Origin of the sequence: Cypionkella sp., assembly GCF_028290025.1 — a bacterium.
Classification (GTDB): domain Bacteria; phylum Pseudomonadota; class Alphaproteobacteria; order Rhodobacterales; family Rhodobacteraceae; genus Cypionkella.
Genome location: NZ_JAQGKQ010000081.1, coordinates 1 through 57,330, shown reverse-complemented (window position 1 = coordinate 57,330; position 57,330 = coordinate 1). Strand labels below are relative to the sequence as shown.

The 57,330-nt window shown below is 58.6% G+C and carries 52 protein-coding genes (1 of these 52 only partly in view); 34 read left to right on the top strand and 18 right to left on the bottom strand.

The window, feature by feature from the left end; translation table 11 throughout:
- The 4 genes from proS to JWS10_RS13275 all read right to left on the bottom strand — a co-directional run.
- Positions 1–1,334: the 5' portion of a proline--tRNA ligase gene (proS, locus tag JWS10_RS13290; protein ID WP_299508147.1), read on the bottom strand. 4 nt of this gene lie to the left of the window's left edge; the window shows 1,334 of its 1,338 coding nt (coding positions 1–1,334); its start codon is at positions 1,332–1,334; the stop codon falls past the left edge of the window.
- A 212-nt stretch (positions 1,335–1,546) separates the two neighbouring features.
- Positions 1,547–2,071, bottom strand: a complete 525-nt coding sequence (locus tag JWS10_RS13285) for a LuxR C-terminal-related transcriptional regulator (RefSeq protein ID WP_299508145.1) — start codon at positions 2,069–2,071, stop codon at positions 1,547–1,549.
- Positions 2,072–2,078: 7 nt separating this feature from the next.
- Positions 2,079–2,744: a cytochrome b/b6 domain-containing protein gene (locus JWS10_RS13280; protein ID WP_299508143.1), complete on the bottom strand. Its 666-nt coding sequence runs from the start codon at positions 2,742–2,744 to the stop codon at positions 2,079–2,081.
- Positions 2,744–3,010, bottom strand: a complete 267-nt coding sequence (locus tag JWS10_RS13275) for a PepSY domain-containing protein (protein WP_299508141.1) — start codon at positions 3,008–3,010, stop codon at positions 2,744–2,746. Before JWS10_RS13275 ends, JWS10_RS13280 begins: the two co-directional genes overlap by 1 nt.
- 312 nt (positions 3,011–3,322) lie before the next feature.
- Between JWS10_RS13275 and JWS10_RS13270 the strand changes: the two genes are divergently transcribed.
- The 12 genes from JWS10_RS13270 (at position 3,323) to JWS10_RS13215 (ending at position 14,721) form a co-directional block, all read left to right on the top strand.
- Positions 3,323–4,417, top strand: a complete 1,095-nt coding sequence (locus JWS10_RS13270) for an AI-2E family transporter (RefSeq protein ID WP_299475033.1) — start codon at positions 3,323–3,325, stop codon at positions 4,415–4,417.
- Positions 4,414–5,085: a chromosomal replication initiator DnaA gene (locus JWS10_RS13265; protein ID WP_299475030.1), complete on the top strand. Its 672-nt coding sequence runs from the start codon at positions 4,414–4,416 to the stop codon at positions 5,083–5,085. The genes JWS10_RS13270 and JWS10_RS13265 overlap by 4 nt, the downstream gene beginning before the upstream one ends.
- A gap of 44 nt (positions 5,086–5,129) precedes the next feature.
- Positions 5,130–7,292 carry an RNA degradosome polyphosphate kinase gene (locus JWS10_RS13260; protein ID WP_299475027.1) on the top strand — a complete coding sequence of 721 codons (2,163 nt, stop codon included), beginning with the start codon at positions 5,130–5,132 and terminating at the stop codon, positions 7,290–7,292.
- Between the two features lie 36 nt (positions 7,293–7,328).
- On the top strand, positions 7,329–8,864 hold the full coding sequence (locus JWS10_RS13255) for a Ppx/GppA family phosphatase (RefSeq protein WP_299475024.1): 1,536 nt from the start codon (positions 7,329–7,331) through the stop codon (positions 8,862–8,864).
- Entirely contained in the window at positions 8,861–9,478 is a 618-nt protein-coding gene (locus tag JWS10_RS13250; RefSeq protein WP_366943542.1) for a VOC family protein, read from the top strand. The genes JWS10_RS13255 and JWS10_RS13250 overlap by 4 nt, the downstream gene beginning before the upstream one ends.
- Positions 9,475–9,948, top strand: a complete 474-nt coding sequence (locus JWS10_RS13245) for a GNAT family N-acetyltransferase (protein WP_299508139.1) — start codon at positions 9,475–9,477, stop codon at positions 9,946–9,948. Before JWS10_RS13250 ends, JWS10_RS13245 begins: the two co-directional genes overlap by 4 nt.
- 31 nt (positions 9,949–9,979) lie before the next feature.
- Entirely contained in the window at positions 9,980–10,693 is a 714-nt protein-coding gene (locus tag JWS10_RS13240) for a molecular chaperone DjiA (RefSeq protein WP_299508137.1), read from the top strand.
- A gap of 20 nt (positions 10,694–10,713) precedes the next feature.
- Entirely contained in the window at positions 10,714–11,787 is a 1,074-nt protein-coding gene (locus JWS10_RS13235; protein WP_299508210.1) for an endonuclease/exonuclease/phosphatase family protein, read from the top strand.
- Between the two features lie 6 nt (positions 11,788–11,793).
- Positions 11,794–12,159, top strand: coding sequence for an AAA+ family ATPase (locus tag JWS10_RS13230; protein ID WP_299508135.1), 366 nt, complete (start codon positions 11,794–11,796; stop codon positions 12,157–12,159).
- 122 nt (positions 12,160–12,281) lie between these two features.
- Positions 12,282–13,568: a lipoprotein-releasing ABC transporter permease subunit gene (locus tag JWS10_RS13225; protein ID WP_299508209.1), complete on the top strand. Its 1,287-nt coding sequence runs from the start codon at positions 12,282–12,284 to the stop codon at positions 13,566–13,568.
- Complete coding sequence (locus tag JWS10_RS13220; protein ID WP_299508133.1) at positions 13,561–14,244, top strand: ABC transporter ATP-binding protein; 684 nt, start codon at positions 13,561–13,563, stop codon at positions 14,242–14,244. The genes JWS10_RS13225 and JWS10_RS13220 overlap by 8 nt, the downstream gene beginning before the upstream one ends.
- Before the next feature lie 60 nt (positions 14,245–14,304).
- The gene (locus tag JWS10_RS13215; protein WP_299508131.1) at positions 14,305–14,721 is read left to right on the top strand and encodes a c-type cytochrome; all 417 of its coding nucleotides are present in this window, start codon (positions 14,305–14,307) and stop codon (positions 14,719–14,721) included.
- Between the two features lie 149 nt (positions 14,722–14,870).
- On the opposite strand, the gene JWS10_RS13210 is transcribed toward JWS10_RS13215, so the two are convergent.
- Positions 14,871–16,112 (bottom strand): aminopeptidase, encoded by a 1,242-nt coding sequence (locus tag JWS10_RS13210; protein ID WP_299508207.1) that lies wholly within the window; start codon positions 16,110–16,112, stop codon positions 14,871–14,873.
- Between the two features lie 63 nt (positions 16,113–16,175).
- Positions 16,176–17,432, bottom strand: a complete 1,257-nt coding sequence (locus JWS10_RS13205; protein ID WP_299508129.1) for a D-amino acid dehydrogenase — start codon at positions 17,430–17,432, stop codon at positions 16,176–16,178.
- 480 nt (positions 17,433–17,912) lie between these two features.
- On the opposite strand from JWS10_RS13205, the gene JWS10_RS13200 reads away from it, so the two are divergent.
- The 4 genes from JWS10_RS13200 (at position 17,913) to JWS10_RS13185 (ending at position 22,042) form a co-directional block, all read left to right on the top strand.
- A complete protein-coding gene (locus tag JWS10_RS13200) occupies positions 17,913–19,037 on the top strand; it encodes an extracellular solute-binding protein (protein WP_299508127.1) in 1,125 nt (374 codons plus the stop codon).
- 112 nt (positions 19,038–19,149) lie between these two features.
- Entirely contained in the window at positions 19,150–20,232 is a 1,083-nt protein-coding gene (locus JWS10_RS13195; RefSeq protein ID WP_299475004.1) for an ABC transporter ATP-binding protein, read from the top strand.
- A gap of 1 nt (position 20,233) precedes the next feature.
- Positions 20,234–21,157 carry an ABC transporter permease gene (locus tag JWS10_RS13190; RefSeq protein WP_299475002.1) on the top strand — a complete coding sequence of 308 codons (924 nt, stop codon included), beginning with the start codon at positions 20,234–20,236 and terminating at the stop codon, positions 21,155–21,157.
- A 12-nt stretch (positions 21,158–21,169) separates the two neighbouring features.
- Complete coding sequence (locus JWS10_RS13185) at positions 21,170–22,042, top strand: ABC transporter permease (RefSeq protein WP_299508125.1); 873 nt, start codon at positions 21,170–21,172, stop codon at positions 22,040–22,042.
- Positions 22,043–22,256: 214 nt separating this feature from the next.
- Here the strand turns inward: JWS10_RS13185 and JWS10_RS13180 are convergent, their stop codons facing one another.
- Positions 22,257–23,492 (bottom strand): acyl-CoA dehydrogenase, encoded by a 1,236-nt coding sequence (locus tag JWS10_RS13180; RefSeq protein WP_299508123.1) that lies wholly within the window; start codon positions 23,490–23,492, stop codon positions 22,257–22,259.
- Positions 23,493–23,583: 91 nt separating this feature from the next.
- Between JWS10_RS13180 and JWS10_RS13175 the strand changes: the two genes are divergently transcribed.
- Together JWS10_RS13175 and JWS10_RS13170 are read left to right on the top strand one after the other, a co-directional pair.
- Entirely contained in the window at positions 23,584–24,468 is an 885-nt protein-coding gene (locus JWS10_RS13175) for a LysR family transcriptional regulator (protein ID WP_299508121.1), read from the top strand.
- 128 nt (positions 24,469–24,596) lie between these two features.
- A complete protein-coding gene (locus JWS10_RS13170; protein ID WP_299508120.1) occupies positions 24,597–25,982 on the top strand; it encodes an FAD-dependent oxidoreductase in 1,386 nt (461 codons plus the stop codon).
- Positions 25,983–25,995: 13 nt separating this feature from the next.
- Here JWS10_RS13170 and yghX read toward each other — a convergent pair whose 3' ends face one another.
- A complete protein-coding gene (gene yghX / locus JWS10_RS13165) occupies positions 25,996–26,883 on the bottom strand; it encodes a YghX family hydrolase (protein WP_299508093.1) in 888 nt (295 codons plus the stop codon).
- Positions 26,884–27,171: 288 nt separating this feature from the next.
- Here yghX and nrdR point away from each other — a divergent pair, with 288 nt between their 5' ends.
- The gene (gene nrdR / locus JWS10_RS13160; RefSeq protein WP_299474984.1) at positions 27,172–27,639 is read left to right on the top strand and encodes a transcriptional regulator NrdR; all 468 of its coding nucleotides are present in this window, start codon (positions 27,172–27,174) and stop codon (positions 27,637–27,639) included.
- 14 nt (positions 27,640–27,653) lie between these two features.
- A complete protein-coding gene (gene ribD / locus JWS10_RS13155) occupies positions 27,654–28,721 on the top strand; it encodes a bifunctional diaminohydroxyphosphoribosylaminopyrimidine deaminase/5-amino-6-(5-phosphoribosylamino)uracil reductase RibD (protein WP_299508205.1) in 1,068 nt (355 codons plus the stop codon).
- A 78-nt stretch (positions 28,722–28,799) separates the two neighbouring features.
- Here ribD and JWS10_RS13150 read toward each other — a convergent pair whose 3' ends face one another.
- The 3 genes from JWS10_RS13150 to JWS10_RS13140 are packed head-to-tail and all read right to left on the bottom strand — an operon-like array spanning position 28,800 to position 31,676.
- Entirely contained in the window at positions 28,800–29,228 is a 429-nt protein-coding gene (locus tag JWS10_RS13150) for a VOC family protein (RefSeq protein WP_299474981.1), read from the bottom strand.
- Positions 29,229–29,285: 57 nt separating this feature from the next.
- The gene (locus tag JWS10_RS13145; protein ID WP_299508091.1) at positions 29,286–30,653 is read right to left on the bottom strand and encodes a hypothetical protein; all 1,368 of its coding nucleotides are present in this window, start codon (positions 30,651–30,653) and stop codon (positions 29,286–29,288) included.
- Positions 30,654–30,659: 6 nt separating this feature from the next.
- Positions 30,660–31,676, bottom strand: a complete 1,017-nt coding sequence (locus JWS10_RS13140; RefSeq protein ID WP_299508090.1) for a hypothetical protein — start codon at positions 31,674–31,676, stop codon at positions 30,660–30,662.
- Between the two features lie 285 nt (positions 31,677–31,961).
- Here JWS10_RS13140 and JWS10_RS13135 point away from each other — a divergent pair, with 285 nt between their 5' ends.
- The 4 genes from JWS10_RS13135 (at position 31,962) to JWS10_RS13120 (ending at position 34,163) form a co-directional block, all read left to right on the top strand.
- Positions 31,962–32,795: a thymidylate synthase gene (locus JWS10_RS13135; RefSeq protein ID WP_299474972.1), complete on the top strand. Its 834-nt coding sequence runs from the start codon at positions 31,962–31,964 to the stop codon at positions 32,793–32,795.
- Between the two features lie 13 nt (positions 32,796–32,808).
- Entirely contained in the window at positions 32,809–33,285 is a 477-nt protein-coding gene (locus tag JWS10_RS13130; protein ID WP_299474969.1) for a dihydrofolate reductase, read from the top strand.
- 153 nt (positions 33,286–33,438) lie between these two features.
- A complete protein-coding gene (locus JWS10_RS13125) occupies positions 33,439–33,843 on the top strand; it encodes a DUF2177 family protein (RefSeq protein ID WP_299508088.1) in 405 nt (134 codons plus the stop codon).
- Complete coding sequence (locus tag JWS10_RS13120; RefSeq protein ID WP_299474963.1) at positions 33,840–34,163, top strand: ArsC/Spx/MgsR family protein; 324 nt, start codon at positions 33,840–33,842, stop codon at positions 34,161–34,163. Before JWS10_RS13125 ends, JWS10_RS13120 begins: the two co-directional genes overlap by 4 nt.
- Before the next feature lie 49 nt (positions 34,164–34,212).
- Here JWS10_RS13120 and JWS10_RS13115 read toward each other — a convergent pair whose 3' ends face one another.
- On the bottom strand, positions 34,213–34,419 hold the full coding sequence (locus JWS10_RS13115; protein ID WP_299474960.1) for a cold-shock protein: 207 nt from the start codon (positions 34,417–34,419) through the stop codon (positions 34,213–34,215).
- A 149-nt stretch (positions 34,420–34,568) separates the two neighbouring features.
- On the opposite strand from JWS10_RS13115, the gene JWS10_RS13110 reads away from it, so the two are divergent.
- The gene (locus JWS10_RS13110; protein ID WP_299508086.1) at positions 34,569–34,925 is read left to right on the top strand and encodes a hypothetical protein; all 357 of its coding nucleotides are present in this window, start codon (positions 34,569–34,571) and stop codon (positions 34,923–34,925) included.
- 152 nt (positions 34,926–35,077) lie between these two features.
- Here JWS10_RS13110 and thrS read toward each other — a convergent pair whose 3' ends face one another.
- Positions 35,078–37,024, bottom strand: a complete 1,947-nt coding sequence (gene thrS, locus JWS10_RS13105; RefSeq protein ID WP_299508085.1) for a threonine--tRNA ligase — start codon at positions 37,022–37,024, stop codon at positions 35,078–35,080.
- A 125-nt stretch (positions 37,025–37,149) separates the two neighbouring features.
- Here thrS and JWS10_RS13100 point away from each other — a divergent pair, with 125 nt between their 5' ends.
- Entirely contained in the window at positions 37,150–37,905 is a 756-nt protein-coding gene (locus tag JWS10_RS13100) for an alpha/beta hydrolase (protein ID WP_299508083.1), read from the top strand.
- Complete coding sequence (locus tag JWS10_RS13095; RefSeq protein ID WP_299508081.1) at positions 37,905–38,621, top strand: alpha/beta hydrolase; 717 nt, start codon at positions 37,905–37,907, stop codon at positions 38,619–38,621. The genes JWS10_RS13100 and JWS10_RS13095 overlap by 1 nt, the downstream gene beginning before the upstream one ends.
- Positions 38,622–38,696: 75 nt before the next feature.
- On the opposite strand, the gene phaZ is transcribed toward JWS10_RS13095, so the two are convergent.
- Positions 38,697–39,980, bottom strand: a complete 1,284-nt coding sequence (phaZ, locus tag JWS10_RS13090; RefSeq protein ID WP_299508079.1) for a polyhydroxyalkanoate depolymerase — start codon at positions 39,978–39,980, stop codon at positions 38,697–38,699.
- Positions 39,981–40,085: 105 nt separating this feature from the next.
- Between phaZ and phaC the strand changes: the two genes are divergently transcribed.
- The 5 genes from phaC to JWS10_RS13065 all read left to right on the top strand — a co-directional run bounded on the left by phaC (position 40,086) and on the right by JWS10_RS13065 (position 44,800).
- On the top strand, positions 40,086–41,891 hold the full coding sequence (gene phaC, locus JWS10_RS13085) for a class I poly(R)-hydroxyalkanoic acid synthase (protein WP_299508077.1): 1,806 nt from the start codon (positions 40,086–40,088) through the stop codon (positions 41,889–41,891).
- 155 nt (positions 41,892–42,046) lie between these two features.
- Positions 42,047–42,493 carry a Phasin gene (locus JWS10_RS13080; protein ID WP_299478521.1) on the top strand — a complete coding sequence of 149 codons (447 nt, stop codon included), beginning with the start codon at positions 42,047–42,049 and terminating at the stop codon, positions 42,491–42,493.
- 219 nt (positions 42,494–42,712) lie between these two features.
- Positions 42,713–43,267 (top strand): polyhydroxyalkanoate synthesis repressor PhaR, encoded by a 555-nt coding sequence (gene phaR / locus JWS10_RS13075; RefSeq protein WP_299478518.1) that lies wholly within the window; start codon positions 42,713–42,715, stop codon positions 43,265–43,267.
- Positions 43,268–44,215, top strand: coding sequence for a LysR family transcriptional regulator (locus JWS10_RS13070; RefSeq protein WP_299508075.1), 948 nt, complete (start codon positions 43,268–43,270; stop codon positions 44,213–44,215).
- A gap of 63 nt (positions 44,216–44,278) precedes the next feature.
- Entirely contained in the window at positions 44,279–44,800 is a 522-nt protein-coding gene (locus tag JWS10_RS13065; RefSeq protein WP_299508073.1) for an alkylphosphonate utilization protein, read from the top strand.
- A gap of 161 nt (positions 44,801–44,961) precedes the next feature.
- Here JWS10_RS13065 and JWS10_RS13060 read toward each other — a convergent pair whose 3' ends face one another.
- Together JWS10_RS13060 and JWS10_RS13055 are read right to left on the bottom strand one after the other, a co-directional pair.
- Positions 44,962–48,393, bottom strand: a complete 3,432-nt coding sequence (locus JWS10_RS13060) for a pyruvate carboxylase (protein ID WP_299508203.1) — start codon at positions 48,391–48,393, stop codon at positions 44,962–44,964.
- Between the two features lie 224 nt (positions 48,394–48,617).
- Complete coding sequence (locus JWS10_RS13055; protein ID WP_299508071.1) at positions 48,618–50,936, bottom strand: S8 family serine peptidase; 2,319 nt, start codon at positions 50,934–50,936, stop codon at positions 48,618–48,620.
- Between the two features lie 328 nt (positions 50,937–51,264).
- Here JWS10_RS13055 and JWS10_RS13050 point away from each other — a divergent pair, with 328 nt between their 5' ends.
- Positions 51,265–53,697 carry an ATP-dependent helicase gene (locus JWS10_RS13050; protein ID WP_299508069.1) on the top strand — a complete coding sequence of 811 codons (2,433 nt, stop codon included), beginning with the start codon at positions 51,265–51,267 and terminating at the stop codon, positions 53,695–53,697.
- A 26-nt stretch (positions 53,698–53,723) separates the two neighbouring features.
- Here JWS10_RS13050 and JWS10_RS13045 read toward each other — a convergent pair whose 3' ends face one another.
- Entirely contained in the window at positions 53,724–54,875 is a 1,152-nt protein-coding gene (locus JWS10_RS13045) for a benzoate/H(+) symporter BenE family transporter (protein WP_299508067.1), read from the bottom strand.
- A gap of 813 nt (positions 54,876–55,688) precedes the next feature.
- Complete coding sequence (locus JWS10_RS13040) at positions 55,689–55,904, bottom strand: DUF1127 domain-containing protein (RefSeq protein ID WP_299474606.1); 216 nt, start codon at positions 55,902–55,904, stop codon at positions 55,689–55,691.
- A 282-nt stretch (positions 55,905–56,186) separates the two neighbouring features.
- Between JWS10_RS13040 and JWS10_RS13035 the strand changes: the two genes are divergently transcribed.
- On the top strand, positions 56,187–57,287 hold the full coding sequence (locus JWS10_RS13035; RefSeq protein WP_299474603.1) for an Mrp/NBP35 family ATP-binding protein: 1,101 nt from the start codon (positions 56,187–56,189) through the stop codon (positions 57,285–57,287).
- The last annotated feature ends 43 nt before the right edge of the window (positions 57,288–57,330 follow it).

Below are 57,330 nucleotides of genomic sequence, written 5' to 3'. Positions count from 1 at the left end.
ATGCCTGCGTAAATCTCGACGAGCTTTGCAACGGCGGCTTCTGGCGTCAGTTCTTCTGACACCCCGGTGCGGCGCGAGGTCAATTCCACCACGCCATTCGCCAACCCACGCGGGCCGACGGTGATGCGCCATGGCAGACCGATCAGGTCCATCGTGGCAAACTTCGCGCCCGCACGTTCCTCGCGGTCATCATACAAAGCTTCCAATCCTTTGGCGGCGAGGGCTTTATACAGACCTTCGCAAGCCGCATCGGCGGCGGCGTCGCCTTGTTTCAGGTTCACGATGCCAACCGGGAACGGCGTCACACCCTCCGGCCAGATGATGCCCTTGTCGTCATGGCTGGCCTCGATGATCGCGCCGAGCAGGCGAGAGACGCCAATGCCGTGCGAACCCATCTCAACCGGAACTTTGGAGCCGTCTGCGGTGACCACGGTAGCGCCCATGGCTTCAGAATACTTGGTGCCAAAGTAGAAAATCTGACCGACTTCGATGCCGCGCGCGACTTTGCGACGCTCTTCCGGGATGGCGTCGAACAACGCCTGATCGTGGGTCTCGTCAGTGCGCGCATACAAGGTGGTGAACTCTTTGCAGACCGATGCGACTTCCTCGCGGTTGTCGTAATCAACTTCACGGTTGCCAAGGCGCAGGTCGGTGACGGCACTGTCGAAGAACACCTCGGACTCGCCCGTCGCTGCCAGCACGAGGAACTCATGCGTGTCCTCGCCGCCAATCGGGCCGCTGTCTGCGCGCATCGGAATCGCGGTCAGGCCCATGCGTTCGTAGGTGCGCAGGTAGCTGACCATATGGCGGTTGTAGGCGTGCAGGGCGGCGGCTTTATCGACGTCAAAGTTATAGCCGTCTTTCATCAGGAACTCACGCCCCCGCATCACGCCGAAACGTGGCCGCATCTCGTCGCGGAACTTCCACTGGATGTGATACAAAGTCAGCGGCAGGTCTTTGTAGCTGTTGACATGGGCGCGGAAGATGTCGGTGATCATCTCCTCATTCGTCGGGCCATACAGCATCTCGCGATCCTGACGGTCTTTGATCCGCAGCATTTCCTGGCCGTAGTCATCATATCGACCGCTCTCGCGCCACAGATCGGCGGGTTGCAGGGTGGGCATCAGCAGCGGAATATGCCCCGCGCGTTGTTGTTCCTCATGCACGATGGTCTGGATGCGGTTCAGCACCCGCAGGCCGAGCGGCAGCCACGAATATATGCCAGCCGCCTGCTGTTTGATCATCCCCGCCCGCAGCATATAGCGGTGCGAGACGATCTGCGCCTCGGCGGGATTTTCCTTCAGGACGGGCATAAAGTAACGGGAAACGCGCATCGCGGCCTCATGGATTGGGGTTTGGGCTTTCCTAACGGGTTGACGGGGGGCAGGCAAGCGCGGGGTTTGGGGGAATATGGGGTGTCCATGCGTGGACAGGCTAGGGGTGGCCATGTTTTCAATGGGTTGCACCGCGCGTTAAGGCTTTGTTAACGCATGGCGATGCTTGCGGGTGAGCTGTAGTCACGGTTCAATTTGACAAAACCGTGCGATCAGGACGCCGCAGGCTCACCCGGCAAGCCTTCGGCAAGTAGGTCTTCTACGAAATGCGCGGCAAATTGAGCGCGGCCGCTGATCCCGGCTTTGCTGTAGATCGCGGATAATTGCGCGCGCACGGTGCCGGGGGCTGCGTTACGCGCGCTGGCGATTTCCGCCACATCCGAGCCTTTGAGCGCGAGATAAGCGACGTCGCGCTCGGCAGTGCTGAGATGCCAAGCCTCAAACTGGGCTTGGATCACCTGATGCATCTCGCCGCTGGCCTTGGCGATTGTGGCGTCTTGCGCCTGCTGATGGTTAAGCGCGCGGCGCAATTCCAAAGTGCCGAGCACCACCCCCACGATCAGCGCCAGTGTCACCAGCGCCTGCATCCAAAGTTGCGGCCCCAAGCCATCTTCGGAGCCCTCGTTGACAACGTTGGCCACGAAAAATACCGCCGCTGAGGTTTGCAACAAGACAACCAAAGCAAGCACGGCGGGGCGGCCGCCCTTGCTGTCTTTCAATTCGGCTAGAAAGCTCATCTCGTGGCTACTTCCCCAATTTTCCGTTCAGCGCAGCTTGGTCTTTGCGGCGCCCCATTAGCATCGCCGGAACCAGATTGTGCCGCATTATCATACTTTCGACCACAACGCCGCCGATATGCAGCGCCACCAGCAGCAAGATCAGATTTGCGGTGGTCTCGTGCACATCTTTCACCCAGCCGTCAGCTTCATCCTCGCCCGCGTCGCCGGTTTTCACAAGTTGCGACCAGTCGCCTTGGTCGATGATCGCTTGGCGCGCGGCCACCGCAAACGGGTTGGCACCGGACATGCTCAGACCCGTCGCGACCATGATCCCGATGCAGGCCCATAAAGCGTAAGCCATCATCGCGCCTGCCGGGTTATGGCTGGCGTAACTGCGCGGTTTGCCGATCAGCAGCAGTTTCAGGTGGCGCAGGGCAGCGAGCGGGTTGGGCGGAAACGCCGAAAATCGCGCCTCGGGGTTGCCGATGATGCCCCAAGCTAGCCGCAGCACAAGCAGGGCAAGCCCACCCCAGCCAAACCAGACATGCAGCGGGCTGCCGCCTTTGGTAAACACCTCGTTGGCCAGAATGACGACGACGATGCCCCAGTGGCTGAGCCGCACAATGCGGTCCCACAGGGCAGGGGGGCGCGGGGTTGGGGGGCGAGCGCCCCCCATTGCTGTTTCGGCCATCAATCGTTGCTCTCTTTGATCGAAACAACCGCGCCATTGGCTGGGTCAATAGCGACATCCATTTTCTTGGCGGTCGCGGTATCGGTGCAGACGGCTTCGATTTTGCCGTCTTCGGCCTCAAACATATCAACCGGACAGCCAGCCTTCTCCAGCGCGGCTTTGACGGTTTCAGCGTTGGACCCGACGATATCGCCGACAGCGGGCATCGCCAAGCCGGCAAAAGGGGTGGCGAGCAGGGCGAGGGTCAGAAGCAATGTGCGAGACATTTTGTGTTCCTTTAAGGAGGCCCCGATTTCGGTAGCCTTGGGTTAGTGGGCGAGCTGCCATTCAGCCCGTCGCAGCGTTAAGATGGCGGCGGGCTTGACCTGAACTGGCCGGCTTTAAGCGGCAATTCTATTGGCTTCGGGCTTAGTTTCGCGGGCATAAGCAGCTGCTTATGGGCCGTTTCAAAGCTTTTCGCAGGGATATTGTCGGTTTTCGCGGTGATTGCGCCCCCGATCTCTCATCCTCTCGCGCCTATCTCTTGCAACGTCAGCGTCCAGAGGCGATATGTCGGGCGAGTTAAAAGGGGCGATCAAATGGCACTTCCGGTGCGCGAGCAGGTGAAATACTGGTGCATCGCTTTGGTGGTGCTGTTTTTGCTACTGATGCTTTTAGGCTCGGTGATACTGCCGTTTCTGGTCGGCGGGGCTATGGCTTATTTCCTTGATCCCGTGGCGGATCGGTTGCAGCGACTGGGACTTTCCCGTGTGGCTGCCACCACGGTGATCACGCTGGTCGGCCTGCTTGCGATGGTTTTGTTGGTGTTGTCGGTTATCCCCACGCTGATCCAGCAAACCTCGGCCCTGATCAACGCGGCACCCGAGATTGCGCGGCGGCTGCAGGGCTTTATGATTGAGAAATTCCCCGAACTTACCGACAGCACCTCGACCATGCGAACCACTTTGGCCGAAATTGGTGCGGCTATTCAGGCCAAGGGCGCGGCTTTGGCGCAGGGGGTTTTGACCTCGGCTTTAAGCTTGCTGTCGGCGGTGGTGTTCATCGTCGTGGTGCCGGTGGTGACGTTTTACATGCTGCTCGACTGGGATCATATGGTGGCACGGATTGACGCGATGTTGCCGCGCGATCATGCCCCGGTGGTGCGCCGGTTGGCCCGCGAGATCAATGACGCTTTGTCGGCCTTCGTGCGCGGCCAGCTTACGGTTTGCGTGACGTTGGGCGCGTATTATGCCACCGGGCTGATGCTGGTGGGCTTGCAGTTTGGGCTGGTGGTGGGGGCGATTGCCGGGGCGATCACCTTTATTCCCTATGTCGGTGCGCTGCTGGGTGGAGCGTTGGCGATTGGGCTGGCGCTGTTTCAGTTTTGGGGCGATTGGGTGTCGATTGGGCTGGTGGCGGGGGTTTTTGCCGTTGGGCAGTTCCTTGAAGGCAATGTTCTGACGCCGAAACTGGTCGGCAAGTCGGTGGGCTTGCATCCGGTTTGGCTGATGTTCGCGCTGTCGGTGTTCGGGTCTTTGTTCGGCTTTGTCGGCATGTTGGTGGCGGTTCCAGTGGCAGCAGCGATGGGCGTGCTGATCCGGTTTGCGATGGCGCAATATCAGGCAAGCGTTTTGTATCAAGGTGTTACCGGTCCAAATGCGGTGGATCGGGTGGTTGATGAGGATGTTCGGTGAGCCGTCAACTTGCTTTTGATTTGCCAAGCGGCGAGGCGTTTCGGCGGGCAGATTTCTTCGTGTCTGAAGCCAATAAACAAGCTTTGACAGCGGTTGAGGCGTGGCGCGATTGGCCGGAGGGCAAGTTGCTGCTGGTTGGGCCGGAAGGTGCGGGCAAAACCCATCTCGCGCATGTTTGGGCTGAAATGGCGGGGGCTGAGGTGGTCTCAGCCGCCAAATTGATAGACGCCGACCTGCACGATCTGGCTGAAGGTCCGGTGGCCATTGAGAACGCGGATCGGATTGCGGGGGATGCAGAGGCCGAGGTGGCGCTGTTCCATCTGCACAATCTGCTCGCGGGGAAGGGGTTGCTGGTGACGGCGACCACTCCGCCGCGCGATTGGGGGCTGCGGCTGCCGGATCTGCTCAGCCGGATGCAGGCGGCGAGCGTGGCGCAGCTTGATCCGCCCGATGATATGCTACTGTCGGCGGTGCTGATCAAGCTGTTCGCCGACCGTCAGATCGTGGTGGCACCGAACCTGATCAGCTTTTTGGTGTCGCGGATGGACCGGTCTTTTGCCGCGGCGCGCGAATGGGTGAAGTTTCTCGATGCCCGCGCGCTTGCGCTCGGCCGACCGATCTCACGGGCATTGGCCGCCGAGGTGCTGGACTTGCCCGATGGTCGGTGAGACAGTGTCACCTTGCTGTTACGCCCTAGTTGCATGAAGGCCCGATGACCCAATCTGACTTTCTCAAAACCCCGTTCGCAGCACCCGTTGAGGTGCCCGAGGCTGAAATCACCGGCCCGCGTCGGTTTTTCAACCGTGAGCTCAGCTGGCTGGCGTTCAACTGGCGGGTGCTCGATGAAGCCTCGAACCCGGCAGTGCCTTTGCTGGAACGGCTTCGGTTTTTGTCGATCTCGGCCACCAACCTCGATGAATTTTACACCGTGCGGGTGGCGGGCTTGCGGGCTTGGATGCGGGCGAAAAACAAGACTTTGTCCGAGGATGGCCGCACCGCTGCCGAGCAGTTGACGCTGATCCACGCCAATGCGCGGCGCTTGATGCACACCCAGCAGGCGGTGTTCAACAAGCTGAAAAAGCAGATGGACGTGCAGGGGATCACCTTGCTGACGCGGTCTAAGCTCACGATGCGCGATCTTAAGTTTCTGGAAGATCACTTTCTGAACAAGGTGTTCCCGGTTTTGTCACCCTTGGCGATTGACCCGGCGCATCCGTTTCCGTTCATCCCAAACGCCGGATTTTCGCTGGCGTTGCAACTGGAGCGCGAGACCGATCATCGCACGCTGCAGGCGCTGTTGCCGATCCCGCAGCAGATCGCGCGGTTTGTGCGACTGCCAGATAAAGATGGTGAATATCGGTTTTTGCCGCTGGAAGAACTGCTGCTAATCCATCTCGACATGCTGTTCCCGGGCTATAAAGACCGGGGCCACTGTCTGTTCCGCGTGCTGCGCGACAGCGATCTTGAGGTTGAAGACGAGGCCGAAGATCTGGTGCGCGAATTTGAAACGGCGCTGAAAAGGCGCAGGCGCGGTGAGGTTATTCGCCTGAAGCTCTCGTCAGGTGCGCCGCCTGAGTTGCGCGCGTTGATCATGGAAGAATTGGGCGTCACGCCCGATGAAATGGTAGAGGTGCGCGGGCTTTTGGGCGTCGCTGATCTCAAGGAACTGGTGCTGTCACAGCGTCCAGATCTGTTGTGGCCACGCTTCAAACCGCGTGTGCCAGAGCGGGTGGAAGACCACGACGGCGATCTGTTTGCCGCAATCAAGCAGAAAGACATTCTGCTGCATCACCCCTACGAAACCTTTGATTTGGTTATCAATTATCTCGAACAAGCCGCGCGCGACCCGAATGTTTTGGCGATCAAACAGACGCTATATCGCACCTCGTGGGACAGCCCGATTGTTGCTGCTTTGTGTGAAGCGGCCGAGGCTGGCAAGTCGGTGACGGCACTGGTGGAGCTGAAAGCGCGGTTTGATGAGGCGGCGAATATCCGTCAGTCACGCCGGTTGGAACGTGCCGGCGCGCATGTGGTTTACGGGTTTATGAATTACAAAACCCACGCCAAAATCAGCACGGTTGTGCGGCGTGAGGGCGAAAATCTGGTGACCTACACGCATTATGGCACCGGAAATTACCATCCGATAACTGCGAAAGTGTATACCGACCTCAGCTTTTTCACCTGTGACGCCGCCTTGGGGCGTGATGCGACGCGGGTGTTCAACTATCTGTCGGGCTATGTGGAGCCTCAAGGTCTTGAAAACCTTGCGATTTCTCCGTTTACGTTGAAGTCGCGACTGCTAGAGATGATCGCGGCAGAGGCGGTCCATGCGCAAGCGGGGCGGCCTGCGGAGATCTGGGGCAAGGTTAATTCGCTGATCGACCCCGACGTGATTGACGCGTTTTATGCGGCCTCAAAAGCCGGGGTAAAGATCAGCCTGATCATTCGCGGCATTTGCGGAGTTCGCCCTGGAATCAAGGGCTTGTCAGAGAACATTCGCGTGAAATCCATCGTCGGGCGGTTCTTGGAACACAGCCGGATTGTCTGCTTTGGCAACGGTTATGGCCTGCCGTCAAAACAGGCACGGGTGTTCATATCCTCAGCTGATTGGATGGGCCGCAACCTGACGCGCAGGGTCGAGACGCTGGTCGAAATCCACAACCCGACGGTGCAGGCGCAAATTGTTGGGCAGATCATGGCCGCAAATTTGGCCGATGAAACACAATCCTGGGTGTTGCAGCCGGGCGGCGCGTACAAGCGGGAGCATCCGCCAGTGGACGGCAACGCGTTCAACTGTCACCGTTTCTTTATGGAGAATCCCTCGCTGTCAGGTCGTGGCACGGCTGGCGCGAAAGACGTGCGTAAACTCGCCTAAGGGCTTGATATTGCTAAATACCTGAACGGAAAAACGATGATTGACGAGCATGACGACGACCATGGGCCGTTTGGCCGCCCGCTATTTGATGACCCTTCGGCGCGCGCGCTGAGCCGCGTTGGGGTGGTGGATGTCGGCTCAAACTCGGTGCGGATGGTGGTGTTTGACGGTGCTGCGCGGTCGCCCGCGTATTTTTACAACGAAAAACTGATGTGCGGCTTGGGTAAAGGACTGGCGGAAACCGGCAGGCTGAACCCCTCGGGGCGCAAGCGGGCGCTGGTGGCGCTGAAGAGATTTTCGTTGCTGGCCAAGAGCATGGGCATTGAGACCCTGACGGTGGTCGGCACGGCTGCGGCGCGCGAGGCCGAGGATGGTCCCGAATTTCAGGCTGAGGTTTTGGCGCAGACCGGTCTGAAAATCTGGGTGGTCGATGGTGACGAAGAAGCCCGCTTGTCGGCGCAAGGCGTGCTTTTGGGTTGGCCCGAGGCTCGGGGGATTGTCTGCGATATCGGCGGCAACTCGATGGAATTGGCGAAAATCGGCGGCGGCACCGTCGGTCAACGCGTCTCGACGCCGCTCGGGCCGTTCCGGTTGCAGCAGGTGTCTGATAACCCCAAAAAGCGCGTGGCGCATATTGAACGCATCCTGAAAGATTGTCAGGCGCAGCTTAATTCCGAAGGTGAGCGGATCTATTTGGTTGGCGGCTCGTGGCGGGTGATCGCTCGGCTGGATATGGAACGCCGCGCCTATCCGCTGACAGTTTTGCACGAATATCGTATGCTTCCCAAGGACTTACTGGAAACGCTCGATTGGATTGCCGCCAACGATCTGGGCCAGTTGCGCAGCAAAACCGGCACCTCAGTGGAGCGGATGGAGCTGGTGCCGCTGGCCTGCGAAGTGCTGCGCGAGTTGATCAAGATACTGAAGCCGTCGGAAATTGACGTCTCGGCTTATGGTATCCGCGAGGGGCTTTTGTTCGAGCAGATGCCGGAAAAACTGCGCGCGCGCGATCCGCTGATTGAAGCGGCCCGGATGGCAGAGCAGATTTCGTCGCGGATACCCGGCTTCGGCAAAAAACTGTTTGAGTTTTTGCTGCCGCTTTACCCGGAGGTCAGCGAGGAGCGTCTGCGGCTGATCAAAACGGCGTGTCTTCTGCATGACACGACGTGGCGCGCGCATCCCGATTACCGGGCTGAGGCGTGTTTTGACAACGCCACGCGGGCGAATTTGGGCGGTTTGGACCATCCGGGACGGGTGTTTTTGGGGCTGGCCTTGCTGCACCGCTATAAAAACAACCGCTCTGGCTCGCGGATGGAGCCGCTGTTTACGCTGCTGAGCGATGAAGAATTGCTCGCCGCCGAGGTGTTGGGCAAGGCGATGCGGTTCGGCGCGATGTTTTCGGTGGGCGATCCGGGGCGAGCGGGGCAACTGGTCTGGCAACCGAAGCCGAAACTGCTGGAACTGAACCTGACAGAAGAAGGTCGCGACTTGTTCGGCGAGGTGGCCGAGGCGCGGTTTAACTCGTTGGCGCAAGCGTTGAAGGCGCAGACGCGGTTGGGAGAGATGGCATGATGCTGCGGTTTGATCATCTTGCGGTGTCGGCTTTAACCTTGGCGGAAGGCGTCGAAGCGGTGGAAACCGCGTTGGGGGTAGGGCTCGCAGGCGGTGGTCAGCACCCCCATATGGCCACGCATAATCGGCTGTTGGGCTTGGGTGATCTGTACCTAGAGGTGATCGCGGCGGACCCTGCGCAGCAAGCGCCGGTTTGGCCGCGATGGTTCGATTTAGACAACTTTTCGAAGAAGCCGAGGCTGACAAACTGGGTTGTATGTTGTGATAGTATAAGTGATGCCGTGGCGGTTAGCCCCGATGGCGCAGGGATTCCGGTGGCCTTGCAGCGTGGCGATTACCGCTGGCAGATGGCGGTGCCTGCCAATGGCAAGCTGCCGTTTGACGGCTGTTTTCCGGCGCTGATTGAGTGGGGCGGTACGTTGCATCCGGCGCAGGCTTTGCCGGAAAGTCGCGTGCGATTGGAGTTGTTAGAGATAGCGCATCCGGAGGCGGCTGCGCTGAATGCTGCGCTTGCAGGGTTGTTTGCCGATCCTCGGGTGGTGATTGTGCAAGGCGCGGCGAAGGCGATGCGGGCGCGTTTCAGCACCCCACATGGGACGCGCGTGCTGGAATGATCCGGGCGGCACAGGCTGCGGATGCGACGGCTTTGGTGGCTATTTGGAACCCTTGGATCCGGGATACCGCGATTACGTTTAACAGTCAGGAGAAGACTGCAGCCGACGTGGTGGCGATGATTGCAGAGCGGCCGTGCGTCCTGGTTTACATCAACAACGGTGTGCAAGGCTTTGCAACTTATAGCCAATTTCGCAGTGGCCCGGGGTATACGACCTGCATGGAACACTCGGTGATATTAGCCCCGACCGCGCGCGGCAGGGGTGTCGGGCGGGCGCTTATGGCGGCGATTGAAGCCCATGCGAAGGCTGCCGGGGTGCATCAGATGATCGCGGGCGTGTCGGGCGAAAACCCCGAGGGGCGGCGGTTCCACGCGGGGCTTGGTTATCACGAGATTGCGATTATTCGCGATGCGGGCTTCAAATTCGGCCGATTTATGGATCTTGTGCTGATGCAGAAATTCCTGTCCTGACAGTACCATTGCAACAGGTTACTCTATACCCATGTCGATCTGGACCCGCATCTCCGAAGCCATTGCCACTCTTGCCTCGGGCGAGGGGTTGGCGGCTGTTTTCGACCGTCTGCGCGGCGGTGCTGCACCTGAGCGGTCAGTCGGATTTACCATCGCGGTGATCGCTTTAGGCGCCAAGATGGCGAAGGCGGATGGTCAAGTTACCAAGGATGAGGTTGCGACGTTCCGGCGGATATTTTCGATCTCAAAAGCCGAAGAAGCTAATGCTGCACATGTGTACAACTTGGCGCGGCAGGATGTGGCGGGCTATGATGCGTATGCCCGCAAGGTTGCGGCATTGTTCAATAAACCGGGATTGCCGCTGTGTTCGGATGACCGCAATGTGCTGATCGACATTCTGGAAGGGCTGTTTCATATCGCGATGGCGGATGGCAGCTATCATCCGGCCGAAGATGCATTTTTGCGCGATGTGGCGCAGATTTTCGGGCTGGATGATCGCTGTTTTAGGGTGCTGCGCGGGCGTTTTGTCGATGGTGCGCCGCGTGATCCCTACGAGGTTTTGGGGATTCCGCAGCAGGCCAGTCTCGACGATGCGCGGAATGCATGGCGGGCGGCGGTGAAGGACAGCCACCCCGATGTGATGATCGCGCGCGGGGTTCCGGCCGAGGCGGTGCAGCTGGCGACGCGCAGGTTGATCGCGATTAATGCCGCGTGGCACGAGATTCAGTCCAAGGTCGCAGCGTGAAGGAAGCGCCGCCGTCCGAAGTGAAAACCGATCAGCTTAGTCGCGATCCGTCGAAACCCGAGCATCTTCGGCTCGCCTGTTACAATGTCGAATGGTTCAACGCTCTGTTCGATGATCGCGGGCGATTGTTGGACGATGATGGCCCTTCGGCGCGTTATCAGGTCAACCGGGGCAAGCAGTTGGCGGCTTTGGGCGTGGTGTTCAACGCGCTGGACGCCGATGCGGTAATGATTATCGAAGCGCCGGACACCAATGCCCACAGGTCTACCGTGACCGCGCTAGAGGCTTTTGCCGCGAAATATGGTTTGCGGACGCGGCGGGCGATGATCGGCTATACCTCTGATACGGAACAGGAAATCGCGTTTCTATACGACCCTGACAAGCTGTCCGCCCAGCACGATCCTTTGGGCGATCCGGCGCCAAGCCACGGCGCGCCGGGGGCTCCGCGCTTTGACAGCCAGTTGCGGTTGGATTTGAACGGCGACGGTATTGACGATCTGGTGCGGTTCTCAAAACCACCGTTAGAACTCGCGGTGACGACCGCGGGTGGCCACAAATTGCGGTTAATTGGGGTCCACGCCAAGTCGAAAGCCCCGCATGGAGCCACAAATGACGCCGCCTATAAGCGGATTTCGATAGAAAACCGTCGCAAGCAGTTGGCGGAATGTCTTTGGCTGCGCGCTCGGGTGGATCGGCAGTTGGCGGCAGGCGACAGCGTGATTGTGCTCGGTGATTTCAACGACGGGCCGGGTTTGGACGAGTTTGAAAAGCTATTCGGTCGCTCGGGGATTGAGATTGTGCTAGGGCAGGGCAGTGATCGCGTGCCGCTGCATGATCCGAATGCCGAGATGGCGTTGAATGAAACCAATGCCTTAGCGCCCAGCACGGCGCGGTTTTGGCTGCAACCACAGCAACGGTTGTTTGAAGCTTTGCTCGATTTCATCATGGTCTCGCCCGATCTGGCGGCCATGAAACCGAGTTGGCGGATTTGGCATCCGTTCAATGATCCCGGCGTTCTGGCCGCCCCCGGTCTGTCGGATGCGCTGCTTTCCGCCTCGGATCACTTCCCGGTGACGCTGGATCTGGCTTTGTGATTTGAAATGCCACGTGGTTCTGCGCATAGTTTCCGCATGAAGCACCTGTGCCTTGCCCTATTGCTGCTCGCGACGCCCATCGCGGCTCAAACGCCGGACAATTCCGACGCCGATAGGGGGCTGAATTTGATGCAAGAGGGCGCGAAGTTGCTTTTCAATCATCTGCTTGGGCAGGTGGAGCCAAACCTGCAAGACATGGCAGACGCGCTGAAAGAGGTGCAGCCGAAACTGATGGAAATTCTGCAAATGATGGATGATTTGCAGAATTATCATGCGCCGGAAAAGCTGCCGAATGGCGATATTATCCTGCGGCGGAAGACTCCGGCAGAGTTGAAGCTGCAAGAATTGCCGGGGCCGCAGACCGATCTGTGACATGGGCTGAGCCAGATGCTGGCCGATTTTAAACCCGCAGGCTGGCCGAAATTGTCTCACACAAGCGTTCCTTGACCCTGCGGCTTTCTCGTTGCACTTTGGCGCGAAAAAGAAAGAGCAGCATCTTGGCCTCGACCCGCCCCTTCTCCCGCTTTGAATTTATGATTGCCTGGCGCTATTTGCGCGCAAAACGTGCCGAAGGGGGCGTGTCGGTGATGACTTGGATCAGCCTGATCGGCATCACTTTGGCGGTGTTTGCGCTGATCGTGACGCTGGCGGTGCGCTCGGGGTTTCGCACCGAATTGGTGTCAACTTTCCTTGGATCGAACGCGCATGTGACGGTGTATTCGGCGGGTCATGTCGATGCGGAAGGCCAGATGGTGAAGGGCTTCGCCGATTACGATGCGATTGCGAAGAAGCTTGGCGCGATCCCCGGCGTGACGGAAGCCGCTCCGCAGATCAAAGGTCAGGTGATGCTGACGGCGGGTGAGGGTTCCAGCGGGGCTGAGGTGTTCGGTCTGCGGTTGGCCGATCTGCGCCGCATCCCCCGCATTGGCGATGGCGCGGATGCCTATGGAAACCTTGATGATTTTGACCAAGGCATTGCGATTGGCTCAGGTTTGGCGCGGACTTTGGGCGTGACGGTGGGCGACAAATTGCGGGTGATTTCGCCTACCGGAGTGAAATCTCCGTTCGGTTCCAGCCCAAGGGTTAACGCCTATCCGGTGGTTTATGTGTTCACCTCGGGCAATTATCTGATCGACCAAAGTCGGATGTATATGCCGTTTGACGAAGCGCAATCGTTCTTTAACCGTGAAAATCTCGCCGATGAGTTTGAGGTTATGGTTAAGGAACCTGAGCAAATTGACAGCTACCGCGATGCTGTGATGGGGGCTGGCGGGCAGGATGCGATGCTGTGGACGTGGATGGATTCTGCCGGAAGCTACCTGAACGCGCTGAAGATTGAGGACAATGTGATGTTCCTGATCATGTCGATTCTGGTGCTGATCTCGACGCTGAACATCATTTCGGGCTTGATTATGCTGGTGAAAAACAAGGGCCGCGATATTGGGATTTTGCGCACAATGGGGCTGACAGAAGGCTCAATCCTGCGAATTTTCTTCATCTGTGGCGCGTTTACCGGTGTGGTCGGCACGTTTCTGGGCGTGATCATCGGCTGCCTGTTTGCCACCTATATTGATGACGTGGTCGGGCTGATCAATCTGGTGACGGGCGGCGATGTCTGGGATCCGTCGATCCGTGGGATTTACGCGCTACCTGCCGAGTTGAAGCTGGGCGATGTGGCCTCAGCGATGGCGCTGTCGCTGGGGCTGTCGTTCATCGTGACGATTTTCCCGGCGCGGCGTGCGGCCCGAATGAACCCGGTGGAGGCGCTGCGTTATGAGTGATTTTGCGCTGGAACTGGCGGGCATTGAGAAATGCTATAACCGTGGTAAGCCCTCGGAAGTTTATGTGCTGCATGGTGCAACTTTGGAGGTGAAACGCGGTGAGGTGGTGGCTTTGGTCGCCCCTTCAGGTGCCGGAAAATCGACGCTGCTGCATATCGCGGGGCTGCTCGATACGCCCGACGAAGGCTCGGTCGCCCTGGGCGGGCGCAATATGGTGGGTTTGGGCGACAAGGCGCGGACCGAGGCGCGGCGCAATGATGTCGGCTTCATTTACCAGTTTCACCACCTGCTGCCCGAGTTTACCGCGATGGAAAACGTGGTTATTCCGCAGCTTGCCAATGGGGTACCGAAGGCTGAGGCCGAAGTCCGCGCGCGTGATCTGCTGGCGCATGTCGGCGTGTCGCCGCGGGCAAATCACCGTCCGGCGGCGCTTTCGGGGGGCGAGCAACAGCGTGTCGCGTTCTGTCGCGCGCTGGCGAACCAGCCGAAACTTCTGCTGGCGGATGAGCCGACGGGCAACCTTGACCCCGCCACCTCGGATCAGGTGTTCGGCGCGCTGATGGCTCTGGTGCGCGAAACCGGTCTCGCAGCCCTGATCGCCACGCATAATATGGAGCTTGCCGCCCGGATGGACCGTGTGGTGCGGCTGGACAAGGGCCGGGTTGTGACGTCCTGATGCAAGCTTGGGCCCGCATCCCGCAAACGTGCAGGAAACGCCAACGATCAGGAGAATACCATGCGCACACGAGTTAACTTGACGGCGCTCGGGCTTTCGGCTGCTGTGCTGGCCGCTTGCGTCGGGCTTGGCAAAGCGCCGGAGAAAACCAGCGGTGCGGATGATTACGCGAATTACTGCGCGGCCTGTCATGGAGCGTCGGGCAAAGGCGATGGCGAGGCCGCTGCCGGGCTGGCGAAGAAACCCGCCGATCTGAGCAAGCTTGCGGCGCGCAACAAGGGCGCGTTCCCGACCACAAAAGTCATGGCGCAAATCTGGGGCTATGCTGGCAAAAAGGGTGAGGGCGTGATGCCGGATTTTGCGCCGCTGCTGGAAGGTGACACCGTGCCTTATGATGGCGGCGACGGCATTGCGACGCCAACGCCGATCCGATTGGTGGAACTTGCCGAATATCTCAAAACGTTACAGGTCAAGTAATTCACTCGCTTGGCGCCAACTGCTAGGCATTTGATTAAAATTTGCTTTCGCATTGGCTTAAATATCCCACGGGGGTCAGGTCACATTGGCTTAGAGCCAATGTGACTTTGGAGGTGTGAAACCCCCAGCGCTGGCCCCAAGCGCGGCTTTCAAGCCCATTCACCCCCTCGAAACACCGCTTCCGACACTCCATCCGCGCCAATCCCGTCAATATCCACCAACCCCGAGCCGATCATCCAATCGACATGGATCATGCTGGAGTTGCCGCCCTGCGCCGCGATAGCTTCGGGCGAAAGCGTGGCACCATCCAGAAAACATTTCGCATAGCACTGACCCAAAGCGATGTGGCACGCGGCATTTTCGTCGAACAGCGTGTTGTAGAACAACAGGCCCGACTGAGAAATTGGCGAGCTGTGCGGCACCAAGGCCACCTCGCCCAACCGCCGCGCGCCTTCATCTGAATCGATCAGCTTTTGCAGCACAGCCTCACCCTTGCTGGCTTTGGCCTCGACAATCCGGCCCGCTTCAAACCGCACTTGGATATTCTCAATCAGCGTGCCTTGATGCGCCAAGGGCTTGGTGGCGCTGACAAATCCGTCCACCCGCAGCGCATGCGGCGTGGTGAAAACTTCCTCAGTCGGGATGTTGGCGTTGCAGGTCACGCCGTTTTTCGCCGTCGATGCGCCGCCTTGCCATTCATGGCCATCAGCCAGACCAACTGTCAGATCCGTCCCCGGCCCGGTAAAGCGCAGGGCGGCAAAGCGCTTGCCGTTCAGCCATTTGGTGCGGGCGCGTAAAGCTGCGTTATGGCTCGCCCAAGCTGCCACCGGGTCGGCTTGATCGACGCGGGAGGCGGCGAAAATTGCCTCGGCCAAGCGGTGCACGGCGGCATCGGGCGCAAGATCAGGGAAAATCTGCCGAGCCCAAGCCTCACCCGGATAGGAGCAGATCGACCAGTTGATATCAAAGCCCGCGATCTTAGCCAAAGCCGGTTGATAGGCCAAAGAATTCGCCTTGCCTGCGCGGGCGACCTTGGCTGGGTCTTCATTGGCGAGCAGCATCGGATTGTCACCGACAATCGCCATCCGCGCTGCACCGTTAGCGAACGCTTCCGCCATGCCGTTATACAGCCAGCTCGGCGCGGTATCGAAACTCGCGTCCTGCCCGTGTTGATAGCGCGCCAAAGCAATCGCCTCGTCCGCGAAAATCGGCGTCACCACGCCCGCGCCTGCACGATAAGCGGCGGCTGCAATCAGGCGCACCAAGGGCAGGGCGGTCATCGGGGCCGTCAGAATCAAATCCTGCCCCGGCTGCAACGCCACACCGACATTCACCGCCACTTCGGCCAGTTTCGCCAGCTTTACCGGATCAATCACCGCACCAGTTGCCATATCCATCGCCGCCATCCTTGCCAGTTTCGCCCGACCATAGCGGGCAGCGGTGCAGGGTCAACGTCAAGCTTGGTAGCGCGCATATCCCAGATCGGCGGTCTCAATATCCGGCGCATGACCCGAGATCAGGTCGGCCAGCACCCGGGCCGAGCCTGTCGCCATCGTCCAGCCCAATGTGCCGTGGCCAGTGTTGAGATACAGGTTGGAAATCGGCGAGCGGCCCAAGATCGGCGTGCCATCCGGCGTCATGGGACGTAAGCCACACCAGAAACTCGCGCGGCTTTGATCGCCCGCGCCACCGAACAAATCTTCCACCGAATGCACCAGAGTATCGCGGCGCTTTTGGTGCAGGCTCATATCGAAGCCCGCAATCTCGGCCATGCCACCGACTCGGATACGGTCGCCAAGCCGGGTGATGGCGATCTTATACGTCTCATCCATCACGGTTGATTCGGGGGCGCGGGTCTCGTCAATGATCGGCACGGTGATCGAATAGCCCTTCACCGGATAAACCGGCAGTTTGATGCCCAAAGGTGCTGCGAGGAGCGGCGAGTACGACCCCAAGGCCAGCACGAAAGCGTCAGCGGTCAAGCGACCTTCCGAGGTGTGAACGGCTGCGATGCGGCCACTCTCAGCCTCAAGCCGATCAATCCGCACGCCGTAGCGGAACGTAACACCCGCCGCGATCGCCATGTCTTGCAGCGTGTTGGTGAACTTGAAGCAATCGCCGGTTTCATCCCCCGGCAGTCGCAAACCACCCGCGATAGCATCACGACGTGGTGCCAGACCGGGTTCTGCGGCAATGCAGCCATCGGCATCCAGCACCTCAAACGGCACGCCGTCGGCCTTTAACACCTTGATGTCTTTGTAAGCGCCATCCACCTGCTTTTGGGTGCGGAACAGTTGCAACGTGCCTTGCATCCGCTCGTCATAGCCAATGCCAGTATCAACCCGCAAAGCCATCAGGCAATCGCGGCTGTATTCGGCCAGCCGCACCATCCGGCTTTTGTTCACCCCGTAAGCCGCCGACGTGCAGTTCATCAGCATACGGATCACCCACGACACCTTGGCGAGATCGGGGATCGGCTGGATGATCAGCGGCGCGTGGCGCATGAACAGCCATTTCATCGCCTTCGCAGGGATACCGGGGGCGGCCCAAGGGCTTGCATAACCGGGGCTAATCTCACCGGCGTTGGCATAACTCGTCTCTAACGCTGGGCCCGGCTGGCGATCAATCACCGTCACCTCATGCCCGGCTTTCGCCAAATACCACGCCGAGGTTACGCCGATAACACCTGCACCAAGAATGACAATCTTCATTTACAACCCCGAATTGTGCCCGCTGTTTGCTTCGCTCTAGCTTAGCGCAATGCGGTGAAAGGAGTTTGTAAAGATGACGAAACATGCGACGAAAAGTCGAAGATTATTCGAAGATTTGGCGATGAGATGAAATCTTGAGCGATAAATAAACGCTTGCCACGTATAATAAATCTTTTGCTCGCATATTATTGGCAGGTATCGCCAAAGATTTTGCCTGCTGGCGGTGCTGTAAACAGCAAGGCCATTCTGCGCCGCTGCCCGATTTGCAAGCATTTGCCTGCCAAGCCCGCAACTTGCGCGGTTTCTTGATCCGCCGATCAACAACAGTTGTTGACTCGCCACCCCTGCACTGGAGTAGATTTGGCGCAGGACTGCTGCCGCTGTCATATGGATACACACGGCAACACGACTCGTTACAAAGATGCGCTCAAAGCATCTGCTGCCATCCGTTAACAGCGGATCAACACCAGGGAGACTTTCGTGAACAAACACACCTCATTTAACCGCCGCAGCTTTCTAAAGTCGTCGGCCGTTGGCGTGGGCGCACTGGCTGCCCCCGCGATCATATCCTCCAAGGCGCTGGCCTCGTCGGGCGAGCTGAACTTCACCGGCTGGGCCGGTTATGACAAACTGGCGGCCGAAGTGTTTCCGGCCTTCACCACGGCCACCGGCATCAAAGTGAACTTCAAAGAACTTCCCGACCAGGACACCATGTTCGGTGAAGCCAAAGTCGCGCTGGAAGCTGGCGGCATGGACGTGACCGAGCCGACGATTGAACGCGTTGGCGCTTGGAACTCCAATGGTCTCATCGCTGCTTGGGATCCGGCCAAACTCGCGATGGACAACTATTTGCCGGGTCTGGCAGACGGCGCTGCGGGCGAACGTTCGCGCATCGACGGCAAGCTTTACTATGTGCCTTCGAACTGGGGCACTGAATCGCTGGTCTACAACAAAGAGAGCGCCAAACTCGGTGAGCCGCCAACTCTGGGCGCGCTGTTCGATCCGGCAAACCAAGTTGTGCTGCGCCCACATTCGGCACTGGCTGCAATGGGTCGCTGGCTCGATGCTAACGGCAAGCTGCCGCGTCCGTGGACCGATGGCTATTCTGACATGGGCGCTATGGCCGAACTTTGGGACATCGCTCTGGCTGAAGCCGTCAAAGCCAAAGGCAACGTGGTTCAGTGGTGGTCGGGCGAGAATGAAGCCAACGCAGGCTTCACCGCAAACGGCGCGACTGTTGGTCTTTGCTGGGATTCGACCGGCTTCAACCTGCGCAATGATGGCTACGGCTATATCGCTCCGGTTGAAGGCGCGTTTGCTTGGCACCAAGGTTTCGTGCTGCTGAAAAACGCCGTCAACGTCGATCAGGCGCATGAATTTGCCAAATGGGTTTCGACCCCGGACGGTGCTGCGATGTGGGCAACCGCCTTCTCGTCGAACCCGGTTGGCAAAGGCGCGTCCGAGAAGATGGACCCAGATGTCGCGACCTATTACAACAGCACCTTCAACGACGAGGCGCTGGCGAAGCTTTGGTGGTGGCCAACGCAATCAGCAGAATTCCTGACCAAGCGTGCGGAATATGCTGACAAATACAAGGCCGCGTAAGCGATCATCCTGACACTGACGCCGGGTCCGCAGGGGCCCGGCGTTGATATTTTCTAGTTGCCCAATGGCCTTAAGGCCGCATAACAAAATATATCAGGGGGAAAGACGATCCATGAGTGCTGGGATTGATCTTGAAAATGTCAGCTGCGACTTTGGCAGCTTCCGCGCGGTTGATAACGCCAATGTGGCGATCAGACCCGGCGAGTTTTTCTCGTTCCTCGGGCCATCCGGCTGCGGGAAGACCACGATTCTGCGGATGATCTCGGGCTTTATCGAGCCGACGCAGGGCACCATCAAAATCGGTGACAAGGATATGAAGGGCCAACGCCCTAATCAGCGCCCGACCGCGCTGATCTTCCAGAACCTCGCGCTGTTCCCGCTGATGCCGATCTGGGAAAACATCTCGTTCGGTCTGGAAGTGCGCGGCGTTGATAAAGCGACCCGCCGCGCCAAGGCGCAGGCATTGCTCGAGATGGTCGATCTGCCGGGCGCGGCTGACAAAATGGTCAGCCAGCTGTCGGGCGGCCAGAAACAGCGCGTGGCGATTGCCCGGGCTTTGGCGGTTGAGCCGAAAGTCATGCTGCTGGACGAGCCGCTGTCGGCGCTCGACCTGAAGCTGCGCCAGCACATGCGGGCAGAGTTGCGGGCGATCCAAAAGCGCACTGGCGTCACGTTCATCTACATCACCCACGATCAGGGCGAAGCGCTTGCCATGTCGGATCGTGTTGGCGTGATGAGCCAAGGCCGCATCCAACAAGTCGCCGACCCGCGTGAGATTTACAACAACCCGGTCAATGGCTTTGTGGCAAGTTTTGTAGGCGAAAACAACATCTTCGCGGGCTCTGTCACCAACGCATCTGACGGTATGTCTGGCTTTGAAACCGCCCATGGCGCGCTTCGTGCGCGTTTGGGCGCTTTGGCAAAGGGCAGCAATATCAAACTTTACGTCCGCCCCGAGCATACGATTTTATCTGAAACGGCTGCGGCTGAAAACTCGATCCCGGTGACGGTGTCAGAAGTTTCGTTCGAGGGCGCGTTCATCTCGGTGCTTTCAAAAACCGCCAGTGGCCAGACGGTTGTGGCCGAGTTGCGCAATGATGGCTCGGCCACTGTGCCCGATATCGGCGCGGCGCGGTTTGCGCATTTCAATGCGAGCCACGCGTCGATCCTTCCCGACGCCGCAACGGGGGTCTGAAATGGGTGATATGATCCGCCGCTACGGTCCGGGATTGACCCTGCTGGTCTGTCTTTTGACCGCGTTTTGGCTGGTGATGCTGGTGATTGTGCCCAACATGACCCTGCTGGAAAGCTCGTTTCGCCCGTATCTGCCCGTTACCGAAATTGGCGGCCCGCGTGATGTTTACACCTTCACCAACTACCTGAAAGTCTTCAACGGCGACATAGAGCTTTCGCCGTTCGGCTTCACCTTTCATCTGCCGGTGCATGTGCTGACCTTCTCGCTGACGCTCTTTTACTCGGTGGTCGTCACGCTGATCTGCTTTGCTTTGGCCTATCCGCTGTCGTATTTCATGGCGAAAATCCTCAGCCCGCGCTCGCTCCCGACGATGTTTTTGCTGCTGTTCGTGCCGCTGTGGGTGTCAGAGGTTTTGCGGGCTTTCGCATGGTGGATGATACTGGCGCTGAAGGGCCCGCTGTCGTGGCTGCTGATGCAGCTGCACCTGATCGACCATGAGGTGCGCTGGATTGTCGGCTATAACGGCGTGATGATCGGTTTGGTCTATACCTATGTTTTGTTTATGATCTTCCCGGTTTACAACGCGATTTCGTCGCTCGATTCCAACCAGATTGAGGCCGCCGAAGATTTGGGCGCGCCGTGGTGGCGTATCCATTTGCGCATCGTTTTGCCACATGCCAAACCCGGCATCGCATCGGGTGCGGTGATGGTGTTCATGCTGTCGGCGGGCTCGCTGCTGGTGCCGTCGATCCTTGGGTCCACCACTTCGCAATGGTTCACCCAGACCGTGCAGCAATGGATGCTGGATGCGCTGGATTGGAACACCGCTGCGGCTTACGCCTTCTTGCTTTTGATGATGTGCACCTTGTTCGTCAGTTTGGTGATGAAGATTTTCCGCGTCAAACTGTCCGACATTGCGAATTGAGCGAGGGATAACATGCACAAAATTCGCCAAACCCTCGCCCGCGTTTATGCCGCAGCGTTCATCCTTTACATGCTGCTGCCGTTGGTCATCATGTCTGCGGCGGCCTTCAACAACACCGACAAAATCCCGGCTATCGTGCCGTGGAAGGGCGTCACAACCAAATGGTTCGCGGCACTTTGGGCCGATGATCGGATGTGGCACGCCTTTCAAAACACCATTCTCGTCGCCATCGCGGTCAGCGTGATTGCGGTGATTGTGGGCACAGCGGCGGCGATCCTGATTAACTCGGTCTCGGGCAATCTGCGCGCGGCTTTGTATGGCACGATGATTTCAACCATTCTGATCCCCGGCGCTGTGATTGGGATTTCCACCATGATCATGTGGACCAAGATCGGCAACGCCTTGGACAGTGAGTTCATTTTGTTCAATCCCGGTCTGCACCTATCGGTGCTGGGGCAGGTCAGCTACATCGCCGCTATCGTGATGCTGCTGGTGCTGGCAAGGCTGCAAAGTTTTGATCAAGGGCTAGAGGAAGCCGCACTTGATCTGGGTGCTACCCATGCGCAAGTGATGCGCCGCATCCTGTTGCCGCATCTCTATCCGGCGATCGGGGCAGGGGCGGCGGTGTCGTTCTTCCAGTCGATTGAGAACTTCAACGTCACCCAGTTTACCCGGGGCGGCGCGGATACGCTGACGATCTACGTGTTCTCCAAGGTGCGCTCTGGCATCAGCCCGACGATCAATGCGCTGGCGTTTTTGCTGATCATCGTAACGCTCGCGATGGCGATCCTGTATGAGATCAAACGCCGTCGCAACGCGAGCGTCGAAGCCGCACGCGAGGCAGAAGCCCGTCGCGCCGCAGTTTTGGAAGAAGCGATTATCTAAGTCGGTTAGGCCGAAACACCAAAAAGGCCCGGAGCGATCCGGGCCTTTTTCTGTGCTCAAACGGTTGGCATCTGTTAACCAAGGTAAAGCCACCGCAGTCTATGGCCGTTTTCCATACTAAAAATGGCCGGTTTATGGGTCGTTCATCTTTCGTTAATTTGAGACGTTAACGCGGCGATCCCATTACAAAACCTCATAGCCTGCCGCAGCGCCCTTAGAAGAACGCCTGCAACCCCGTAATCGCCCGCCCCAAAATCAGCGCATGTACGTCATGGGTGCCCTCATAGGTGTTCACCGTCTCAAGGTTCACCATGTGCCGCATGATCTGGTAATCTTCCTGAATGCCGTTGCCGCCATGCATATCCCGCGCCCAACGTGCCGCATCCAAAGCCTTGCCACAGTTGTTGCGCTTGATGATTGAGATCATTTCAGGTGCCGCATTGGCCTCATCCAACAACCGCCCGACCCGCAAAGACGCCTGCATTCCAAGGCTAATTTCGGTCATCATATTCGCCAGTTTCAGCTGATAAAGCTGAGTCTGCGCCAAGGGTTTACCGAACTGCTTGCGGTCCAAGCCATATTGCCGAGCCGCTCCCATGCAGAACTCCGCAGCGCCCAAAACGCCCCAGGAAATACCATAGCGCGCCCGGTTCAAACAACCAAACGGCCCCTTAAGCCCTTCAACATGCGGCAATAAAGCGTCGTCACCGACTTCAACGTCCTTCATCACAATCTCGCCGGTGACAGAAGCCCGCAACGAAAGTTTCCCACCGATTTTCGGCGCAGAAAGACCCGTCATGCCCTTCTCCAGCACGAAGCCCTTGATCTTGCCGCCATGCGCTTCCGACTTGGCCCAGACCACGAACACATCCGCAATCGGTGAGTTCGAGATCCACATCTTCGCGCCGTTCAGCACGTAACCATTGGCGGTTTTCTTCGCCACGGTCTTCATCCCCGCCGGGTCAGAGCCTGCATCTGGCTCGGTCAAACCAAAGCAACCGATCCACTCGCCTGACGACAGCTTCGGCAAAAATTTCATCCGCTGCGCCTCGGTGCCGTAAGCGTAAATCGGATACATCACCAGGCTAGATTGCACCGACATCATCGAACGATAGCCCGAATCAACGCGCTCAACTTCCCGCGCGATCAAACCGTAAGCAACGTAAGACGCGCCTAAGCCGCCATATTGTTCCGGCACGGTGACGCCGAGCAGGCCCATCTCGCCCATCTCACGGAAGATCGCAGGGTCGGTGGACTCGTCACGATATGCAGCAATTACACGGGGTTGCAGTTTTTCCTGCGCATAAGCCCGCGCGCCGTCGCGCAGCATCCGCTCCTCCTCGGTCAACTGATCTTCCATGCGGAACGGGTCTTGCCAATCAAACCGCCCCAAATCCGGCGCGTCTTTGGCTTTCAGTTCTGGTTTGTTGGCGAGATTGTCATTCGGCATCACGTGATCTCCTATGGTTTACCGATTATATTGCACAGACCCCGCAAAAAGCCTAACGAGGTTCTGGCAACAATACATGAGGAAACCTCATATGCTATCGCGCCGCTATCTACCCTCCATGCCATCCTTGCTCGCACTAGAAGCAGTAGATCGCACCGGCTCAGCCTCCGCTGCGGCGGCGGAACTGAACCTTACCCAAGGCGCAATTTCCCGGCAGTTGCAGGTACTTGAAGGCCAGTTGGGCCTGTCGCTGATCATCCGCGATAAGCAGCGTTTACGGTTGACCGCTGCGGCGCAAGACTATTGCCGTGAAATCCGTCGCGCCTTGCAAGCGTTAAGCCAAGCCAGCCTGACTTTGCGTGCTAACCCCAATGGCGGCACGCTTAATCTCGCGATTTTGCCAGCTTTTGGAATGCACTGGCTCGCCCCCCGCCTGGCCCGGTTCGCCGCCCAACACCCCGAGGTGACGGTGAATCTTTCGACCCGGCTGAGGCCGTTCGACTTTGCCAATAGCCATTTTGACGCTGCTATCCATTATGGTCGGCAGGATTGGCCCGGCGTCGATTACTTACCGCTCATGGCGGAGGAGTTATTGGCGGTGGCCGCCCCCGACTTGCTGAAAGCGCCGTTGAGCGCAGCGAATGAGATTCTCTCATATCCGCTGCTGCAACTTGAAAGCCGTACCGGCGATTGGGGGCGCTGGCTGGCGCATCATGGCCATCCCAACCAACGTCCGCCCGCCATGCTGTTTGACCAGTTCGCCACCATGGCGCAGGGGGCGATTCATGGCCTTGGCGTCGCTTTGTTGCCGGTGTTTCTGATCGAACGTGAGCTTGCAGAGCACCGCCTAGTTCCGGCTTTCGGTCCGCCGATCCCCTCACTCGGCAGTTATTATCTGGTTTGGCCCAAGGACGCCGCAAGCCGCGCACCGCTAACCTCGTTCCGAAACTGGATCACCGCCGAGCGAGACGCCTAAAAGCTAAATCCAGCTGTCATCCTTTTGGCTCAAATATCTTGGAGGGGTAAGTCCGCAGGCCAAGGGGCGAGCCCCCTTGCATTTGATCAAACGCCCCGCCACTCTGCCCGAAACAAAAGGGGCCCCATATGCAACCCAATCACATTGGCGACGTGTCATTCTGGTATGCCGACATCGGCCTGGCAAAAACCCGGCGCCCGAGTTTGACGGAAAATACCACCGCAGACGTGGCGATCATCGGCGCGGGTTTTACCGGCTTGTGGACCGCTTATTATCTGAAAAGGGCCAACCCGCAGCTTAATGTTCTGGTGATCGAGAAAGAATTCGCCGGCTTTGGGGCTTCGGGTCGCAACGGCGGCTGGTGTATGGGCACCTTCGCGTGGAATCATGAAGCCTATGCCCGCGCCACCAGCCGTGAGGCTGTGCTGGAAATGGTGCGTGAATTAGAGACCACCGTGCCGGAAATCATCCGGGTTTGCGCCGAGCAAGGCATCGACGCTGACATCATCCCGGCCGAAGAATTGATGATCGCGACAAACCCGGCGCAGTTGCAGCGCATGCGCGAATCCATCGCGCATCACCGGCACTGGGGTAACGGCCACCGCGTTCGCGAGTTGTCGGCTGCCGAGGTTAAGCAGCGCATCACCGCGCCGAACGTGTTGGGCGCAATGGTTGTGTCCGGCATGGCGCGGATTCAGCCCGCGAAATTGGTGCGCGGTTTGGCTGACGCTTGTGAGCGGATGGGTGTAAGGATTGCCGAGGCGACGGAAGTTCTGAGCTACGACCAAGGCGAGGTTATTACCGCCAAATCGGTGGTAAAGGCGCCAATCATCCTGCGATGCACCGAGGGTTTCACGGCCAGTTTGCCCGGTCACAAACGGGAGTGGCTGCCGCTGAACTCGGCGCAGATCGCCACCGTGCCGCTGCCGCCGGAGGTGTGGGAGAAAATCGGTTGGCATGGCCATGAGTTGATCGGCGACCTGAACAACGCCTATTGCTATTGCCAGCGCACGCGCGAGGGTCGCATCACCGTCGGCGCGCGCGGCGTGCCGTATAAGTATGCCAGCCAAATGGATAAAAATGGCGAGCCTGATGCCGAAACTATCCGCCGTTTGACCGAAGTTTTGCACACGCATTTCCCCGAAGCCGCAAATTACCCGATCGACCATGCCTGGTGCGGCGTCATTGCGGTGCCGCGCGATTGGTGCGCGACGGTCGGTCTGGACCTCAAAACCGGCTTGGGCTGGGCGGGCGGTTATGTCGGCACGGGCGTGTCCACGGCCAATTTGGCAGGCCGCACGCTTGCCGATTTGGCGTTGAAACGCGATACTGCGATTGCCAAATTTCCATGGGTTAACCGCCGTGTCCGGCAATGGGAGCCTGAACCGTTCCGTTGGTTCGGCGTGCATCTGATGTACAAATTGCTAAGGATTGCCGACAAGCGGGAGGCCAAGCTGGGCATCCCGCCGTCGAAATTCGCCGCGTTCGGCAATTGGTTAACCGGGAGGCACTAAGGGCTAGCGCCGCTCAAACCAGATTGGCGCGGAAGAAGTCCAACGTCCGCTGCCATGCCAATTCCGCCGCCGCCTCATCGTAGCGCGGTGTCGAATCGTTGTGGAAGCCGTGATTAACGCCCTTGTAGATAAACGCCTCATACTTGGTGCCAGCGGCTTTCAGCGCGGCCTCGTAGGCGGGCCAACCTTCGTTAACGCGGGTGTCCAGTTCGGCATAATGCAGCAATAACGGAGCTTTGATCTTCGCGACATCCTCGGGCTTCGGCTGCATTCCGTAGAATGGCACCGCGCCACCAAGTTCGGGATAGGCCACCGCGGCTGCATTCGACACACCGCCGCCATAGCAAAAACCGGTGATGCCGACCCGACCGGTTGATGCCTCATGCGCCATCATCCACTCAATCCCGGCGAAGAAATCGTTCATCAGTTTGGTGGGATCAACTGTGGCCTGCAAAGTTTTGCCGTCCTCATCATTGCCGGGATAGCCGCCAACGCTGGTCAAACCATCGGGGGCGAGCGCCAGAAAACCGGCCTTTGCAAGCCTGCGCGCGACGTCCTCAATGTATGGATTGAGACCGCGATTTTCATGCACCACGACCACGGCGGGCAGTTTACCAGTCGCTGCCGTTGGCTTCACCAAATAGCCGCGCACCTCGCCATTGCCGTTCGGGGAGGGATAGGTGACGTAATCGGCGACAATATCCGGGTCGTTGAAGCTAACCTGCTCGGCCAAAGCGTAATTCGGCGACATCATCCCCAGCAGCGCCGCAGCAGTCAGACCGCCGATTGTGAATTTGCCAGCCTTGTCCAGAAATTCGCGCTTTGAAATCCGGCCGTGGGCGTAGAAATCGTACAGTTGCAACAACTCTGGGCTGAAATCTTTTGCAGTCATTCGGGTCATACAAGCCTCCATTATTTTGCAGGCACTAAGGTAGTATAGACCGCCGCAGCACCTCGCTCACGCTTGCGTGAACCTGCAAAAACTTGGCAATATATTGCTCGTTCGGCTGTGCGGTGACGTCTAACCTAAACTCAAATGAGTCCTGCCCGCCACAGTCGCCACCCTATATGCAGTATAAGCGATCCGCCCCCTATGCGAAGGCTGGACAAAAGCGCTAGGGTCTGTGGCATAACTCGGCAGCATAGCCGGGACCGAGGCAGTAACAAATAACAAGCAAGGAGGGAGCCGATGCGCTGCCCATTCTGCGGAAACGTCGATACGCAAGTCAAGGATAGTCGGCCTGCGGAGGATCATGTCTCGATCCGCCGTCGTCGGTTTTGCCCGGCTTGCGGTGGACGATTTACCACATATGAACGCGTGCAATTGCGCGATCTGGTCGTCGTAAAAACCTCTGGCAAGCGTGAGGATTTTGATCGCACCAAGCTGGAACGCTCCATCCGTATCGCGATGCAAAAACGCCCGATTGATCCTGAACGGATTGACCAAATGATTTCCGGCATCGTGCGGCGCTTGGAATCTTTGGGCGATACCGACATCTCATCGAAGGTAATCGGTGAGATCGTGATGGAGTCTCTGGCACGGATCGACACGGTGGCTTACGTGCGTTTTGCCAGCGTTTACAAGAACTTCCAAGCTGCGGATGATTTTGACCGCTTCGTGTCCGAACTCCGCCCCGGCACATCAGCCGAGGAGTGAGCGATACCGAACATATGGCCCACGCCCTGCGCATTGCAGCTAGGGGCTTGGGTCGCACTTGGCCCAATCCAGCTGTTGGTTGCGTGATTGTCAAAGATGGGGTGATCGTCGGGCGCGGTTGGACGCAACCGGGTGGGCGCCCGCACGCAGAGGTGATGGCGCTCGCGCAAGCGGGCGCCGCTGCCCGAGGTGCCACCGCCTATGTTAGCTTGGAACCCTGCGCGCATCACGGCAAAACCCCACCCTGCGCTGAGGCTTTGATCAGGGCGGGCGTGGCTCGGGTGGTGAGCGCGCTGCAAGATCCCGATCCACGCGTTTGCGGCAAAGGCCATGCCGTGCTGCGGGCGGCTGGCATCGAAGTCACTGAAAACGTGATGCAATCTGAAGCTATCCGCGCCAATGCGGGATTTCTTAAGCGTGTGACGCTGGGCCTGCCGTTTGTCACGCTGAAGCTCGCTACCACGTTGGATGGCCGCATCGCCACCGCTTCTGGCGAATCGCGTTGGATCACCGGGCCTGAGTCGCGTCGCGCCGTTCATACGATGCGGCTTAACCATGATGCCGTGCTGATCGGCTCGGGCACCGCGCGCGCCGATGACCCCGATCTGACGGTGCGCGAGCTTGGGGCCAGCCATCAACCCACCCGCATCGTGATGGACAGTGGCCTAAGCCACAGCCCGCAAAGCCGTCTCGGCCAAAACGCAAAACAAACCCCAGTTTGGCTTTTGCACACCGCAGATGCTCCGATGGAAGCGCGTGCCGCATGGACAGGGCAGGGCGCGACACTGATAGAAATTGCCAGCGAAAGCGGACACATAAACCCGCGCGCCGCGCTGCAAGCCCTCGCCGTCCAAGGCATCACCCGGATTTTCTGCGAAGGCGGCGGCACTCTAGCGGCCAGCCTGATCCGCGCCGGATTAGTCGATGATCTGGCACTGTTTACCGCCGGCGCTTTGATCGGCGCAGACGGCCAAGCCAGCCTCGCCGCCCTCAACCTAAGCACCCTCAAAGACGCCCCGCGCCTGACACTACGCGAGTCGAGAACCATCGGCCCGGACGCCTACAGCCTCTGGTCATTTTAACCACTTAACCATTCACAATGGCCCTGATATCCCCGCCGGAGGCGCACGCCAGACCACGCACCCCCTCCGGCAGAATGTTTACCAGCTTCCGGTATTGCCCATCGAAGCCCAAGGTTCTGCTGGCGCAAGCGAGCCGCCCTTCTGCAAAATCTCAATCGAGATGTTATCCGGCGAGCGCACAAACGCCATGTGGCCATCGCGCGGCGGGCGATTGATGATTACGCCATTCGCAGCCAAGTTGGCGCAGGTTGCGTAAATATCGTCGACCTCATAGGCCAAATGGCCAAAATGCCGCGAATCTGATGGCAGGCCCGTGTCGCCATCCCAGTTATAAGTGAGTTCTACCGGACATTCCGGCTGGCCGGGAGGCGCCATGAAGACCAGCGAAAACCGCCCCTTGTCATTGTCTATCCGCCGGGTTTCTTCCAACCCGAGCAGGCGGTAAAACGCCATCGAAGCTTCAAGGTCCAGCACCCGGACCATGGTGTGCAAGTAACGAATTGTCATGTGTATTCTCCTCTATTCCAGCGCAACGTAAGGCCGCTAGGCTAGAAAAGCGAGGGGTCAGAACGCGGATTGTATCCCCAAAGTGATGCCAAGATTGCGGTGCTCGTTCTGGGCGGTGTTGGACTGTACTTGCGTCGCCTGCATGGTCAAAACAGGTGAAAATCCCATATACTCAACGTGTTGGAAGCCCATCTGCAACTGCGCCGTGACTTTGTTGTCTTCGCGCCCACCGATCACGTAGCGCGAATCGGCAAAAATCTGCTGCGTCAGATCAATGCCGCCGGACAGCATCAGCCCCGCCACAGGTTTGGTTTTTCGCCAGCCCAGCGACAGCGTCACCGCGTCATTGTTCACTTCGACCGAGTCAGAACTGGTCTGCGCCGCCTCGACTTCCAGCGACAGCCGGTTGGTCGCCAGCGCAAAGTTGTACCCGAGCTTTATCGCCAGTCGGTCAGAAGATTGGATCGGTCGATCGAGCCGCGCCGTATGGTCGCCGGAAACGCCAAAACCAAGGCTGGTCCCGTTTTGGAATCGATGGTCTAAATCTGCCGACGCCCGCATGTAGTTTGACAGATCGTCGCCGCCATACCAATTATGCCCCGCCGTGCCCGTCAGATGCAGCACATTCAGCGCGGCCGCATCCAAAGCGCGATGGTGCGTCAGCCCGAATTCGAGCGCTGTGTAGGTGTAATCTTGCGCGCGGGCGTTGGGCGCTTTGTCTTTCGCATCGCCCGACAATACCACCGCCTGTGCCATCACGCCAACGCGGGCCTCTGTCTGTCGGTTGGGGGCCGTGGGGGAAAAGCGATAGGTGCCCGACAGGCCAAGCCCGAACTGAAACCCGGACAAAGCTTGCTGGTCGGGCGGAATATCAAACAGGATCGGTATGCCGCCGATGCTCATATAGCTGTTGCTGCTGCCATTATTGACGTTCGACGCAGGCGAGGCCGAAACGTCGAATTGCAGCACCCATGGGTTGCGCGATTTCACATAGCCAAAGTCGCGCCGCGCAATGGCATAAGCACGCGGGTTCGGCGCGATTTGAGCCGCCCGCCGCAGCCATAACTGCGCTGCCATGCGCCGCCCTTCGCTGGACAAAGCTTGCGCCATCGCCATCGCGGCTCCATAGCGGCCACTGGCGGTTTGCGCTGATTTCCACGCTAATTTTGCGGCTACCCGGGCCTCTTGTGTGCGGCCAAGTGCGCGTAAAGCCTGCGCTCGGACGGTGAGTGCGGTGCTGTCCTTCGGATCGCGTTGGAGCAGCAGATCGGCGTAGACCAAAGCTTGCTCGGCAAAACCAGCCGTCACCGCTTCAAACGCCAGTTGCCGCATGGCTTCGACGCCCAATGTAACCGGTTTAGCCCGCGCAGGCGCTGCGCTGATCAAGCTCGCGACGATGATAAGGACGTGGGCTAGGCGTTTCATCACGGCTTACCGATACAGAATAAATCCGCCGGTTTCGCGCACCGTGACACCGTCGTGCCGGGGATCTTTGGCCTCTACCACAACAATACCAACCAATTCGCCTGCATCCACGCTCGCCCCATTGGTGATCAGCGCGTAATACTTACCGGTCTCGAAGTTCTGCACCCCGTTAGCGTCCACATAGTTGCTGTTGAGATTGCCTGCGATTTCACCAGCCGATTTATCGCCGCCGTTCAACACCCCCGGCCCGACAGCAAATACCAACGTGGGCAACTCGGTCAGCGGAGCAGTAGGTGTCAATTCTGTATTCATCGCAGAAATCACGTCGCCGGTGATGTCGTTGCCGTTAGCATCGAAGATCGCGCGATTGTAGACTTGGCCCTGAACCGCGGCCCCATCGTTAAAATCGTTGAAGTCGATCGCAACCGTCATGTCGCCGGTGGCATATTCCAGACCGGAGCTGCCTTCGAAATCCCGCAAAGCTGCGTATTGGCCGTTGTAGGCCGCCTGACCCGTGCTTGGCAGAGTCACGCCACCCGCGCGCTGATAAACGAATCCGCCAAAGCCATAGGGAAGGTAAGCTCCGGTGCGCACCACAGCAAAGCTGGTGCGGCCGCTGGAGGAGACGCCATATATCGCGCGATGCGCAAACTGATTGATGACCGTGCCGGTCGCGGGATCGGTGAAGGTGTTGTCGCCCTCATACACCTTGAACGGTCCGAGCGAGGCCACGGCACTGCCACGCTGATAAACGTTGCCGCCGTCAAAACCCAAACCATCGACATCGAACGTATCGTCATCTTTGTTATACTTGAAACCTTCGGCATAACCGTTGCCCGTAGTGGTGTCTTTCACCTCGGTGCGCTTGATCGCCGACTTCGCAGTGGCCCCGGTGGTGCCGCTCGTGCCGGCCGGTGGGTTGCCGCTGGTGCCGCCGCCGCCATTTTTAAACGGGTTGCCATCGCAGGCCGCCAAGGTCAGCGTCGCTGTCAAAGCCAATGCTGTCCAAACCTTATACGTCATGCCAATTCGCCTCGGTTCTGCCACAATACACATCAACTTTGCGTGCAAAACCCTTGAAAGTCAAAGCAGATTAGCGAAAGTGACTTGATCTTTCCCCGCTGTGCCCGCTTCGCATCACTAAGCTTTGCCACGGCGAAAAATTGCTTCCGCAAAAGCGTCTGCCTGGCTTCACAGCTATACGCGGCTGCGGCTTCGTGGCTATATACAGGTTGAGTTTAAAACCTGCGGTCAGCGATGGTCGCGAGTCAGCTGAAATGCTGCTTTTAATAGCGGGCGGACATCAACGTGCAACACTATCTCGACGCACTTCGCAGGGTGCTGGACGAAGGCGAACGCTCCACCGATCGCACCGGAACCGGCACGATTTCGCATTTCGGCATGCAGACCCGCTATAATCTTGCCGACGGCTTCCCGCTGGTGACCACCAAGAAGTTGCACTTGAAATCCATCATTCACGAGCTGTTGTGGTTCTTGAACGGCGATACCAACATTGGCTACCTCAAGGCCAACGGTGTTGGCATTTGGGATGAATGGGCAGATGAAAACGGCGATCTTGGCCCGGTCTATGGTGCGCAATGGCGGAGGTTTCCAAAGCTGACCCCAGCGGGCGACGATGCCTCGGGCCGCCCAGTGTTTTATGCCGACAGCGTCGATCAGATCGCCGATCTGGTCGCGGCGATCCGCAAGACACCTGACAGTCGCCGACTGATCGTGTCGGCTTGGAACCCTGCGGAAGTGCCAAATATGGCGCTGCCGCCGTGCCATACTTTGTGGCAAGTGCGGATTGTTGGCCGCAAACTGCACCTGCAACTCTACCAACGCTCGGCCGATATGTTCTTGGGCGTGCCGTTTAACATCGCGTCTTATGCGTTGTTGCAGACCATGCTGGCGCATGTGACGGGGTACGAGCCGGGCGATTTCATTCACACCATGGGTGACGCGCATATTTATTCCAACCATATGGATCAGGTACAAACCCAGCTTGCGCGTAGGCCAAAACCGCTACCAGTGTTGCGGATCAAGCGGCAGGTGAGCTCTATTTTCGAGTTTCGGTACGAAGATTTTGAGGTGCTGAACTACGATCCAGAGCCCGCGATCAAAGCCCCGGTGGCAGTATGAGGGGGCAGGTGTCATGCTAAGTCTCGTCGTCGCGCGTGCGCGCAATGGTGCCATCGGCAAAGACAATCTGATCCCTTGGTATGCGCCGGAAGATCTGGCGCTGTTCAAGCGTGAAACCACTGGTGGCGCACTGATTATGGGCCGGAAAACATGGCAGAGTTTGCCATTCAAGCCGCTGAAAAACCGTCTGAATTGCGTGGTCTCGTCGGATAGCGCACTGACAGAACATGTCTTTGCCACACCAGAATCCGCCCTAAGCTTTGCGCGTGCGCAAGGCCATGCGCGCAGCTACGGTATTGGCGGGGAAGGTATTTTCCGCGCGCTGTTGCCGTTGGCGGATCGACTATTGATCACCGAAATCGACCTCGAAATCGCTGAGGCCGACGCTTTCTTCCCGGATTTTGATGCCGCAGACTGGCGACAACTGCCCGAGATGCTGCTGCGCGCTGATGGTCCCCGCTGCGTTTTGACCGAATATCTGCGGCGCTGATAAGCAGCGTTCGGGTGCTGTGTTAGATCTTTGCTACCGCGCCCTCGTCACGCGGCGACACAGCAATAGAAAATGGGTCGCAATTTTGGGGCCGCGCAAGCCCTTCCCAATTCCGGGCCGCACTCTATCTTCCGTGCGGAGAAGGAGAGCCCCATGCACATTGTCAGCCTCTATATTCTAACTGCGCTGATTTTTCTGATCTTGGACGGCCTGATGTTGACCTTTCATATGCAACCGCTGTTTCGCCGCCACCTTGGCGACCAATTGTTGCCAACCATCCGCTACTTCCCTGCGGCGGCGTTTTATGCAGCTTATATTGCCGGTCTGCTTTATCTGATTTCGCTGCCCGCCTTGAAGTCTGATACCCCGATCCTGCTCCCCGCCATGATTTTAGGGGCGATGGCCTACGGCACCTATGAATTTACCAGCTATGCGATTATGAAGGCATGGAGCCTTGAGATGGTCGCGACCGACGTGATCTGGGGCAGTCTTTTGACCGCAATTTCTGCTTGGGGCGGCGTTGCGTTGACCAAGATGATATTCAAGGGCACCCAATGATCCTTTACGGTATTTCCACCTGCGACACTTGCAAAAAGGCAATCAAAGCCCTGGAGGCGGCAGGCCGCGACGTGACTTTTCGCGACATTCGCGCAGAACCCCTGAGTGAGGCCGAGATAGACAAGATTGTGATGGAATTTGGCGACCGCGTGGTCAACAAGCAATCAACCACTTATCGCGGCTTTGGCGAGTTTCTGAAAGCCTCTGACCCGGAAGCGCAAATTGCTGCGCAACCGGCGGTGATGAAACGGCCAGTGATTGATGCCGATGGCAAGTTTTACCTCGGCTGGGACGATGCCGTGCAGGCAGCGCTTTTATAGAGTGCGCTCTTATAAGGAAAACGGCCCCCGCAAGGGCCGCTTTCTATCCCTACAGTAAGCGTAGATCGCCTGCAGATTCTTTGCCATCGCGACCAGATTGCAGCTCGAAGCCTATTTTCTGGTTATCATTCAGGCCCTTTAGTCCGGCGCGTTCAACCGCCGAGACATGAACGAAAACATCCTTCCCACCATCATCGGGCGCAATAAAACCGTAGCCCTTTGTGCTATTGAACCATTTTACGGTGCCGGTAGGCATGCCGTCTCTCCTATCTCAACCCTCCCGGGGCGATATTGCCACGGGCCGCGCACTCCAGGTCTTCCGGGCCAAAACAGGCGTTCAGAAAGTCTGTCGTCACTGGTCAAATCATGCCAAACCTAAGGCGAAAATCAAGCACGGAGATTCGGGTGAGAAACGCTGCACTGACTTTAGGGCTTATTGGCGGCGTTTTGGCCATGATTGTTGGGTTTTTTGGCTATGGATACACCGAGTTTATCGCCAAGAACGGCGCGATCGGCGACTTTGGCCAGCAAGTCGATCATCCGGCGATGATCAAATTCGCGAGCTTTCTAGCGCCGATCCTTGCGATTGCGGGTGCTGCGATGGCGCGGTCGCAGAATATCCCTGCGGGGATCTTGATGCTGGCGGCTGCGGTAGGGATCTTTGTCGCCTTCGGTTTTGGCGTGTTCACGATGTTCCCGATTGCGATGTGTGGGCTTGGCGGCGTGCTGGCATTGGCTGCGCGGCAACCCGATACGCATTAAGCAGGTGCCGCCTCGGGTGGCATCGAGCCACCACTCGGCGGCGCTGCCGGGGTGGGTTGGGCTGTTGTCGGTGGATTGCCGCCGGAAGGTTACGCTGTAGTCGCGAAGCCTCCGGCGGGGATATTTAGACCAATGTGAAATTGGGCAGAGTCTTAGTGACCTGACGGCGGTAGGGCGGCAAAACCAAACTCGGCCAAAGCTTGATCGAGGCTGATCGTTTCGGTTCGGTTGTCGCCCAAGCGGCGCACTGAAACTGTGCGATCTTCGACCTCTTTCATCCCCACGGCGAGGATCACCGGAACCTTGCCCACCGAGTGTTCACGCACCTTGTAGTTGATCTTTTCGTTGCGGGTGTCAGCTTCGGCCCGCACGCCTGCTTTGATCAGCGCATTGGTGATCTCATGCACAAACGGGTCAGCGTCGGACACGATCGCGGCCACTACCACCTGACGCGGGGCCAGCCAGAACGGCAGTTTTCCGGCGTAGTTTTCGATCAGGATGCCGATGAAACGCTCGAACGATCCGAGGATCGCGCGGTGCAGCATGTAGGGGCGGTGTTTCGCGCCATCCTCGCCAACATATTCTGCATCCAGCCGGTTCGGCAGGTTTGGATCAACCTGGAAGGTGCCGCATTGCCATTCGCGGCCAATAGCGTCGGTCAGCTTGAAATCGAGTTTCGGGCCGTAAAAAGCGCCATCGCCGGGATTGATCTCATAGGGCAGGCCAAGGTTTTCGATGGCACTGGTCAGAGCGCCCTCGACCTTATCCCAGGTTTCATCCGAGCCGATGCGGACATCGGGGCGGGTGGAGAGTTTGATGTCAAATTTATCGAAGCCCAGATCTTTATAGACGCTCGACAGCAGCGCGATGAAGCTGGCGCATTCGGATTGGATCTGATCCTCGGTGCAGAATATATGCGCGTCGTCTTGCGTGAAGCCGCGCACCCGCATCAAACCGTGCATGGAGCCGGAGGATTCGTAGCGGTGGCAGGAGCCGAATTCGGCCAGACGCAGCGGCAGGTCGCGGTAAGACTTCAAGCCTTGGTTGAATATCTGTACATGGCAGGGACAGTTCATCGGTTTCAGCGCGTTGATGCGTTTTTCTTTCGCGCCTTCTTCGTCAACTTCGACGATGAACATATTCTCGCGGTAGGCTTCCCAGTGGCCAGATTTCTCCCACAAAACCCGATCAACCACTTGTGGCGTCTTGATTTCTTTGTAGCCCGCCGCCTTTTGGCGGCCGCGCATGTAATCTTCGAGCTGACGGTAAATTGTCCAGCCATGCGGGTGCCAGAACACCATGCCGGGGGCTTCGTCTTGGATGTGGAACAGGTCCATCTCACGGCCAAGCTTACGGTGGTCGCGTTTGGCGGCCTCCTCCAGCATGGTCATGTGGGCTTTCAGATCATCGCGGTTTTTGAACGCCAGACCATATATGCGCTGCAACATCGGGCGGCTGGCATCGCCGAGCCAATAGGCGCCAGCCACATGCGTTAGCTTGAAGCCATCCGCAGGGACTTGGCCGGTGTGGGCGAAATGCGGGCCACGGCAGAAATCCTGCCAATTCCCGTGCCAATACATCCGCAAATCCTCGCCAGCGGGGATGCGGTTGATCAGCTCAACCTTGAACGGTTCGTTTTTATCTTCGTAGAATTTGATCGCACGAGCGCGGTCCCAGATTTCAGTTTTCACGGGATCGCGGGCGGCGATTATTTGCTTCATGCGGGCTTCAATTTGGCCGAGGTCTTCCGGCGTGAAGGGTTCCGCGCGGTCGAAATCATAGAACCAACCGTAATCGCGCACCGGGCCGATGGTGACTTTCACATCCGGCCAGATTTCCTGCACCGCGCGGGCCATGATATGGGCTGCGTCATGGCGGATCAGTTCCAACGCCTGCGCGTCATCGGCAAGCGTGTGGATGGCGATGCTGGCATCCTGCGGGATCGGCCATTGCAGATCGTAATGCGCGCCGTTGACCCTGGCTGAGATGGCTTTTTTGGCAAGGCTGGTCGAGATCGACGCAGCCACCTCGCCAGCGGTGACGCCAGCGGAATAGTCGCGCTTATTGCCATCAGGGAATGTTAGGGAAATCTGGGACATGCAGTCCTCCTCGTCGTTTTGGCGCCTACGAAACGCCCGGTTGCGGGTTATGTGGGCGGGGTTTTGCCTATGGTGCGTGGTGTTGTCAACGCTCCGCGGCTATGCTTGGCAAAAAGCGAGGCAAAATGACCGAACCGCATCAGTTGACCACGCCGCAAGGCCGCCGGATTGCCTATCATTTCACAGAAGGGCAGGGGCCGTGCGTGGTGTTTCTGGGCGGCTTCAAGTCGGATATGAGCGGCACCAAGGCGGTCTATTTGCAGGATTGGGCTAAGGCCGCGGGGCGTGGTATCCTGCGGTTGGATTATTCGGGGCATGGTGTGTCGTCGGGCGAGTTTCTGGATGGTGCGATTGGCGATTGGTTTGAAGACGCTTTGGCGGTGATCAATGCGGTGACTTCCGGGCCGTTGGTGCTGGTTGGCTCGTCTATGGGCGGTTGGATTGCGCTGCTGGTTGCCAAGGCAATCCCTGAGCGGATTGCGGGGCTGGTCGGCATCGCGGCGGCACCGGATTTTACAGAAGACAGCATGTGGGCCAGCGCGACTGAGGCGCAACGCGCTGAATTGATGGATAAAGGCCAGATCGCTTTGCCGTCGGAGTATTCAGATGCGCCCTATATCATCACCCGGCATTTGATAGAGGAAGGCCGCAATCGGCTGGTGTTGCGCGATGCTTTGCGCCTGAATTTCCCGACACGCCTGCTGCAAGGCACCGATGACATTGATGTACCGCCATCGGTCGCGCTGCGGCTACTCGACCATGCGCAGGGCGAGGATATTCGGCTGACACTGGTGAAGGGGGCGGATCATCGGTTCTCAACCCCGGCCTGCCTTGCGCTGATCACCGATGCCGTGGCCGATGTGCTGAAAGCCAACATCTGATGCCGCTGGCAGAGCCCTTGGTGCTGATCCCCGGTTTGATGGCCGACGCGCGGCTGTTCTTACCGCAGATGGTGCAACTGGGGGCATGGCGGCCGATGCAGGTGGTGTTGCCAACCGTGGGCGAAACGGTGGAGCAGATGTCGGAGGCTATTCTGCCCGGACTGCCCGAGAAATTTGCGCTGCTCGGGCATGGACTTGGCGGTGATATTGCGCTCGATCTGATCCGGCGCATTCCAGATCGGGTCAGCCGGGTGGTGCTGATGGCGACCGATCCGCTGTCAGAGCCGCCGCAAGCCGCCGCCGCGCGCGAGGCCCGGATAGTGGCGGCGAAATCGGGGCGGTTGGCCGAGGCGATGCGGCAAGAGCTGCCGCTGTCGGCGCTGGTCGATGCACCGTGGCGCGATGAGATTATGGCGCTGGTGCAGGATATGGCGATGGGGCTGGGCGAGGGCGTGTTCTTGCGGCAATCGCGCGCGCTGCAACGCAGGCCAGATCAGCAGAAAACCATGCGGCGGGTGAAGCTGCCGGTTCTGGTGATCGCGGGTGAGGCGGATACGCTTGTGCCGATGCGCAGGCAGGAGTTCACTGCCAACCTGATGCCCTATGGCAAGCTTTTGGTGATTGAGGCGGCTGGGCACCTGGCCAGTTTGGAGCAGCCGGAAGTGGTGTCGCGGGCGATTGCGGAGTTTCTCGCTGGGCCGATGATGCTCAGGTAGAGGCCGGGGGCTAGCCCCCCGAACCTCCAGAGTATTTGGGCCAATGTGAAACTGGCCCAGTCTGAGATTAGCAAGTCAGAGAGCTTTCGGCGCGGTCTTGACGGCGGCAAGTTTCGCCACTTTCGGCGTGCCGGAATGGGCGTCGATGAAGTTTAAAACCAAGGGCCGGATATTCAGCCGCCAGCTTTTGCCCGCGAAGATGCCGTAATGTCCCGCGCCGGGCTCCAGATGCTGAGTCTTCTTGCTGTCAGGCAGGCCAGTCAGCATTGCCAAAGCCGCAACGCATTGGCCTGGCGCTGAGATATCATCCTCAGCACCTTCCACCGTCATTACGGCAACTTTGGTGATCGCACCGATATCGACGCGCTTGCCCGCAACCATAAACTCATTCTTCGCGATTTCGCGGTTCTTGAAGATGCGCTCAACCGTGGAAAGATAGAACTCGGATGTCATATCCATCACCGCCAGATACTCATCGTAAAAGCGGTTGTGGGCGTCGTGATCAGAAGCCTCGCCCTGTGCGATCCGCATGATCTGATCGCTGAAGGCTTTCTTGTGCCGTTCGGCATTCATCGACATGAAACTTTGCAGCTGCAGCATACCCGGATAGACCAGACGGCCCACGCCTTTGTATTTGAAGCCGACGCGCTGGATAGCGATCTGCTCCAACTGGCCCATGGTGATTCGGCGGCCAAAGTCGGTCACATCAGTCGCTGCCGCATCTGGATCAATCGGCCCGCCGATCAGCGTCAGCGAACGTGGCTGCGCATCGGGGTCTTCCGCTGCGAGATAAGCCGTCGCGGCCAAGGCCAAGGGTGCAGGCTGGCAAACTGCGATGACATGGGTATCGGGGCCAAGCGCCCGCATGAACTCGACCAGATACAGCGTGTAATCTTCGATATCGAACTTGCCCTCCGACACCGGAATGTCGCGGGCGTTGTGCCAATCGGTGATATATACATCGGCGTCGGGCAGCAGGCTGTTGACGGTCGAGCGCAGCAGCGTCGCGTAATGCCCCGACATTGGTGCCACCAGCAGCACTTTACGCGCCATCGGTGCCCGCCTTCGCACCGCGAAATGCACCAGATCGCCAAAGGCACGTTTCACCACAACTGTAACGTCAATCAGGTGATCCTGCGCCTCTGGTCCGGGGATCGAGCGGATGCCCCAATCCGGCTTGGTCACCATCCGCCCGAAGCTGCGCTCGGTCACTTCGCCCCACGCCGCCATCACATTCAACATCGGGTTCATCGTCATCGAGAACGCCGGGTAGGATGCCATCGCCCGCGCGGTGGCGCCCATCCACTCATTGGTGTTACGAATGCTTTCCATCAGGTCGTAGGTCGCCATATACTTCATCGACAAAGTCCTTGCGGGGATAGGGCCCCGGCCCGGTCGCAGCGCCCCCATCAAGGGTAGGGCGAACTATGCTGCATAGCAGAAAGAATAGAGGCGAAAGTAAAAATGACAACCGAAGACAATGCTGCAACTGCAAAATTAGAGAAGATGACCGCTAATCTTGCCAAAATTGAAGCATTGTCAGCGCGTCTTATGGCGGCTTTGGCGCAGAAAAAACTCTCAGACCCGGGCGTGCAGGGTCCGGGGCAGGAAATCTACATGAAGGCAGCTGCCGCCTATCTGGCAGGCATGATGCAAAACCCCGGTAAGGTGTTGGAGCAGCAGATCGCCTATTGGGGCAAGACGATGAAGCATTACGTTGAGGCGCAAGCTGCCTTGGCGAGTGGTGAGATTCGCGTCCCCGCTGATCCCGGCCCGAAAGATCGCCGGTTTTCCAATCCGCTGTGGGATACCCATCCCGCCTTCAACTACCTCAAACAACAATATCTGTTCAACGCCGAGGCGGTGCAGAACGCCGTTGCTGATCTCGAGTCGATTGATCCCGGTGACAAAAAGCGCATCGAATACTTCACCAAGCAGATCGTCGATATGCTGTCGCCGACCAACTTTCTTGGCACCAATCCTGACGCTTTGGAAAAGGCACTGGCGACCGATGGCGAAAGCCTTGTGCGCGGGCTGGAGAACCTTGTGAGCGATATAGAGGCCAACAACGGCGAGGTGGCGGTGACGTTGGCCGACCGAGAGGCGTTTGTGCTGGGCGAGAATATCGCCACCACCCCCGGCTCTGTGGTGTTCCGCAATCGGATGCTGGAACTGATTCAGTACGCGCCGACGACTAAAAAAGTTTTTCAAACGCCGCTGCTGATCTTCCCGCCGTGGATCAACAAATTCTATGTGATGGATTTGAAGCCGCAGAATAGCCTGATCAAGTGGATCGCTGACCAAGGCTTCACGCTGTTCGTCGTCTCATGGGTCAACCCGGATGCGTCTTATGCTGACGTTGGCATGGATGATTACATTCGCGAAGGCTATCTTACCGCGATGGCAGAAGTGCGCCGGATCACGGATCAGGCGCAGATTAATACCGTCGGCTATTGCATTGCAGGCACCACGTTGTCGCTGGCGCTGTCACATCTGTACCGCGCCGGGGATACTTCGGTGAAGTCGGCGACCTTCTTCACCATGCTCACCGATTTCTCTGATCCCGGTGAGGTTGGCGTTTTCCTAGACAACGACTTTCTCGACGGCATTGAGCGGCAAAGCAATGCGGACGGCATGTTGTCGAAAACCTTTATGAGCCGCACCTTCAGCTATCTGCGCTCGAACGATCTGATTTACGCCCCCGCGATCAAATCTTATATGATGGGCGAGGCTCCGCCTGCGTTTGATCTGCTGTATTGGAACGGCGACGGCACCAATTTGCCCTGCAAGATGGCGATCGAATATCTGCGCGGACTCTGCCAAGACAACGGGCTGGCAGAGGGCACTTACAAGGTGTTTGGCCACAAGGTCAGCTTGGAAGACATCCAGATACCCGTCTGCGCGGTTGCCTGCGAAACCGATCATATCGCGCATTGGCGCGGCAGCTTTAACGGCTTCAAACAGATGGGCTCGGCGGACAAGACCTTCATCGTCTCGCAATCGGGGCATGTCGCGGGTATCATCAACCCGCCGTCGAAGGGCAAGTACGGCCACTACACCAAAGAGGGTGACGTAGCGGGTGCGCCTGATGATTGGATGGCAGAGGCCACCTTCAACCAAGGCAGCTGGTGGCCTAGCTGGGGAGAGTGGTTGGCCAAGCAATCTGGCAAGCAAATCTCCGCGCGCATTCCGGGTGATTCGGGCAGTCCGGTGCTGTGCGCAGCCCCCGGCACCTATGTCTTGAATGTGCAAAAAACGCCAACAGATTGAATTTATTTCGCTTTCCGTAACGTAAAGTCCCGCGCACATCCTGCGACACCGTCATTGCTGCGTTGCAGAAAATTCACTTGCAATGCTGCACCGCAGCATTTATATATTGCTCATCGAAAAGCGGGTTATCTCCCGCACACCTGTAGGAGCATAAAATGACCAACGCGAATGATTTCACCAAAGTCATGCAGGACATGATGGCTAAGTTCCCGGTTGACGCGTCAGCGTTCCAGAACGCCTTCAAAACCCAAGCGGCATTCGGTGAGAAACTGTCGAAAGTGGCTTTGGAAGCCGCGGAAAAGTCAACCGAAATCTCGTCCAAATGGGCAAAAGAGACCATCGCCAAACTGTCGGGCGCTGCAAAAGCCAAAACCGAGCCTGCTGATTATTCCAAGGCCGTAACCGATTTCGCTTCGGCTGCTGCTGAACTGGCTTCGGAAAATCTGGCTGCTTTCGCTGAAGTTGCGAAAAAAGTCCAAATGGAAACTGTCGAGCTGATGCTCGCTGCTGGCAAAGACGCCTCGGCTGAAGCGACCGCTGTTGTGAAAAAAGCCACCGACGACGTGACCACCGCGACCAAAAAAGCCACCGCTGCTAAGTAAGCCGCAAGGTTGGTGTGTAACGATTTCCTCCCGGTTTGGGATTGTAAGGCGGGCCATTGTGCCCGCCTTTTCATTTTTAGCCATCCGATCAAAGCGGTTCAGGTCTTTAGCGCCGCAAAATCGCTGTCTGTCGCGGGTGCTTTTTAGATACTTTCGCTTTCATGCAAATCTGAACCGCTCTAGACTTTCTCTGCACTGCAATATCTCGGGGAGAGTACGATGGCTGAACCTGCCAAGCCGCTGCTGATCAAGCGCTATGCCAGCCGGCGTCTCTATAACACCGAGACTTCTGATTACGTGACGCTGGAAGATATCGCAGGCTTCATCCGCGCTGGCCGTGAAGTGCAGATTATTGATCTGAAATCCGGCGATGACCTGACGCGGCAGTATCTGTTGCAGATCGTGGCCGAGCATGAATCCAAGGGCGACACCGTTCTGCCGACCAATGTTCTGACTGACCTCGTGCGCAGCTACACCACCAACATTCAATCTGTGGTGCCGCAATTCCTTGCCGCCAGCTTTGAGATGCTGCGCGATGGTCCGACCAAAGTCATTGAAAACATGAACGCCATCCCGAACCCGCTGACCACGATGCCGGGGTTCGATTTGATGCGCAAACAGCAAGAAGCGTTTATGAAAACCATGATGGGTGGCGTTCCGGGATGGGCAGGCTCTGGCCCAGCTAAGGAAGAAACTCCGCAAGACCCGGCCGAGGAACTGGCCGAGATCAAAAAGCAATTCGCCGAGCTTCAGAAGAAGCTGTCGAAACTTTAAATGGCTGAGCAACAAGGTCGCGTCACGCTTTGGGGGATCGAGGTTTTCCTCGCCGTCGCCGAAGAAGGCGCGATTTCTGCGGCTGCGAAACGGTTGGGGGTTAGCCCCTCTGCGATCAGCCAGCAGTTGACCGGGTTGGAAACGGCTTTGGCTGCGGTGCTGCTAGATCGCTCCGCCCGCCCGATGCGGCTGACCCCGGCGGGCGCGATGTTTCGGCGCCACGCCCAAACCATCCTGAACGCCGAGGCTGAGGCGCGGGCTGATCTGGCCGTCGCCGACCTCTCCGGCCTTACCACCCTGCGGCTCGGCATGATTGAGGATTTCGACGCCGAGGTGACGCCGAGCTTGCTGTCGGCTTTGGCGGCGGAACTGAAAGGTTGCCGCTTCCTCTTGGAAACCGGGGCCAGCCACCGCTTGCTCGATCAGTTGGAAACCCGCTCACTGGATATCGTGGTCGCCGCTGATCTGGACTCCGACACCGCCGATCAGGGTTGGCGTGAGGTGCATCCGTTGCTGGCTGAACCCTTCCTTGCCGTCACCCCAAAAGGTCGCAGTCACGCTGATCTGCCGCTGATCCAATATACCGCGCGGCATGTGATGGGGCGGCAGATCGCGGGGCATTTGGCGCGGCAGAACCTGCGGCTGGCGCATCGGTTTGAACTCGACAGCTATCACGCGATCTTGGCGATGGTGGCGGGCGGGCAGGGGTGGACGATCCTGACGCCCCTCGCTCTGCATCACGCCGCACGGTTTCGTGGTCAGATTGAGGTGGCGCCTCTGCCGTTCGCGCCGTTGCAGCGCACCTTGTCTTTGTCGGCACGGGCGGGGGTGTTGCGTGAGATGCCGCGCCAGATTGCCACGCGTTTGCGCGGTTTGATTGCCGAGCAGATCGTCGCCCCGGCTCAAGGTGAGTGGCCTTGGCTGGGCGACACGCTCCGGGTTCTGTAGCGGCTTTGCGCTGGCCTTTGCCGGGTGCGGGGTCTAGGGCTGGACCAAATTAAAGGACATATCATGGCACTTTCCGATCTTCTGGCCCGCGCGGGCAGTGCGTGCGAATTTTGCGGCGCGGTTGCCGATCTGGAGGCGGTCGATGTGCTGCCTGCGGGGGAGATCCTGCTCTGCCCAATATGTCGCGAAGATGTGGCGGCCTATGCCTCACATTGGCGGTGTTTGGAGGGGGCGGCTTGGTCGGCTGAGCCTGCGGTTCAACTGGCGGTCTGGCGCAAACTTGGGCAGCTTGACGCGCCTTGGGCGGTTGAGGCGCGTGAGGGGATGAGCCTGTCGGATGAGGTGCAGGGCTGGGCGGAGGCTGTTGCGGCGGTCCAGCATCGCGACAGCAATGGCGTGGTTTTGGTTGCTGGGGACTCGGTCATGCTGATCAAGGATCTGGTGGTGAAGGGCGCGAATTTCACCGCCAAACGAGGCACTTCGGTGCGGCGGATTGCTTTGGTGGCGGATAATCCGGGGCAAATTGAGGGCAAGGTAGAGGGTCAACGGATCGTGATTTTGACTGAGTTTGTCAAGAAAACCTGAGCGTAGGCCACGCGTGGGCAGCCGGTCGGTTTGGATCATATCAATGGCTTACGGTACCATCAGTCATACTTTCTTAACCTTTGAACGCGAAAACCCCGCACCGTAAGGCGCGGGGTTTTGTCAATTTGGGGCGCGAATATCCTCAGAAAAAATAGCCCTGCTTACTCCAACTCGACCAGCAAATCCTTAGCGTCGATCTGTGAACCCGGCTGCACATACAGCGCCTTCACCACGGCGCTGCGGTCGGCGTGGATGCCGGTTTCCATCTTCATCGCCTCAATCGTGAGCAGCAGATCGCCCGCGTTGACCTTTTGGCCGACCACGACCGTGACGCTGGCAATCGAGCCGGGCATTGGTGCGCCGATATGGCCCGCGTTACCCTCCACCGCTTTCGGTTTGGCGGCGGTTTTGGCTTTGATGGCGCGGTTTGGCACCCGGATAACGCGGGGTTGACCGTTCAGCTCGAAGAAGACCCGCACTTCGCCGTCATCGGTGGTTTCGCCCACCGCTTGCAGGCGGATTTCCAACTGCTTGCCGGGGTCGATTTCGGCGGTGATTTCCTCGCCGGGGATCATACCGTAAAAGAACGTCCGCGTCGGCAGAGCACGCACCGGGCCATAGGCTTTGTGACGGCCCATGTAATCGAGAAAAACTTTCGGATACATCAGGTAGCCGTTCAGATCCTCATCGTCGATCTTGAAGCCGCCAAGTTCTTCTGAGACTTTCGCCCGCACAGCCTCCAAATCAACCGGAGCCAAGCTTTCACCCGGCCGCGCGGTTGAGGCAACCTCACCTTTGAGCACCTTTTTCGAGATACCGTCCGGCCAGCCGCCATGCGGTTGGCCAAGATTACCTTTCAACATGTCGATCACCGAATCCGGGAAGGCCACGTCAACTTTCGGGTCTTCGACCTGCGCGCGGGTCAGGTTTTGCGACACCATCATCAGCGCCATATCCCCGACGACTTTCGACGACGGTGTGACCTTGACGATATCACCGAACATCTGGTTCACGTCGGCATAGGTCTGCGCGACCTCGTGCCAGCGTTCCTCTAGCCCCAGCGAACGGGCTTGCGCTTTCAGGTTGGTAAACTGACCGCCGGGCATCTCGTGCAGATAGACCTCGGAAGCAGGTGCGGGCAGGCCGGATTCAAACGCCGCATATTGGCCGCGCACGGCTTCCCAATAGTTTGAGATCGAGCGGATCGCGGCCATATCGAGGCCGGTATCGCGGTCGGTATGGCGTAGAGCCTCAACTATAGAGCCCAAGCAAGGCTGCGAGGTGCCGCCCGAAAACGCGTCCATCGCGGCATCAACGCAATCGACGCCCGCATCGGACGCTGCCATGATCGTGGCCGCTGCCGCACCGCTGGTATCATGGGTGTGGAAGTGGATCGGCAGGCCGACCTCTTGTTTCAGGGCCTTGATCAGTTGTTTGGCGGCGGCGGGCTTCAACAGCCCCGCCATATCCTTCAGCCCGAGCACATGCGCGCCTGCGGCTTTCAGCTGTTTCGCGGTATCGACGTAGTATTTCAGATCGTATTTGGCGCGATTGGGGTCGAGCATATCGCCGGTATAGCAAACGGTGCCTTCGCAGACCTTGTTGGCCTCCAGCACCGCATCCATAGCGACGCGCATGTTTTCAACCCAGTTGAGGCTGTCGAACACGCGGAAGACATCGACGCCCGTCGCGGCGGCTTGCTTGACGAAAGCCTGCACGACGTTGTCGGGATAGTTGGTGTAGCCGACGCCATTGCTGGCGCGCAGCAGCATTTGCGTCATCACATTCGGCATCAGCGCGCGCAGATCGCGCAGGCGTTGCCATGGGCATTCTTGCAGGAAGCGGTAGGCGACGTCGAACGTCGCCCCGCCCCAACATTCCACGCTGAAAAGCTGCGGCAGGTTGGCGGCATAGGCAGGCGCGACCTTGATCATATCAATGGAGCGCATCCGGGTGGCGAGGAGCGACTGGTGGCCGTCGCGCATCGTGGTGTCGGTCAGCAGCAGCTTTTGCTGTTTCGACATCCAGTCAGCGACGGCTTGCGGGCCGTGTTGTTCCAGCAGATTACGGGTGCCCATCGAAGGCTCCGCATTGGCTTTCGGCGCCTTCGGCGCGCGCGCCTCGGCATGGGGTTTGGGCCGACCTGCGGTTTCGGGATGCCCGTTGACGGTGATATCGGCGATATAAGTCAGGATTTTGGTGGCACGGTCGCGGCGTTTCTTGAAGTGGAAAAGCTCTGGCGTCGTGTCGATGAACTTGGTGGTGTAGGTGTCATCAAGGAAGGTCGGGTGCTTCAACAGGTTGATAACAAACTCGATATTGGTCGAGACGCCGCGAATACGGAACTCTCGCAAAGCCCGGTCCATCCGGCGGATTGCAGCATCGGGGGTTTGCGCCGTGGCGGTGACCTTGACCAGCAGAGAGTCATAATAACGGGTGATCACGCCGCCCGCGTAAGCCGTGCCGCCATCGAGGCGAATGCCGTTGCCGGTGGCGCTACGATAGGCGGTGAGGCGGCCATAATCCGGGATGAAATTGTTCTGCGGGTCTTCGGTGGTCACCCGGCATTGCAGCGCGTGGCCGGTGAGGTGAATGTCTTCTTGCGCGGCTTTGCCGGTGGCCTCGGCCAAGGTTTTACCCTCGGCAATCAGGATTTGCGCTTGGACAATGTCGATGCCGGTGACTTGTTCGGTGACGGTATGCTCAACCTGGACGCGGGGGTTCACTTCGATGAAATAGAACTGCTCGTTGTCCATATCCATCAAGAACTCAACCGTGCCAGCACATTCATAGCCGACAAAGGCGCAGATGCGGCGACCGAGATCGCAAACCTCGGCACGTTGGGCATCGGTCAGATAGGGGGCGGGGGCGCGTTCGACAACCTTTTGGTTGCGGCGCTGCACAGTGCAATCGCGTTCATAAAGGTGATAGATCGCACCGTGCTTGTCGCCGAGGATCTGCACCTCAACATGGCGCGCGCGGATGATCATCTTTTCCAGATAACCCTCGCCGTTACCAAAGGCGGCCTCAGCCTCGCGGCGACCTTCGCGCACCTTATCGACGAGTTCGGCTTCCGACAGAATAGGGCGCATACCGCGACCGCCACCGCCCCAGCTTGCTTTCAGCATCAGCGGATAGCCGACCGCAGCCGCTTCTTTTTTGATGGCGTCGAAGTCATCGCCCAAAACTTCGGTGGCGGGGATTACCGGAACGCCTGCGGCCATCGCGACGCGGCGGGCAGAGGCTTTATCGCCCAAGGCGCGCATGGTGTCGGCTTTCGGGCCGATGAAGGTGATGCCCGCCTGATCGCAGGCGTCAACGAAATCGGGGTTTTCCGACAGCAAACCATAGCCGGGGTGGATCGCATCGGCACCGCAAGCCCGCGCCACCCGGATGATCTCGGGGATCGACAGATAGGCACCGACGGGCGACAGACCCTCGCCGATCAGATAAGCCTCATCCGCCTTGAAACGGTGCAGCGACAGCTTATCTTCCTCGGCATAGACCGCGACGGTTTTCTTGCCCATCTCGTTGGCCGCGCGCATCACACGGATGGCGATTTCGCCACGATTGGCGATCAGGATTTTCTTGATTTCGGTCTTGGTCTGCTCCGAGCAACGGGCGAGGGGGCTTAATAGGCTGACACTAGCCGTGCTGCAGTGCAGCGCAAGGGGCGGAAGCGTCGTGATAGTGGGGATTTGCGAAATGGAAGGCGCGGCGGGCAGTTCGTTTGGGGTGGGTTGATTGTCTGACTAAAAAATAGGCGATTTGCCCGAACCAACCGCCTGTGACTTATTTTGGCCTAGAGTTTGCGCATCTAGATGAAAATCAGGTCATCCAGCAAAGCGGTGGTCGACTTAAGGCCGATGATCGTCAGCACATCGCCCCCACCGAAATTCAGCACGACATTGCCCGCCGTGAACACCGCAAAGCCAGAGACCACTGCCGAAGCCGTTAGCACAGCGCCGCCCCAAAGCGCACGATCCAGCACCAGCGTGTCGATGTTGTCGGCAAAATCGGCGATGAAATCGCTACCCGAGGTATTTTTGAATACGAAGCTATCGGTGCCATCGCCCCCGGTCAAATTATCGCGCTCCGCACCGCCATCCAGCCGATCTGACCCGAGCCCACCGAACAGGTTGTCATTGCTGCCGTCGCCAAACAATTGGTCATTACCGTTCTCGCCATAAAGCGCATCCAGCCCGGTTCCGCCATTCAGTCGATCATTGCCGACGCCACCATTCACCTGATCGTTGCCCCGACCACCGCTCAGTTGGTCGTCGCCAGCGGCGCCTTGCAGCAGGTCATTGCCAACCCCGCCATACAGTTTGTCATTGCCCAAGCCGCTGTTGATCGTATCGTTGCCGCGCATACTGTAAACCACGTTGACGACGTCATTGCCGGTGATGCGGTCATTGCCGTCGCCCGTCACCACGTTCTCGATTATCGTGTTGGCCGCGATGCTGCCCCAGACCTTGCCTGCCACAGAAAACGCTTTGCCGGGCAGCAGCGAGACGACGATGTCGCCTGCCAGAGTGGCCATTTGCAGCCAATCGGTGCCGCCATTGCTATCGTTGATCGCCTTGTCGCGCATTCCACCAGCATCGACGCTGTTGGCGAGCAGAAAGTCTTGCGTGATATGATGGATGTTATCGAGGGTAAAGTCTGCGCCCAAAAACTCCAACTGCACGTTGTAAAGTGATCCCGAATGTCCAGCACTGGCCTTCGCTGCATCGGTCACCTGAACTTGCCATTTGCCAAAGCTGTCGATGCCCAAGGCTTGAGAAACGCCATATTTCCAAGTGAAACCAACGTTGACGTCGTCGTAATAAAGATCGTCGCCTTTCACCAAATCGAAGCTGGTGCCGTCCGGCCCGATAAGTTTGACCGAAATACCAGCGATGCTTTCGTTAGAGGCGTAAAAATCCATGCCGAAAGTGACGCCGATATATTCGGTCTGCACATGCTGGTTCACCGAGACAGACGCGGTCGCGCTGCCTTTGGTGCCGCTGTAGGCGATGTCATAATTGTGCATATTCGCCACTTTCACCACCTCTTGAGTGGCGCTGGTCTGTGCGGCTCCGTTGATCAGGTTCCAAACCTCGGCCAGGCGGACAGCCGCATACGCATCTACACGGCCAAAGCCGTAGTCATTGCTGATCGCACGGCCGCCATCGTTCCAACTGTCAGTGGTGCGGGTCAACACGACGCCTATCTTACGATCTAGTTCCTGAAAATGAGTTTTGCCATTTTCATTCGTCGTCGGACCACCCGCAATGGAACCGGTCATCTTTGCCGAACTCGCCAAAATCTCTTTCACGTCGCGCCAACCCAGCAGGGGATTGGCATCGAGCATAAGCGCGACAACACCCGACACAACCGGAGTGGCAGCCGAGGTGCCGCCGAAATCAGTGGCGTAATTGCCTGCCGTGCTGCTGTGATCATTATAGCCCGCTTTGCCCACCAGATCGGTGGTCACCGCCGCCGCACCCGCCGAAATCCAGATATTCGTGCCGTAGTTGGAATAATCCTGCACGTTGCCTTTCGCCGTCAGGGCCGCAACGCTGATCAGTTGCGAAGCAGTATTCAGACCATCCGCCTGCGCGTTGCCGAAATCATTGCCTGCGGCTTGGACGATGATTGTTCCTAACCCGTTACGGCCTGTTTCCGTAACATACTGATAGTCAGCGATTATCTTACATGATGTAGACATCGCATCGGAGGCGTTCTGAAACTGGTAAAACTCGGGCGTATAGCCCCAGCTGTTCGACATCACATCGAAGGCCGCGCCATGACGCAGGGCCTCATGCATAATGTAACCGGATTGCAGTGACGAGTTGTCGCCAAGGATCTTCACGCCGGTCAGTTTGGCGTCATACGCCACACCGACGCCGCCCACACTGTTGCGCGCTGCTGCAATGATTCCAGCGACCGAGGTGCCGTGTTCATCCTGATCGTTGCCAGTTACTTTGATCGGCTTGGGGTCATAAACAACACCTCCAAAGCTGAAATGCCGCGACGCGTCGTAGTTCTTTGCCAAATCAGGATGGGTGTATTGCAAACCATCGTCGAAAACGCCGACATGCACGCCCGCTCCGGTATATTCATCCCAAATGCGCTGGATATTTCCCAGCATCTTGAGGTGCCATTGCTGTGAAAAGAGCGGGTCTGTAATCGCTACCAATGCAAAAACTCCAATAAACGTATTAAGTTGCGGATCAGCCTGTTCGGGGCGGCGGTTGGCGTCAATCAATATAGTTAAATTGCGTGATATTTATGGTCGGAGCATCCCAAATACGGCCTCGCAGCACCGGATGGGGTCTCAGTTAATCCCAGCGCAGAAATTCACTGTTTCCGTTGTGGCGTTCTGCAAGCGCAGTTGAGGTTCGGAGCGCGAAAGTTTCTTGTGAACAATGCGGGAACACTGCTTTATCTTGGCCGCGATCCCCGCTAGATTGGCGCGCATGAACTGGACGGATGACGAAGATGCTTTTGCGGCGGCGGTGCCGTTGTCACAGCGCGTGCTGGGTCGTGGGCCCGCGCGGCCTGCACCCTATTTGGACGATCTGAACCCCGCCCAGCGTGAGGCGGTTGAGGCTTTGGACGGCCCGGTTTTGATGCTCGCGGGGGCTGGCACCGGGAAAACCAAGGCACTGACCTCGCGCATCGTGCATCTTTTGAACATGGGCAAAGCCACCCCGCGTGACATTCTGTCAGTGACCTTCACCAACAAAGCCGCGCGCGAGATGAAGCTGCGGGTTGGGCGTTTGCTCGGCGATGTGGCCGAAGGCATGGCGTGGATGGGCACGTTTCACTCGCTGTCGGTGAAGATTTTGCGGCGTCATGCGGAACTGGTTGGGTTGAAGTCGAACTTCACCATTCTGGATGCCGATGATCAGTTGCGGCTGTTGAAGCAGTTGATTTCTGCGGCAAATATTGACGAAAAACGCTGGCCCGCACGGATGTTGGCCTCGATGATTGATAGCTGGAAGAACCGCGCGATGACGCCGGATCGGGTGCCGACCTCGGAAGCCTCAGCCTACAACAATCGCGGGACCGAGCTTTATGAGCAGTATCAGCAGCGCCTGCTGACGCTGAATGCCACCGATTTCGGCGATCTGCTGCTGCATTGCGTGGTGATTTTCCAGAAGCATCAGGACGTGCTGGCGCAGTATCAGCGCTGGTTCAAATATATTCTCGTTGACGAATACCAGGACACCAACGTCGCGCAATATCTGTGGCTGCGGCTGCTGGCGCAGGGGCATCGGAATATCTGCTGCGTCGGCGATGATGATCAGTCGATCTACGGCTGGCGCGGTGCAGAAGTCGGCAACATCCTGCGGTTTGAAAAGGATTTTCCGGGCGCGAAAGTGGTTCGGCTGGAGCAGAATTATCGCTCCACCGCGCATATTCTGGCGGCGGCTTCGGGGATTATCGCCGCCAACGCCGACCGCTTGGGCAAGACTTTGTGGACCGCCGGAGAGCAGGGCCAGAAAGTGCGGCTGATCGGTCATTGGGATGGCGAGGAAGAAGCCCGCTGGATTGGTGAGGAAGTTGAGGCGGCGCAGCGCGGGCGGCGCGGCATCAAGGCGACCTCGTTGGATGGCATGGCGATTTTGGTGCGCGCCTCGCATCAGATGCGCGCGTTTGAGGATCGGTTTTTGACCATTGGGTTGCCGTATCGGGTGATCGGCGGGCCTCGGTTTTATGAGCGGCAAGAGATTCGCGATGCGATGGCGTATTTCCGGCTGGCGGTATCGCCCGAGGATGATCTGGCGTTTGAGCGGGTGGTAAACCTGCCGAAGCGGGGCCTGGGCGATAAGGCGCAGCAGGATATTCAGCTTGAGGCGCGCGGGCAGGGGCTGCCGTTGCTGGATGGCGCGCGGTCACTGGTCGCCCGCGGTGGTATTGGCGGCAAGGGGGCCGGGCAGTTGCGCGGCTTTGTCGAGGGCGTTGATCGCTGGCACGCAAGCCTGATGGGCGCGCGGTTTGCGCCACCCGAGGATGCGCTGATTGAGCCGATGTTGCCCGACACGCCGCCCGCGAATGATCTTTCCCATGTAAGGCTGGCCGAGGTTATTCTGGAGGAGTCCGGCTATATCTCTATGTGGCAGAACGATAAAACGCCCGAAGCGCCGGGGCGGCTGGAGAACCTAAAGGAACTTGTGAAGGCGCTGGAGCAGTTCGACAGCCTGCAAGGTTTTCTCGAACACGTCAGCCTGATTATGGAGAACGACAACGAGGAAGCCGCCGAGAAGGTGTCGATTATGACGCTGCACGCGGCGAAGGGGTTGGAGTTTCCGGTGGTTTTCCTCCCCGGTTGGGAGGATGGGCTGTTCCCAAGCCAGCGTTCAATGGACGAGTCTGGTAAGAAGGGTTTGGAGGAGGAACGCCGTCTGGCTTACGTCGGCATCACGCGGGCGGAGGAGTTGTGCACGATTTCCTTTGCCTCAAACCGCCGGGTCTATGGCCAGTGGCAAAGCCAGTTGCCAAGCCGGTTCATTGACGAATTGCCCGAAAAGCATGTTGAGGTGCTGACGCCTCCCGGTCTGTATGGCGGCGGCTTTGGGGCGGCGGCTCCGTCATATGGTGCGGCGCTGGAAGATCGGGCGGTGAAGGCGGATGTTTACAACTCGCCGGGGTGGAAACGGATGCAGGACCGCTCTGCGCAGCGCCCCGTCAGCCAACCGCGTGAGGCGCGCAATGTGACGATTGATGCGCAGGCGATCTCATCTTACGTCATCGGCGACCGGGTGTTTTACACCAAGTTCGGCTATGGTGAGATTATGGGCATCGAGGGCGACAAACTAAGCATCGAGTTTGACCATGCCGGATCGAAGATGATCGTGGCGCGCTGGGTGGTGCCCGCGCATCAAGTCGATGACGTGCCGTTTTAAGGGAGGTGGAGTTCGCGATTGCGCTGTTAAGTGCTAGGCGTTCTCAAATGTTCCAGCGCGTAAACCGCGAGACCCGCCAGCAATCCCCAGAACGCGGCGCCAATGCCAAAGGCCGCCACGCCGGAAGCCGCCGTGGTGAGCGTGACGGTCGCGGCAAATCGGCTGTGCGGCGGGGTGAAAGCGGCAGTTAGTGCGCCCATCAACGGGGCCAGCAGCGCCAAAGCCACCAGCGCCATCATCAGCGCGGGCGGCAGGGCTGCGAGAATAGGCAAGATAACCGGGCTTAGCAGGGCGATCACCATCCAAAACCCGCCATAGATCACCCCGGTTTTCCAGCGTTGACTGCGGTCGGGGTGGGTGTCTTCGGCCAGACAAATTGAGGCGGTAATCGCGGCCATATTGACGGTATGCGCGCCAAACAGCCCAGCTATTGCAGAAAGCGCGCCGGTTGTGATCAGCGCGGGGGCGACCGGTGGCTCGTATCCGGCGGCGCGCAGGGTGGCGAAACCGGGCAGATTTTGCGAGGCCATCGTCACGAGATAAAGCGGTATGCCGATGCCCAGCAGCACATCCAAGCGGAAGGCGGGCGGGATGAAGATGAGCGTAGGCAGCGGCAGGGTAAGCGGCGGAAGTTGGGCGGCCCCGGTCACGAAGGCCAGCACCAGCCCGGTGGCGAGGGCTGCAAGCACGGCCAAAGCGGGGTTTTTCAGTCGCACAGCCAAGAACATCGCGATCATCGGCAGCACCAGCGCGGGCAAAGATTGCGCGGCGAGGCTGGCTTTCAGGCAAAACGGCAGCAGCACGCCCGCCAACATCGCGGCGGCAATGCCATCGGGGATGCGGGCGATCAGGCGGCCAAGCGGGCGGAACGCTCCGGTAAGCGCGATCAGCGCGGCCGCGACAAGGAACGCGCCGACGGCCTCGGGCAGGGTGACGTTGGTGGTGGCTGCAAGCAAGGCGGCCCCCGGGGTGGACCATGCCAGCACGACCGGGATGCGGTAGCGGAAGCTTAGGAACGCCGAGCCTACAGCTTTCGCCGCGGCGATGGCAAAGATCCAACTGGCGGTTTGTGCGGGGGTTGCGCCGAGGGCTGCGGCGGCTGAAAGCACCAGCGCGAGGGTGGAGCCGTAGCCCACCAGCACGGCTACAAGTGCCGCTGAAATCATTGGAATCCGCATCGACCCGCCTGTTTTGACCACGCGCGACTATCGCGGGGTGTTTTGGCGGATGCAAGGGCGCGAGGTGTCAGCGGGGAAGGGAAGGCGGCACTCCAGGGAGGAGGAGGGAGTGCCGCCGATCTTCGCGACCAAGGAGGAGTTGGTCGCGTGGGTGGTATGGCGCAATGCCTGGGAGGAGGTAGGCACCGCGCCGTCATCTCCGGCCCGGGAGGAGGTGAGCCGGTGGATAAAAGCGGCAGCGACCCTTGGGAGGAGGTAAGGGCCGCTGCCTGATCGTTCGGCCCGGGAGGAGGTGGGCCGCGCGAATAAGCTGCGATCTGTAGAGGCAGACCGCGAATGACTGGGTTTCGGTTCGTTATTAACCAAACCCAAAATCCGTTATCCGAGAGCCATAGCCAAAGGCCCGTCGAAGATAATGGAGCGGCAGCGACCCTTGGGAGGAGGTAAGGGCCGCCGCCTGATCGCTCGGCCAGGGAGGAGGTTGGCCGCTCGAATAGGGTGGCGGTGATCCAGGGAGGAGGTTGGATCACCGCCTGATCGTTCGGCCAGGGAGGAGGTTGGCCGCTCGAATAGGGTGGCAGCAATCCCAGGGAGGAGGGGATCACCGCCGGATCGATTGGCCAAGGGAGGAGGTTTGGCCGCTCGAATAGGGTGCCACGATCTGAGGGAGGAGAACAGATCGCGGCGGTTCCGAGAGCCATAAAGCAGAGGCTCATCGAAGACAATAAAAAGGCGACGGCGCTAGGGAGGAGGAGCGCGCCGCCGCGCCGTGAAACCGAACCTCTGGGAGGAGGTAGAAGCCCGGTTCAGGGATTACTTGCCGTAAGCTGCCTCACGGGCGATCTCACCAATCAACGAGCGCGCAATGCCCAGATCGGAAAGCTCACGGTCGGACAGTTGGCGCAATTCGCGGATCGTGCGGTCATAGATGCGGCGACGTGCCAACATTGCCGAGATCGACGCGAAGATGCCCGTGATACGGTCGGATGCCGATACTTGAACGGCGCGGGTTGTGTTTGCATATGCCATGATAGCCTCATTCTTTGTTCTGCGAGCGGTTGGTTCAGGCCGGATGCCTAACCCCATCTGTTCCGCTGTTAGGGCAAACATGGGGTAAATGCTGCGACTGCACAATAGCCTACCTGCTCAATGCTGCCATGCAGCAAACGCATGGCTTATCGTCTTAAAAAGTTCATAATTTACAGGCGCTTCGCTGAAAATTTGAGCGTTTGGTCAACAGGGCTTGCCCTTTCCGCCAAAGCGCACAACTTTGCGTAGCGTAAGAACAAAATGCGGGCAAAGGAAAAACGAATGGCTGTGTCGCGTGACGAGGTTTTGGCGGTTCTGGCAAAGGTGCAGGTGCCGGGTGGTACGCTGGTGTCGCGCGATTTGGTGCGGGCTGTGATGGTTGAAGGCGGTTTGGTGCGATTCGTTATTGAAGCGCCGACGCCTGCCGAGGCCCGCGATCTCGGTCCGGCGCAAGTGGCGGCCGAGATGGCGGTCAAGGCGCTGCCGGGGGTAACCGACGTGCAGGCGGTGATGACGGCGCATGGTCCTTCGCCCAAAATGCAGACCGCAGCGCCGCCGCAACTGGGGGCCAATCCCGGCGCTGTGAAGATCGGCCAACATCCGACACCGCATCAGGGTGGGCCTGCGCGGATCGCCGGAGTGGACCGCATAATCGCCATTGGTTCGGGTAAAGGTGGCGTGGGGAAATCCACGGTCAGCTCTAATCTCGCGGTGGCGTTGGCCAAAGCGGGGCGGCGGGTTGGTCTGCTCGATGCCGATATATATGGCCCGAGCCAGCCGCGGATGATGGGGGTGAACAAGCGCCCCGCTTCGCCCGATGGCAAGATTATTGAGCCTTTACATGCTCATGGCGTCACCATGATGTCGATTGGCCTGATGCTGAAGGAAGATGAGGCGGTGATCTGGCGCGGCCCGATGCTGATGGGCGCGTTGCAGCAGTTGCTGGGGCAGGTGGCCTGGGGCGAGTTGGACGTGCTGATCATCGACCTGCCGCCGGGGACGGGCGATATTCAACTGACTTTGTGCCAGCGCACGCATTTGACTGGCGCGATTGTGGTCTCAACCCCACAGGATGTGGCGCTGCTGGATGCCCGCAAGGCGCTGGATATGTTCCAAAAGCTGAAAACCCCGGTGCTGGGGCTGATTGAGAATATGTCCACCTATATTTGCCCGAATTGCGGCCATGAAGAACATCTGTTCGGCCACGGCGGCGTGGCTGCGGAAGCGAAGCGGCTCGACCTGCCGTTCTTGGGTGAATTGCCGCTGTCTATAGATGTGCGACTTGCGGGCGATGCGGGGGTTCCGATTGCGGTCGGCGATAGCCCACACGCACAGGCTTACGCGCGGCTGGCAGAGCGGCTGATTTTGGGCGGTATGGCTTGAGGGGCAATTCGCCTTTCTAACGCGACCTCAATTCTCGTTCGCA

Excerpts from the sequence above, each read along its gene's own strand:
- JWS10_RS13210 (WP_299508207.1), bottom strand. The coding sequence starts at position 16,112 with ATGGCAACTGGTGCGGTGATTGATCCGGTAAAGCTGGCGAAACTGGCC.
- JWS10_RS13190 (WP_299475002.1), top strand. The coding sequence starts at position 20,234 with ATGGGTGATATGATCCGCCGCTACGGTCCGGGATTGACCCTGCTGGTC.
- JWS10_RS13205 (WP_299508129.1), bottom strand. The coding sequence starts at position 17,432 with ATGAAGATTGTCATTCTTGGTGCAGGTGTTATCGGCGTAACCTCGGCG.
- JWS10_RS13050 (WP_299508069.1), top strand. The coding sequence starts at position 51,265 with ATGAACTGGACGGATGACGAAGATGCTTTTGCGGCGGCGGTGCCGTTG.
- JWS10_RS13140 (WP_299508090.1), bottom strand. The coding sequence starts at position 31,676 with ATGACGTATAAGGTTTGGACAGCATTGGCTTTGACAGCGACGCTGACC.
- JWS10_RS13175 (WP_299508121.1), top strand. The coding sequence starts at position 23,584 with ATGCTATCGCGCCGCTATCTACCCTCCATGCCATCCTTGCTCGCACTA.
- JWS10_RS13095 (WP_299508081.1), top strand. The coding sequence starts at position 37,905 with ATGCCGCTGGCAGAGCCCTTGGTGCTGATCCCCGGTTTGATGGCCGAC.
- JWS10_RS13070 (WP_299508075.1), top strand. The coding sequence starts at position 43,268 with ATGGCTGAGCAACAAGGTCGCGTCACGCTTTGGGGGATCGAGGTTTTC.
- JWS10_RS13170 (WP_299508120.1), top strand. The coding sequence starts at position 24,597 with ATGCAACCCAATCACATTGGCGACGTGTCATTCTGGTATGCCGACATC.
- JWS10_RS13120 (WP_299474963.1), top strand. The coding sequence starts at position 33,840 with ATGATCCTTTACGGTATTTCCACCTGCGACACTTGCAAAAAGGCAATC.
- JWS10_RS13130 (WP_299474969.1), top strand. The coding sequence starts at position 32,809 with ATGCTAAGTCTCGTCGTCGCGCGTGCGCGCAATGGTGCCATCGGCAAA.
- nrdR (WP_299474984.1), top strand. The coding sequence starts at position 27,172 with ATGCGCTGCCCATTCTGCGGAAACGTCGATACGCAAGTCAAGGATAGT.
- JWS10_RS13185 (WP_299508125.1), top strand. The coding sequence starts at position 21,170 with ATGCACAAAATTCGCCAAACCCTCGCCCGCGTTTATGCCGCAGCGTTC.
- JWS10_RS13195 (WP_299475004.1), top strand. The coding sequence starts at position 19,150 with ATGAGTGCTGGGATTGATCTTGAAAATGTCAGCTGCGACTTTGGCAGC.
- JWS10_RS13055 (WP_299508071.1), bottom strand. The coding sequence starts at position 50,936 with ATGCTGGGAAATATCCAGCGCATTTGGGATGAATATACCGGAGCGGGC.
- ribD (WP_299508205.1), top strand. The coding sequence starts at position 27,654 with ATGGCCCACGCCCTGCGCATTGCAGCTAGGGGCTTGGGTCGCACTTGG.
- yghX (WP_299508093.1), bottom strand. The coding sequence starts at position 26,883 with ATGACCCGAATGACTGCAAAAGATTTCAGCCCAGAGTTGTTGCAACTG.
- JWS10_RS13180 (WP_299508123.1), bottom strand. The coding sequence starts at position 23,492 with ATGCCGAATGACAATCTCGCCAACAAACCAGAACTGAAAGCCAAAGAC.
- JWS10_RS13040 (WP_299474606.1), bottom strand. The coding sequence starts at position 55,904 with ATGGCATATGCAAACACAACCCGCGCCGTTCAAGTATCGGCATCCGAC.
- JWS10_RS13145 (WP_299508091.1), bottom strand. The coding sequence starts at position 30,653 with ATGAAACGCCTAGCCCACGTCCTTATCATCGTCGCGAGCTTGATCAGC.
- JWS10_RS13100 (WP_299508083.1), top strand. The coding sequence starts at position 37,150 with ATGACCGAACCGCATCAGTTGACCACGCCGCAAGGCCGCCGGATTGCC.
- JWS10_RS13080 (WP_299478521.1), top strand. The coding sequence starts at position 42,047 with ATGACCAACGCGAATGATTTCACCAAAGTCATGCAGGACATGATGGCT.
- JWS10_RS13285 (WP_299508145.1), bottom strand. The coding sequence starts at position 2,071 with ATGAGCTTTCTAGCCGAATTGAAAGACAGCAAGGGCGGCCGCCCCGCC.
- phaZ (WP_299508079.1), bottom strand. The coding sequence starts at position 39,980 with ATGAAGTATATGGCGACCTACGACCTGATGGAAAGCATTCGTAACACC.
- JWS10_RS13250 (WP_366943542.1), top strand. The coding sequence starts at position 8,861 with ATGATGCTGCGGTTTGATCATCTTGCGGTGTCGGCTTTAACCTTGGCG.
- JWS10_RS13220 (WP_299508133.1), top strand. The coding sequence starts at position 13,561 with ATGAGTGATTTTGCGCTGGAACTGGCGGGCATTGAGAAATGCTATAAC.
- phaC (WP_299508077.1), top strand. The coding sequence starts at position 40,086 with ATGACAACCGAAGACAATGCTGCAACTGCAAAATTAGAGAAGATGACC.
- JWS10_RS13115 (WP_299474960.1), bottom strand. The coding sequence starts at position 34,419 with ATGCCTACCGGCACCGTAAAATGGTTCAATAGCACAAAGGGCTACGGT.
- JWS10_RS13215 (WP_299508131.1), top strand. The coding sequence starts at position 14,305 with ATGCGCACACGAGTTAACTTGACGGCGCTCGGGCTTTCGGCTGCTGTG.
- JWS10_RS13260 (WP_299475027.1), top strand. The coding sequence starts at position 5,130 with ATGACCCAATCTGACTTTCTCAAAACCCCGTTCGCAGCACCCGTTGAG.
- JWS10_RS13275 (WP_299508141.1), bottom strand. The coding sequence starts at position 3,010 with ATGTCTCGCACATTGCTTCTGACCCTCGCCCTGCTCGCCACCCCTTTT.
- phaR (WP_299478518.1), top strand. The coding sequence starts at position 42,713 with ATGGCTGAACCTGCCAAGCCGCTGCTGATCAAGCGCTATGCCAGCCGG.
- JWS10_RS13045 (WP_299508067.1), bottom strand. The coding sequence starts at position 54,875 with ATGCGGATTCCAATGATTTCAGCGGCACTTGTAGCCGTGCTGGTGGGC.
- JWS10_RS13035 (WP_299474603.1), top strand. The coding sequence starts at position 56,187 with ATGGCTGTGTCGCGTGACGAGGTTTTGGCGGTTCTGGCAAAGGTGCAG.
- JWS10_RS13065 (WP_299508073.1), top strand. The coding sequence starts at position 44,279 with ATGGCACTTTCCGATCTTCTGGCCCGCGCGGGCAGTGCGTGCGAATTT.
- JWS10_RS13125 (WP_299508088.1), top strand. The coding sequence starts at position 33,439 with ATGCACATTGTCAGCCTCTATATTCTAACTGCGCTGATTTTTCTGATC.
- JWS10_RS13280 (WP_299508143.1), bottom strand. The coding sequence starts at position 2,744 with ATGGCCGAAACAGCAATGGGGGGCGCTCGCCCCCCAACCCCGCGCCCC.
- JWS10_RS13255 (WP_299475024.1), top strand. The coding sequence starts at position 7,329 with ATGATTGACGAGCATGACGACGACCATGGGCCGTTTGGCCGCCCGCTA.
- JWS10_RS13245 (WP_299508139.1), top strand. The coding sequence starts at position 9,475 with ATGATCCGGGCGGCACAGGCTGCGGATGCGACGGCTTTGGTGGCTATT.
- JWS10_RS13230 (WP_299508135.1), top strand. The coding sequence starts at position 11,794 with ATGCCACGTGGTTCTGCGCATAGTTTCCGCATGAAGCACCTGTGCCTT.
- JWS10_RS13150 (WP_299474981.1), bottom strand. The coding sequence starts at position 29,228 with ATGACAATTCGTTACTTGCACACCATGGTCCGGGTGCTGGACCTTGAA.
- thrS (WP_299508085.1), bottom strand. The coding sequence starts at position 37,024 with ATGTCCCAGATTTCCCTAACATTCCCTGATGGCAATAAGCGCGACTAT.
- JWS10_RS13240 (WP_299508137.1), top strand. The coding sequence starts at position 9,980 with ATGTCGATCTGGACCCGCATCTCCGAAGCCATTGCCACTCTTGCCTCG.
- JWS10_RS13270 (WP_299475033.1), top strand. The coding sequence starts at position 3,323 with ATGGCACTTCCGGTGCGCGAGCAGGTGAAATACTGGTGCATCGCTTTG.